The organism is Halosimplex halobium (genome assembly GCF_051414055.1).
Classification (GTDB): Archaea; Halobacteriota; Halobacteria; order Halobacteriales; family Haloarculaceae; genus Halosimplex; species Halosimplex halobium.
The window spans coordinates 1-54,835 of record NZ_JBLKNX010000001.1 but is presented as its reverse complement, the minus strand read 5'-3'; the positions used below and the strand labels follow the sequence as shown (position 1 = coordinate 54,835).

The 54,835-nt window shown below is 71.3% G+C and carries 55 protein-coding genes and 3 pseudogenes (1 of these 58 cut by a window edge); 25 read left to right on the top strand and 33 right to left on the bottom strand.

Annotated features, from left to right (window positions below; genetic code table 11):
• The 3 genes from ACMGFG_RS00290 to ACMGFG_RS00280 form a co-directional block, all read right to left on the bottom strand.
• On the bottom strand, positions 1-545 hold the 5' portion of the coding sequence (locus ACMGFG_RS00290) for a class I SAM-dependent methyltransferase (protein WP_436928351.1). The gene continues 487 nt to the left of window position 1, outside the view; only the first 545 of its 1,032 coding nucleotides appear in the window; its start codon is at positions 543-545; the stop codon falls past the left edge of the window.
• Between the two features lie 61 nt (positions 546-606).
• Complete coding sequence (locus ACMGFG_RS00285; RefSeq protein ID WP_436928350.1) at positions 607-1,161, bottom strand: SHOCT domain-containing protein; 555 nt, start codon at positions 1,159-1,161, stop codon at positions 607-609.
• A gap of 106 nt (positions 1,162-1,267) precedes the next feature.
• Positions 1,268-2,410 carry a 60S ribosomal export protein NMD3 gene (locus tag ACMGFG_RS00280; protein ID WP_436928349.1) on the bottom strand — a complete coding sequence of 381 codons (1,143 nt, stop codon included), beginning with the start codon at positions 2,408-2,410 and terminating at the stop codon, positions 1,268-1,270.
• 191 nt (positions 2,411-2,601) lie between these two features.
• Between ACMGFG_RS00280 and ACMGFG_RS00275 the strand changes: the two genes are divergently transcribed.
• The 3 genes from ACMGFG_RS00275 to ACMGFG_RS00265 all read left to right on the top strand — a co-directional run bounded on the left by ACMGFG_RS00275 (position 2,602) and on the right by ACMGFG_RS00265 (position 7,425).
• Entirely contained in the window at positions 2,602-4,284 is a 1,683-nt protein-coding gene (locus tag ACMGFG_RS00275) for a DUF3604 domain-containing protein (protein ID WP_436928348.1), read from the top strand.
• Between the two features lie 106 nt (positions 4,285-4,390).
• Entirely contained in the window at positions 4,391-6,697 is a 2,307-nt protein-coding gene (locus ACMGFG_RS00270; protein WP_436928347.1) for a methyl-accepting chemotaxis protein, read from the top strand.
• A 2-nt stretch (positions 6,698-6,699) separates the two neighbouring features.
• Positions 6,700-7,425, top strand: coding sequence for a bacteriorhodopsin (locus ACMGFG_RS00265; RefSeq protein ID WP_436928346.1), 726 nt, complete (start codon positions 6,700-6,702; stop codon positions 7,423-7,425).
• A 144-nt stretch (positions 7,426-7,569) separates the two neighbouring features.
• Here ACMGFG_RS00265 and ACMGFG_RS00260 read toward each other — a convergent pair whose 3' ends face one another.
• Positions 7,570-8,541, bottom strand: coding sequence for a transcription initiation factor IIB (locus ACMGFG_RS00260; protein ID WP_436928345.1), 972 nt, complete (start codon positions 8,539-8,541; stop codon positions 7,570-7,572).
• A 278-nt stretch (positions 8,542-8,819) separates the two neighbouring features.
• Positions 8,820-9,281: a MaoC/PaaZ C-terminal domain-containing protein gene (locus ACMGFG_RS00255; RefSeq protein ID WP_436928344.1), complete on the bottom strand. Its 462-nt coding sequence runs from the start codon at positions 9,279-9,281 to the stop codon at positions 8,820-8,822.
• A gap of 128 nt (positions 9,282-9,409) precedes the next feature.
• Between ACMGFG_RS00255 and ACMGFG_RS00250 the strand changes: the two genes are divergently transcribed.
• Both ACMGFG_RS00250 and ACMGFG_RS00245 read left to right on the top strand, forming a co-directional pair.
• Positions 9,410-10,450 (top strand): 3-hydroxyacyl-CoA dehydrogenase family protein, encoded by a 1,041-nt coding sequence (locus tag ACMGFG_RS00250; protein WP_436928343.1) that lies wholly within the window; start codon positions 9,410-9,412, stop codon positions 10,448-10,450.
• Complete coding sequence (locus ACMGFG_RS00245; protein WP_436928342.1) at positions 10,447-11,166, top strand: DUF2391 family protein; 720 nt, start codon at positions 10,447-10,449, stop codon at positions 11,164-11,166. The genes ACMGFG_RS00250 and ACMGFG_RS00245 overlap by 4 nt, the downstream gene beginning before the upstream one ends.
• Positions 11,167-11,168: 2 nt before the next feature.
• Here ACMGFG_RS00245 and mce read toward each other — a convergent pair whose 3' ends face one another.
• Positions 11,169-11,558, bottom strand: a complete 390-nt coding sequence (mce, locus tag ACMGFG_RS00240) for a methylmalonyl-CoA epimerase (RefSeq protein WP_436928341.1) — start codon at positions 11,556-11,558, stop codon at positions 11,169-11,171.
• An 8-nt stretch (positions 11,559-11,566) separates the two neighbouring features.
• On the opposite strand from mce, the gene ACMGFG_RS00235 reads away from it, so the two are divergent.
• On the top strand, positions 11,567-11,920 hold the full coding sequence (locus ACMGFG_RS00235; protein ID WP_436928340.1) for a pentapeptide repeat-containing protein: 354 nt from the start codon (positions 11,567-11,569) through the stop codon (positions 11,918-11,920).
• 264 nt (positions 11,921-12,184) lie between these two features.
• Here ACMGFG_RS00235 and ACMGFG_RS00230 read toward each other — a convergent pair whose 3' ends face one another.
• Together ACMGFG_RS00230 and ACMGFG_RS00225 are read right to left on the bottom strand one after the other, a co-directional pair.
• Complete coding sequence (locus ACMGFG_RS00230) at positions 12,185-13,870, bottom strand: acyl-CoA mutase large subunit family protein (RefSeq protein WP_436928339.1); 1,686 nt, start codon at positions 13,868-13,870, stop codon at positions 12,185-12,187.
• Positions 13,871-14,518: 648 nt separating this feature from the next.
• Entirely contained in the window at positions 14,519-15,733 is a 1,215-nt protein-coding gene (locus tag ACMGFG_RS00225) for an MFS transporter (RefSeq protein ID WP_436928338.1), read from the bottom strand.
• A 186-nt stretch (positions 15,734-15,919) separates the two neighbouring features.
• Here ACMGFG_RS00225 and ACMGFG_RS00220 point away from each other — a divergent pair, with 186 nt between their 5' ends.
• Positions 15,920-16,501, top strand: a complete 582-nt coding sequence (locus tag ACMGFG_RS00220; protein WP_436928337.1) for an NADPH-dependent FMN reductase — start codon at positions 15,920-15,922, stop codon at positions 16,499-16,501.
• A 30-nt stretch (positions 16,502-16,531) separates the two neighbouring features.
• On the opposite strand, the gene ACMGFG_RS00215 is transcribed toward ACMGFG_RS00220, so the two are convergent.
• The 3 genes from ACMGFG_RS00215 to ACMGFG_RS00205 all read right to left on the bottom strand — a co-directional run bounded on the left by ACMGFG_RS00215 (position 16,532) and on the right by ACMGFG_RS00205 (position 20,774).
• On the bottom strand, positions 16,532-17,443 hold the full coding sequence (locus ACMGFG_RS00215; protein WP_436928336.1) for a dihydrodipicolinate synthase family protein: 912 nt from the start codon (positions 17,441-17,443) through the stop codon (positions 16,532-16,534).
• Between the two features lie 83 nt (positions 17,444-17,526).
• Entirely contained in the window at positions 17,527-18,468 is a 942-nt protein-coding gene (locus ACMGFG_RS00210) for a carbohydrate kinase family protein (protein WP_436928335.1), read from the bottom strand.
• Between the two features lie 158 nt (positions 18,469-18,626).
• The gene (locus ACMGFG_RS00205) at positions 18,627-20,774 is read right to left on the bottom strand and encodes a periplasmic substrate-binding domain-containing protein (RefSeq protein ID WP_436928334.1); all 2,148 of its coding nucleotides are present in this window, start codon (positions 20,772-20,774) and stop codon (positions 18,627-18,629) included.
• Positions 20,775-21,300: 526 nt separating this feature from the next.
• Between ACMGFG_RS00205 and ACMGFG_RS00200 the strand changes: the two genes are divergently transcribed.
• Positions 21,301-22,086, top strand: coding sequence for an SDR family NAD(P)-dependent oxidoreductase (locus tag ACMGFG_RS00200; RefSeq protein ID WP_436928333.1), 786 nt, complete (start codon positions 21,301-21,303; stop codon positions 22,084-22,086).
• A 72-nt stretch (positions 22,087-22,158) separates the two neighbouring features.
• Here ACMGFG_RS00200 and ACMGFG_RS00195 read toward each other — a convergent pair whose 3' ends face one another.
• Both ACMGFG_RS00195 and ACMGFG_RS00190 read right to left on the bottom strand, forming a co-directional pair.
• Positions 22,159-23,211, bottom strand: a complete 1,053-nt coding sequence (locus ACMGFG_RS00195; RefSeq protein ID WP_436928332.1) for a beta/alpha barrel domain-containing protein — start codon at positions 23,209-23,211, stop codon at positions 22,159-22,161.
• A gap of 125 nt (positions 23,212-23,336) precedes the next feature.
• Positions 23,337-24,014: an RNA 2'-phosphotransferase gene (locus tag ACMGFG_RS00190; RefSeq protein WP_436928331.1), complete on the bottom strand. Its 678-nt coding sequence runs from the start codon at positions 24,012-24,014 to the stop codon at positions 23,337-23,339.
• 146 nt (positions 24,015-24,160) lie between these two features.
• Here ACMGFG_RS00190 and ACMGFG_RS00185 point away from each other — a divergent pair, with 146 nt between their 5' ends.
• Positions 24,161-24,331 (top strand): DUF5786 family protein, encoded by a 171-nt coding sequence (locus ACMGFG_RS00185; RefSeq protein WP_436928330.1) that lies wholly within the window; start codon positions 24,161-24,163, stop codon positions 24,329-24,331.
• A 70-nt stretch (positions 24,332-24,401) separates the two neighbouring features.
• Here ACMGFG_RS00185 and ACMGFG_RS00180 read toward each other — a convergent pair whose 3' ends face one another.
• A complete protein-coding gene (locus ACMGFG_RS00180; RefSeq protein WP_436928329.1) occupies positions 24,402-24,740 on the bottom strand; it encodes a DMT family transporter in 339 nt (112 codons plus the stop codon).
• A gap of 101 nt (positions 24,741-24,841) precedes the next feature.
• Between ACMGFG_RS00180 and ACMGFG_RS00175 the strand changes: the two genes are divergently transcribed.
• A complete protein-coding gene (locus ACMGFG_RS00175; RefSeq protein WP_436928328.1) occupies positions 24,842-25,669 on the top strand; it encodes a TrmB family transcriptional regulator in 828 nt (275 codons plus the stop codon).
• 64 nt (positions 25,670-25,733) lie between these two features.
• Complete coding sequence (locus tag ACMGFG_RS00170) at positions 25,734-26,474, top strand: GNAT family N-acetyltransferase (protein ID WP_436928327.1); 741 nt, start codon at positions 25,734-25,736, stop codon at positions 26,472-26,474.
• A 25-nt stretch (positions 26,475-26,499) separates the two neighbouring features.
• Here ACMGFG_RS00170 and ACMGFG_RS00165 read toward each other — a convergent pair whose 3' ends face one another.
• The 4 genes from ACMGFG_RS00165 to nadA all read right to left on the bottom strand — a co-directional run bounded on the left by ACMGFG_RS00165 (position 26,500) and on the right by nadA (position 30,599).
• A complete protein-coding gene (locus tag ACMGFG_RS00165) occupies positions 26,500-26,952 on the bottom strand; it encodes a hypothetical protein (RefSeq protein ID WP_436928326.1) in 453 nt (150 codons plus the stop codon).
• A gap of 75 nt (positions 26,953-27,027) precedes the next feature.
• Positions 27,028-27,855, bottom strand: a complete 828-nt coding sequence (nadC, locus tag ACMGFG_RS00160) for a carboxylating nicotinate-nucleotide diphosphorylase (RefSeq protein WP_436928325.1) — start codon at positions 27,853-27,855, stop codon at positions 27,028-27,030.
• A gap of 12 nt (positions 27,856-27,867) precedes the next feature.
• Complete coding sequence (locus ACMGFG_RS00155; protein WP_436928324.1) at positions 27,868-29,463, bottom strand: L-aspartate oxidase; 1,596 nt, start codon at positions 29,461-29,463, stop codon at positions 27,868-27,870.
• A 2-nt stretch (positions 29,464-29,465) separates the two neighbouring features.
• Positions 29,466-30,599 carry a quinolinate synthase NadA gene (gene nadA / locus ACMGFG_RS00150; protein ID WP_436928773.1) on the bottom strand — a complete coding sequence of 378 codons (1,134 nt, stop codon included), beginning with the start codon at positions 30,597-30,599 and terminating at the stop codon, positions 29,466-29,468.
• A 263-nt stretch (positions 30,600-30,862) separates the two neighbouring features.
• On the opposite strand from nadA, the gene ACMGFG_RS00145 reads away from it, so the two are divergent.
• Positions 30,863-31,357 carry a hypothetical protein gene (locus ACMGFG_RS00145; RefSeq protein ID WP_436928323.1) on the top strand — a complete coding sequence of 165 codons (495 nt, stop codon included), beginning with the start codon at positions 30,863-30,865 and terminating at the stop codon, positions 31,355-31,357.
• A gap of 4 nt (positions 31,358-31,361) precedes the next feature.
• Here ACMGFG_RS00145 and ACMGFG_RS00140 read toward each other — a convergent pair whose 3' ends face one another.
• Positions 31,362-31,604 carry a ferredoxin gene (locus tag ACMGFG_RS00140; protein WP_436928322.1) on the bottom strand — a complete coding sequence of 81 codons (243 nt, stop codon included), beginning with the start codon at positions 31,602-31,604 and terminating at the stop codon, positions 31,362-31,364.
• 292 nt (positions 31,605-31,896) lie between these two features.
• Between ACMGFG_RS00140 and ACMGFG_RS00135 the strand changes: the two genes are divergently transcribed.
• From ACMGFG_RS00135 to ACMGFG_RS00125, 3 genes and pseudogenes are all read left to right on the top strand, one after another.
• Complete coding sequence (locus ACMGFG_RS00135; RefSeq protein WP_436928321.1) at positions 31,897-32,325, top strand: HIT family protein; 429 nt, start codon at positions 31,897-31,899, stop codon at positions 32,323-32,325.
• 99 nt (positions 32,326-32,424) lie between these two features.
• A complete protein-coding gene (locus tag ACMGFG_RS00130) occupies positions 32,425-33,177 on the top strand; it encodes a ParA family protein (protein ID WP_436928320.1) in 753 nt (250 codons plus the stop codon).
• A 218-nt stretch (positions 33,178-33,395) separates the two neighbouring features.
• Positions 33,396-33,560 (top strand): annotated as a pseudogene (locus tag ACMGFG_RS00125) (hypothetical protein); the annotation flags it as partial.
• A gap of 134 nt (positions 33,561-33,694) precedes the next feature.
• On the opposite strand, the gene ACMGFG_RS00120 reads toward ACMGFG_RS00125, so the two are convergent.
• Positions 33,695-34,132, bottom strand: coding sequence for a hypothetical protein (locus ACMGFG_RS00120; protein WP_436928319.1), 438 nt, complete (start codon positions 34,130-34,132; stop codon positions 33,695-33,697).
• Positions 34,133-34,233: 101 nt separating this feature from the next.
• Here ACMGFG_RS00120 and ACMGFG_RS00115 point away from each other — a divergent pair, with 101 nt between their 5' ends.
• The 5 genes and pseudogenes from ACMGFG_RS00115 (at position 34,234) to ACMGFG_RS00095 (ending at position 37,516) form a co-directional block, all read left to right on the top strand.
• Positions 34,234-35,040, top strand: a complete 807-nt coding sequence (locus ACMGFG_RS00115) for an alpha/beta fold hydrolase (protein WP_436928318.1) — start codon at positions 34,234-34,236, stop codon at positions 35,038-35,040.
• Positions 35,041-35,133: 93 nt separating this feature from the next.
• Entirely contained in the window at positions 35,134-35,778 is a 645-nt protein-coding gene (locus ACMGFG_RS00110) for a zinc-ribbon domain and TM2 domain-containing protein (protein WP_436928317.1), read from the top strand.
• 151 nt (positions 35,779-35,929) lie between these two features.
• A pseudogene (locus ACMGFG_RS00105) lies at positions 35,930-36,358 on the top strand (DUF2085 domain-containing protein); the annotation flags it as partial.
• Between the two features lie 50 nt (positions 36,359-36,408).
• Positions 36,409-37,140, top strand: coding sequence for a type 1 glutamine amidotransferase (locus tag ACMGFG_RS00100; RefSeq protein ID WP_436928316.1), 732 nt, complete (start codon positions 36,409-36,411; stop codon positions 37,138-37,140).
• Positions 37,141-37,252: 112 nt separating this feature from the next.
• The gene (locus tag ACMGFG_RS00095; RefSeq protein ID WP_436928315.1) at positions 37,253-37,516 is read left to right on the top strand and encodes a hypothetical protein; all 264 of its coding nucleotides are present in this window, start codon (positions 37,253-37,255) and stop codon (positions 37,514-37,516) included.
• Positions 37,517-37,586: 70 nt separating this feature from the next.
• Here ACMGFG_RS00095 and ACMGFG_RS00090 read toward each other — a convergent pair whose 3' ends face one another.
• Together ACMGFG_RS00090 and ACMGFG_RS00085 are read right to left on the bottom strand one after the other, a co-directional pair.
• Positions 37,587-38,858, bottom strand: a complete 1,272-nt coding sequence (locus ACMGFG_RS00090; RefSeq protein ID WP_436928314.1) for a hypothetical protein — start codon at positions 38,856-38,858, stop codon at positions 37,587-37,589.
• Positions 38,859-38,953: 95 nt separating this feature from the next.
• On the bottom strand, positions 38,954-39,568 hold the full coding sequence (locus tag ACMGFG_RS00085; protein ID WP_436928313.1) for a rubrerythrin family protein: 615 nt from the start codon (positions 39,566-39,568) through the stop codon (positions 38,954-38,956).
• 156 nt (positions 39,569-39,724) lie between these two features.
• Between ACMGFG_RS00085 and ACMGFG_RS00080 the strand changes: the two genes are divergently transcribed.
• Together ACMGFG_RS00080 and ACMGFG_RS00075 are read left to right on the top strand one after the other, a co-directional pair.
• A complete protein-coding gene (locus ACMGFG_RS00080) occupies positions 39,725-40,870 on the top strand; it encodes an enolase C-terminal domain-like protein (protein WP_436928312.1) in 1,146 nt (381 codons plus the stop codon).
• Between the two features lie 59 nt (positions 40,871-40,929).
• Complete coding sequence (locus ACMGFG_RS00075) at positions 40,930-41,892, top strand: hypothetical protein (RefSeq protein WP_436928311.1); 963 nt, start codon at positions 40,930-40,932, stop codon at positions 41,890-41,892.
• 77 nt (positions 41,893-41,969) lie between these two features.
• Here ACMGFG_RS00075 and ACMGFG_RS00070 read toward each other — a convergent pair whose 3' ends face one another.
• From ACMGFG_RS00070 to ACMGFG_RS00060, 3 genes are all read right to left on the bottom strand, one after another.
• Positions 41,970-42,611, bottom strand: coding sequence for a ThuA domain-containing protein (locus tag ACMGFG_RS00070; protein ID WP_436928310.1), 642 nt, complete (start codon positions 42,609-42,611; stop codon positions 41,970-41,972).
• 359 nt (positions 42,612-42,970) lie between these two features.
• Positions 42,971-43,237 (bottom strand): WNWW family protein, encoded by a 267-nt coding sequence (locus tag ACMGFG_RS00065; protein ID WP_436928309.1) that lies wholly within the window; start codon positions 43,235-43,237, stop codon positions 42,971-42,973.
• Between the two features lie 282 nt (positions 43,238-43,519).
• Complete coding sequence (locus ACMGFG_RS00060; protein WP_436928308.1) at positions 43,520-44,251, bottom strand: diphthine--ammonia ligase; 732 nt, start codon at positions 44,249-44,251, stop codon at positions 43,520-43,522.
• A 611-nt stretch (positions 44,252-44,862) separates the two neighbouring features.
• Here ACMGFG_RS00060 and ACMGFG_RS00055 point away from each other — a divergent pair.
• On the top strand, positions 44,863-46,032 hold the full coding sequence (locus tag ACMGFG_RS00055) for an MBL fold metallo-hydrolase (RefSeq protein ID WP_436928307.1): 1,170 nt from the start codon (positions 44,863-44,865) through the stop codon (positions 46,030-46,032).
• A gap of 63 nt (positions 46,033-46,095) precedes the next feature.
• On the opposite strand, the gene ACMGFG_RS00050 is transcribed toward ACMGFG_RS00055, so the two are convergent.
• Complete coding sequence (locus ACMGFG_RS00050; protein ID WP_436928306.1) at positions 46,096-46,386, bottom strand: DUF6432 family protein; 291 nt, start codon at positions 46,384-46,386, stop codon at positions 46,096-46,098.
• 140 nt (positions 46,387-46,526) lie between these two features.
• Between ACMGFG_RS00050 and ACMGFG_RS00045 the strand changes: the two genes are divergently transcribed.
• Together ACMGFG_RS00045 and ACMGFG_RS00040 are read left to right on the top strand one after the other, a co-directional pair.
• On the top strand, positions 46,527-47,717 hold the full coding sequence (locus ACMGFG_RS00045) for a DUF7093 family protein (protein ID WP_436928305.1): 1,191 nt from the start codon (positions 46,527-46,529) through the stop codon (positions 47,715-47,717).
• A gap of 103 nt (positions 47,718-47,820) precedes the next feature.
• Positions 47,821-48,213, top strand: a complete 393-nt coding sequence (locus tag ACMGFG_RS00040) for a DUF5611 family protein (RefSeq protein WP_436928304.1) — start codon at positions 47,821-47,823, stop codon at positions 48,211-48,213.
• A gap of 502 nt (positions 48,214-48,715) precedes the next feature.
• Here the strand turns inward: ACMGFG_RS00040 and ACMGFG_RS00035 are convergent.
• From ACMGFG_RS00035 to ACMGFG_RS00005, 7 genes and pseudogenes are all read right to left on the bottom strand, one after another.
• Positions 48,716-49,075 carry a cell division protein SepF gene (locus ACMGFG_RS00035; protein WP_135365373.1) on the bottom strand — a complete coding sequence of 120 codons (360 nt, stop codon included), beginning with the start codon at positions 49,073-49,075 and terminating at the stop codon, positions 48,716-48,718.
• A 122-nt stretch (positions 49,076-49,197) separates the two neighbouring features.
• Positions 49,198-49,734: a DUF7285 family protein gene (locus ACMGFG_RS00030; RefSeq protein ID WP_436928303.1), complete on the bottom strand. Its 537-nt coding sequence runs from the start codon at positions 49,732-49,734 to the stop codon at positions 49,198-49,200.
• Positions 49,712-50,251 (bottom strand): DUF7283 family protein, encoded by a 540-nt coding sequence (locus ACMGFG_RS00025; protein ID WP_436928302.1) that lies wholly within the window; start codon positions 50,249-50,251, stop codon positions 49,712-49,714. The genes ACMGFG_RS00030 and ACMGFG_RS00025 overlap by 23 nt, the downstream gene beginning before the upstream one ends.
• Before the next feature lie 134 nt (positions 50,252-50,385).
• Entirely contained in the window at positions 50,386-52,122 is a 1,737-nt protein-coding gene (locus tag ACMGFG_RS00020; RefSeq protein ID WP_436928301.1) for a secretion system protein, read from the bottom strand.
• A 3-nt stretch (positions 52,123-52,125) separates the two neighbouring features.
• The gene (locus ACMGFG_RS00015; protein ID WP_436928300.1) at positions 52,126-54,063 is read right to left on the bottom strand and encodes an ATPase, T2SS/T4P/T4SS family; all 1,938 of its coding nucleotides are present in this window, start codon (positions 54,061-54,063) and stop codon (positions 52,126-52,128) included.
• A gap of 106 nt (positions 54,064-54,169) precedes the next feature.
• A complete protein-coding gene (locus ACMGFG_RS00010) occupies positions 54,170-54,634 on the bottom strand; it encodes a DUF7311 family protein (protein WP_436928299.1) in 465 nt (154 codons plus the stop codon).
• Positions 54,631-54,835, bottom strand: a pseudogene (locus tag ACMGFG_RS00005) (hypothetical protein); the annotation flags it as partial. The gene ACMGFG_RS00010 and the pseudogene ACMGFG_RS00005, both read right to left, overlap by 4 nt.

Below are 54,835 nucleotides of genomic sequence, written 5' to 3'. Positions count from 1 at the left end.
ATCCGCGCCCGCTCGGCCTTGTTCCCCGGCGAGAACATCACCTCCGCGAGGTCCATCGCGTAGACGGTGCCGTGTTCGCGGTGGACGGTCTCGGTATCGCCTTCGCCCGCGAGCACCGTCACGTCGGGCTCGCGGTGGGCGCCCGTGATCGGCCCGCGCGCCAGGACGGTGTCGGCGGCGCCGTGCAGGTCCAGCAGCGCCTCGCCCAGCTCCCCCGGGCGCGGTGCGTCGCCGGGGTCGACGAGGACGACCGTCCCCAGCACCGCCCACGACGAGGGCGCCCGGTCGACCTCCGCGTCGGTCCAGCCGCGCTCGCGGAGGTAGTCGGCCAGGTCACGGAGGCGCGGCTCGCCGACCTGTCGCACGACTTCGCGGTAGTCGACGGCGTCGGGGACCGCGGTCACGGGGACCGAGACGCTGCCCTCGTCGTACTCGCGGACCGAGCGGTCGGCGTCGTAGACGCCCGCCCGCTCCAGGTCGTCGATGACCGCCTCGGCGCGGGACTTGTCGACGACTACCGCCAGTCGCTCGTCGCGCTCGTCCATCTACTCGCCACCAGACGGTCGACGGCCGAAACGGTTTCGAGTCGCGAGCGGCCGAGGAGGATCAGGTCGATTCGGGCTCGCGGTCCTGGCCGGGCGCCGCCGGTCGGTCGTCCGAGCGCGTCCGCGAATCGTCGGCGGCCGGGTCGCGTGCGGACACGGACCCGGCGGTCCCAGGTGGTTCGTCGCCCGGGCGGTCGTCCGGCCGCTCGCCGGTCGCGTCCTCGGCCGCCAGCAGTGCGTCGAGACGGCGCTCGAACTCGACCTGGTCGATCTCGCCGCTCGCGAACCGCTCGCGGAGCGTCTCGACGGGGTCGTCGCCGGCCGACCGGCCGCCGTCCGACGCTCCGCCGTCGAACATCGACGGCAGGTCGACACGCCGCTCGCCGAGCGATCCCGGCAGGTCCACGGGCGAGAGGTCGAGGACGACCCACGCGAGGATGGCGGTCACCGGCGTCGCGAACAGCCAGCCCGTCACCGCGATCTCCAGGGCGGTCACGACGCCGGCGTTGAACAGCGCCAGCAGGGCGACCGGCAGCGTCGCGACGGCGATCAGCACCGGCAGGAGCGCGACGAACCGGCGGGTCACGGTTCGTACCGAACGGAGGGCCTCGAACATATGTCGGCCAACCGGCCGAATCACGAAAAAAGTTGCCGCTCCCCGGTCAGAACTGCCGCGGGCCGGACGCACCGTCGGACCAGTCTCCGACGCACGACGGCGCCGGTCAGTCCTCGTCCGCGCCGGCGGCGGCGTCCGGGAGAATGTGCAGCCCCTCGCGGTGTTTGATCACGGGCACATCGTCGGCCGCCGGGTCGAAGTAGTCCGGTCGGGGGATCGTCTCGGCCGCGTAGGTCTCCGGATCGAGCACCTGCACGGCGTTGTCGTCCTCGACGGCGACGACGGTCGTCTCCCGGGCGTCCTCGCGGGTGCCGAGCCGGCGGGCCTCGGGGGCGTCGCCGTCCTCGAAGCTCGCCTCGTAGTCCTCGCCGGTGGCGAGGCGGGTCCCCTTGAGGTTGCCCCGGACGCTGCGGACCAGCACCGGGCCGTCCCCGTCCTCGGGGTCGATTATCTCGCCCGCCCTGTAGCGGGGCAGGCGGACGGCGAAGGTCACGCGGTAGACCTCGTTGCCGTCGCCGTCCTCGGTGACCAGCGTCTCGTAGTCCTCGAAGCTCCCGCCCAGGCGGTCGACGATCCGCTTGGCGATCCCCTGGCCCATCTGGTTGGTGGAGATCTTCATGTTCAGCCCCTCGTCGACCTCGTCGACCTCCGTGATGAACGCGTTGCGGTCGCCGGTGGCCTCCCGGTCGGCGATGTACGCTTCGGCCACCTCCCGGGCGATCTCTTCCTCCTCGTCGGTCGGCGTCCGCTCGTCGGCGCGGACCTGCACGATGGCGGCGTAGGAGCCGCCGGCGATCCGGCCGCAGCGGTCGCAGGTCTGGCGGGCGATCTTGACAGGGACGACCACCTCCTCGGAGACGAGCGTCCCGCGGACCACGCCGGAGAACTGGCAGTGCATCCTGATGTTGTTCTCGTCGACCTGCTCGGGGGCGACCTCCCAGCTCACGTCGGTGGCCTCCAGATGGACCCCGAGCGCCTCCGAGACCTCCTCGACGGCGATGTCGGTGTAGTCCTGGGCGCCCACGTCGACCCAGCGGTTGCCCCGGTGGACCGCGCCGCAGCGCGAGCAGACGCGCACGTCGATGCGGTCGGGCGCGTCCACGAGGTCGAACTCCGCGAAGTAACAGTCGTCGCAGAGCACGCTATCGCCGTCCCGCGGCCCCGCCGCCCCCGGCGCCGTCGGCCGGGCGTCGAGGTTCGCCTCGATCTCGTCCCCGCAACGGGGACAGAACTCGCCGGAGCGACTCATTGCCCCGTCGTACTGGCCTCGCGCGGTTAAGCGTCGCGTTCCCGGTCGGGCGGCGCCCGCCGGGCGGCGACGCCGGGCGACGCCGCGGCCGCCGGGAAACTTAACCCCAAGCCGCGCCACCGCGGTGGTATGTCCGTCCAGACAGGCGCTCGCCCGGCCGCCGGCGACGCCGCGCCACCCCGTCCGGGGTGGTGCCCGTGCTGACGAAAGCCATCGAGTCGGTGAAGGTCTTCGCCGAGAACAACCCCTCGCTGCGGGACCTCGCGCGCGGCCGGCGGCGGCGGTTCGACGACGTGGAGTGCGTCCTCCCCTCCCGCGTCGCGGCCACGGAGTCGCTGTCGGCCACCGTCTCGGTCTGGGACGAGTACCTCCGGCTGTTGCCCGACTACGGGGGGACGCTGACCGTCGACAGCACCGACCCCGAGGCGATCCACCCCGAGGAGATCGACTTCGAACTGACCGACGAGGCCGTGACCGAGCTGGCCGGCGTGGCCTTCGAGACGCCGGGCGTCCAGTACCTGACGCTCACCGACGAGTCGGGCCGGCGGTTCACCAGCAACCCCGTCCAGGTGTTCGACTCGGAGCCCGACCGGCGACTCTACTGGGGCGACATCCACCTCCACTCGCAGTTCTCCGACGGCGCGGGCTCGATGAGCAAGGGGTTCCGGTTCGGCCGCGACGTGATGGATCTGGACGTGGCCGCCTACACCGACCACGACACGATGGGATTTTTCATCCCGCCGAAGCTCCAGCGCCGCCGGATGCACGGCGGGCACTTCGAGGACATGAAGACGGTCACGAACCACTTTCACGACCCCGGGGAGTTCGTGACGCTGTTCGGCTACGAGTGGACGAAACAGCCGAACATGGGCGGGCACGTCAACGTCTACTTCGAGGGGGTCGACGAGGCGGAGCTGTTCGACTCGCTGGACACCGAGACGAATCGCTACGAGAAGCTCTTCCGCCGGCTGCAGGCGTGGCGCGAGGAGACCGGCAACGAGGTGCTGGCCATCCCCCACCACCCCGCCGAGGCGATGTACCCCTTCGACTTCTCGAACGTGGACTACGACGACGACATCGCGCCGCTCGTCGAGGTCTATTCGCAGTGGGGCTCCAGCGAGATGCCGGCCGACGAGGGCAACCCCAAGCCCGTCCGGATGGGCCAGGGCGAGATGGGCACGCCGGGCCACTACGTCCAGGACGCCCACGAACTGGGCTACCGCGTCGGGATGATGGGGTCGTCGGACTTCCACGCGCCCAGGCCGGGCCGGTCGCACATCCACCTGCCGCCCCATCTCCCCTCGCTCGGCGACATCTGGGAGGACGGGATCGGCTGGGGGCACATCTGGCGGGTCTGGGACGAGGGGTCGTATCCGGGCGGGCTGACGGGCTTCTACGCCGAGGATCTGACCCGCGAGTCGGTCTTCGAGAGCCTGCGCTCGCGGCGGGTGTACGCGACCAGCCAGCCCCACCGGATCCTCGTCGAGTTCGCCGTCGACGGGACGCAGGTCGGCGAGGCCGACAGCACCGTCGTCGCCGACGGCGAGCGCACCGTCGAGTGGCTGGTCGCCGGGACCGCTCCCCTCGAACGGGTGACGGTCGTGAAGAACAACGACGACTGGCACGTCATCGGCGGGACGGCCGACGAGTCGGCCGACCTCGACGCCTACACCGAGGCCGGCGAGGTCACCGACGACGAGCCCGTGACCGGGATGTCCTGGGACGCCGACGGAGCCGGCGAGTCCGCACCGCCGGTCGGGGACACTCCCGACGAGGAGCGCGGCAGCGACGCCGACGTGTACTACCTCCGCGTCGAGCAGGCCGACGACGGGATGGCCTGGGTCGGGCCGGTCTGGGTCGAATCCGGGGCCTGACGGGGGAACCGCGAAAGCGGTCGGCACCGCCGGCTCGCCGCCCCGGCTATCACCGTTGAGAATCGCGCACGAACGCTTTACACGGAGTACTCCCCCGTATCGCACGATGACATCGGATGCACCTTCTCTCCTGCCGGGGGTGATCAGGCGGTCGTACGCCGCTCGCCTCGGCGCGGCGCTGGCGGTCGCGGTAGTGGTGATGATCGGCTTCGGGGCCGTCATCAGCACCCAGGCGTCGGCAACGCTCCAGGACGACGTGGAGGACGACCTCCGGACCCTCTCGGAGACGCGGACGGACGAACTCGACGCGTGGCTCGGGAGCGTCCAGCGCGAGGCCGTGCTCACCTCCCGACTGGAAGCCGTCCGCTCGGGCGACGGCGCGGCCGTCGACCGGGCACTGACCGACCAGTTCGAGTCCGGCGCCGTCCCGCCGGACGTGGTGGCGATCCACTACCTCGACACGGAGTCGATGGTGTTCACCGAGAGCACGAACGACGAGTTCGAGGGGGTCAGCCCCGCCGAACAGGGCGCGCCGTTCGCGACCGACCCGCCGTCGTTCGACGGGCCCGACGACACCTACGTGACGGAACCGTTCTCCGTGCCGGCGGTCGACCACCCGGTCGTCGCCGTCGTCACGCCCGTCCCCGGGGTCGAGAACCGCGCGCTCGTGTTCATGACCGACATCGCGGCGCGGTCGCAGGCGCTGGCCGGGTCGCGCGGCGACACTTCGACGGTCGTCGTCAACGACGCCGGGCGGTACGTCGCCCACCCCAACGAGAGCCGGATCCTGACCGCCCACGAGGGGATGAACGGGTCGGCGCTCGCGCCGGGCGAGACCTCGTTCATGGACATGGGCGACACGCTCATGGCGAGCACGAAGATGGAGACCAAAGACTGGACGGTCATGATCCACTCGCCGCGCGAGGTCGCTTACGCGCTCGGTTCGCAGATCAACTCCGACCTCGTGGGACTGGTCCTGCTGGCGATCATCAACCTCGGGCTCGTCGGCGTCACCGTGGGCAGCAACACGCTCATCTCGCTGCGGCGGGTCGCCGACCGGGCGGGCTCGATGGCCGACGGCGACCTGGAGGTCGACCTCGCGACGACCCGCGAGGACGAGATCGGACGGCTCTACCGGTCGTTCCAGGAGATGCGTGACTCGATCCGCGAGCAGATCGCCGAGACCGAGGAGGCGCGGGCACAAGCGGAGGAGGCACGCGCCGACGCCGAGGAGGCCCGCGAGCGCGCCGAACGGGAGGCCGCCGAGATGGAGTCGATGACGACCCATCTGGAGACCAAGGCCGCCGAGTACGGCGACGTGCTGTCGGGCGCGGCCGACGGCGACCTCACGCGGCGGGTCGACCCGTCGAGCGACAACGCCTCGATGGCGTCGGTCGGCGAGAGCATCAACGAGACGCTCGACGCCCTCGAGGAGACCATCGCGCGGACGAAGTCGTTCGCCGACGACGTGTCGTCGGCCAGCGAGCGGGTCGGCACCAACGCCGAGCGGGTCGACCAGGCCAGCGAGCAGGTGCGGTCGTCGATCGAGGAGATCTTCGAGGGGACGACCGAACAGTCCGAGCGCCTGGAGGACGCCGCCGGCGAGATGGAGAACCTCTCGGCGACGGCCCAGCAGGTCGCCTCCTCGGCCCAGCAGGTCGCGACGACCTCCCAGCAGGCCGCCGAGGTCGGCGAGGAGGGCCGCGAGGCCGCCCAGCGCGCCATCGAGGAGATGGGCGCCATCGAGGGCGAGACCGAGGAGACCGTCGCGGCGATCAACGACCTGGACGACGAGCTCGACGAGATCGGCCAGATCGTGAGCGTCATCACGGAGATCGTCGAGCAGACGAACATGCTGGCGCTCAACGCCTCCATCGAGGCGGCCCACGCCGACGGCGACGGCGCCGGGTTCGCGGTCGTCGCCGACGAGATCAAGAGCCTGGCCGAGGAGACCAAGGAGGCCGCCGGCGACATCGAGTCGCGGATCGACGGGATCCAGTCCCAGGCCGGCGAGACGGTCGAGCGGATGGAGTCGACGAGCGAGCGGGTCACCGACGGCGTCGGGACGGTCGAGGAGGCCGTCGACGCCCTGGAGACCATCGTCGAGTACACCGAGGAGGTCGACACCGGCATCCAGGAGATCGACGACGCGACGGCCGAACAGGCCCGCACCGCTCAGGACGTGATGGGCACCATCGACGAGTTGACGGCGATCAGCCAGCAGACCGCGACGGAGGCGGACACGGTGGCCGGGGCGGCCGACGACCAGTCCCAGTCCATCGACGAGGTGGCCACCTCCGCACAGGAGCTGCGCCGGCAGGCCACCGAGCTGGCCGACGCGCTGTCGCGCTTCGAGACGCGGACCGGCGTCGAGGGCGCGGGAACGGCAGCGACCGCTGCTACGGACGACTAACCATGCTCGGACTCACAACCTGGTTCACCATCGGCACGCTCGGAATGGTCGTCGGGACCGCCATGCTCGCCTACGGGGTGACACTGGTCCCCGACGAACGGAATCGGACGCTCGCGCTGGCGGCGGTCGTCCCGGCGATCGCCGCCGTCGCCTACGCGCTCATGGCGCTGGGCTTCGGCGGCCTGACGACCGCCGACGGCGGGACGGTCTTCGTCCCGCGGTACGTCGACTGGCTGCTCACGACGCCGATCCACGTGGCCATCATCGCCCTGGTGGCCGGCGCGTCGACCGGCCTGATCGCCCGGCTCGCGACGCTGCAGGCGCTGACGATCGTCTTCGGCTTCGTCGGCGCGACGCTCGCGGCGCCGCTGAACTGGGCGCTGTACCTGGCCGGCGGCGCCTGTTTCGCGGGCGTCGTCTACCTGCTGTACGGCGACTGCGAGGCGCTGGCCGCCGGGGTGTCCGACGACGTGGCCGCTCTCTTCCGCAAGCTGCGCTCGTTCGTCGTCGTCCTCTGGCTGGTCTACCCGGTCATCTGGCTGCTCGCGCCGGCGGGGATCGGGCTCATGGACACCGAGACGGCCGCGCTGGTCGTCACCTACATCGACGTGGTCGCGAAGGTCGGCTTCGGTCTCATCGCGATCAACGACTTCGCCAGCATGGCCGTCGCGACCGACGAGACCGCCGACGCCGACACGACCGTCGGCGACGCGGGCGTCGCGGACTGACGGCGGTACCCGTTTTCCGGACCGATCACCAGTGGCGAGCGACGGCCCCGCCGCTGGCGGGTCGAGCGCGCGGAGAACGGGCGACGGCCGTGGGGCCGTCGACAGTGAACGGGCGGTGCCGTCACCGGGCCGGCCGGGCGCCGGTCAGTGGATGCCCATCGCTTCGATCTGTTCCTGGTAGCGATTGCGGATGGTGACCTCTGTCACCTGGGCCACGTCGGCGACCTCGCGCTGTGTCTTCTTCTCGTTGCACAGCAGCGAGGCGGCGTAGATGGCGGCGGCGGCGTAGCCCGTGGGCGACTTGCCCGACAGCAGGCCCTTCTCGGCGGTCACGTCGATGATCTCGTTGGCCTTGGCCTGGACCTCCTCGGAGAGCTCCAGCTCGGAGACGAACCGGGGGACGTACTGCTTGGGGTCGACCGGCTCCATCTTCAGGCTGAGTTCCTGGGCGACGTAGCGGTAGGTGCGGCCGATCTCCTTCTGCTCGACGCGGGAGACCTCCGAGACCTCCTCGAGCGAGCGGGGGATGTCCTCCTGGCGGCAGGCGGCGTACAGACAGGCGGTGGCGACGCCCTCGATGGAGCGGCCGCGGATGAGGTCCTCGTCGAGCGCCCGCCGGTAGATGACCGACGCGACCTCGCGGACCGACCGGGGCACGCCCAGCGCGGAGGCCATCCGGTCGATCTCCGAGAGCGCGAACTGGAGGTTGCGCTCGCCGGCGTCCTTGGTTCGGATGCGCTCCTGCCACTTGCGCAGGCGGTGCATCTGGCTGCGCTTCTCCGACGACAGGGAGCGACCGTAGGCGTCCTTGTCCTTCCAGTCGATCTGGGTGGTCAGCCCCTTGTCGTGCATCGTCTGGGTCGTCGGCGCGCCGACCCGCGACTTCTCCTGGCGCTCGCTGTGGTTGAACGCCCGCCACTCGGGCCCGCGGTCGATGTTGCCCTCGTCGATGATCAGTCCGCAGTCCTCGCAGACGATCTCCCCGCCGTCCGCGCTCGTCACGAGCGCGCACGACTCGCACTCGGGACACTGCTGCTGTTCGGCCTGCTCGTCCGCTTGTTCGTCCTCTTTTTCCTCGGACTCCACGCGCTCGCGCTGGCGGCTCGGCCGTTCCATTGTTCTTATATAGACAAATTTTGGGGACATATAAACCCTTCGCCCGACTTCCGTCGCATGTCAGCCGACACAACGTCCGGAAACGCACATATTCGGGGATTCGACGGGCGAGTCCGGAATTCTCGGCGAACTGGTCGGCTGGGAGACACGCGTCCGACATACGGCTGACGGCGGCGTTCGTGGAGTCCGTTCACAGGTTCGTGTTGGGATATCGAGACGATCCGCGGCTGGCCCGGGCCCCGCTCGGGACCCCCGTGCGCACTCGCGGTCACTCGTCGTCACTCGCGGCGCTCGACGAGGAACTTCATGTCGCCGGCGAAGACGGGTTCGTCGTCCTGGTTCGTCAGCTCGCTGTCGAGGACCACGAGCCCGGCGTCGTCGCGGCTGTCGAGTTCGCGGGTCTCGGTCACCTCGAACTCGGCGGAGACGGTGTCGCCGGCGTACACCGGCGCCGGGATGTCCATGTAGTTCATCCCGAGGAAGGCGACGACGCGGCGTTCGAGGAAGCCACACCGGTAGACGAACCCCGTCGCCAGGACGAAGGTCATCGGCCCCTGGGCGATCCGCTCGCCGAACCCGCTGTCGGCGGCGTACTCGGCGTTGGTGTGCAGTTCCGTCCAGTCGCCCGAGAACGCCGAGTGGAGGACGAAGTCCGCCTCCGTGACCGTGCGCCCGACGCTCTCGAAGGTCTGTCCCGCCTCGAACTCCTCGAAGTAGTGGGGCTCGTAACTGTACGGCATGTGGTGCCTGTTAGCACTCCGAACGCTTAATTTCCGAGGGCGGGGGCAGCGCGGAACGTGGCGGTGCAGGGCGGAGCGGGGCGGGACGGGGAACAACGCTTAATCGGGTCGGCGCTCGCATGTGGGGTATGGACGTAGCCGTACTGGGCGCGGGCGCGACGGGGCGCGGGATCGCGCAGTGTTGCGCGGCGGCGGGCCACGGCGTGACCCTCCACGACGACGACGCCAACGTCGTCATGGACGCGGTCGACGCCGTCGAGGCGGGGCTGGACGACGCCGTGGCCGCGGGCGACCTCGCCGTCGACGCGCGCGAGGCGGCCGTCGACCGCATCGAGGCGACCACCGGGCTGGAGGGGGCGGTCGCCGGCGCCGACGTCGTCGTCGAGGCGACCGACGCCGACCGCGACGGGCGACGGGCGCTGTTCGCCGACGTGGAGGAGGCGGTCGACGACGGGACGCTCATCGCCACCAGCGGCGCCGCGGTGTCGGTGACGGCGGTCGCCGCCGGGCTCAGGAACCCCGGCCGCGCCGTCGGCCTGCAGTTCGTCGACCCGCCCGCGGCGCCGCTGGTCGAGGTCGTCGTCGCCGAGCAGACCACGGAGCCGACCCGGGAAGCGGCCGTCTCGTTCGTCGACGGGCTCGGCGGGGAGGCCATCGTCGTCCGGGACACGCCCGGCTTCGCGGCGACGCGGCTGGGGCTGGCGCTGGCCGTCGAAGCCATGACGATGGTCGACGAGCGCGTCGCCGGCGTCGAGGCTATCGACCGCGCGACGACCGCCGGCCACGACCACCCCGTCGGGCCGCTCGCCGCGGCGGACGAACGGGGCCTCGACGCCACGCTCGACGCGCTCGAACACCTCGAAGACGCGCTGGGCGACCGGTTCGCCCCGCCGCCGGTGCTCCGCGCGAAGGTCGCGGCGGGCGAGCTCGGCCGCAAGACCGGTGAGGGGTTCTACGTCTGGGAGGGCGGCGAACCGGTCGAGCCGAGCGAGCCCGACCCGACGCCGGAGTTGCGCGCCGAGAGTCCGGTCGACCCCGGCGACCAGCCCGCGCCGGAGGAGGAACTCGACGGCGACCCGGACGACGGTCCGGTCGGCGGTTCGGACATCGACGGCCCGGACGGCGACCCCGACGAGTTCGGCGGCCCCGCCGGGTCCGGTGAGGGATGAGCGACCGGGGCGGCCGAGGCGGCGACGACGGGAGCGACGGCGGGACTGACGCCGCCGGCGGCGACGAGTGGGACGACGAGCAGTGGGCCGGCGAGGGCGAGGTCCCCGACGACGAGGGATGGTGGGGCGACCGCGAGGTCGACCTGAACGACACCGACGGGCGGGGCGACGACGAGGCGGACCCGGACATGAGCGACCTCTTCGACGAACTCGCCGAGCTGGAGGACAGCGTCGATTCCCACGAGGAACGCGAGCGGGTCCGCGAGACGATGCGGATGGCGCTGGAGGTCCAGGACACGCCCGTGTTCGGCCGCGTCGTCTTCGGGTTCGACCGCAGCGACGCCGCCGAGGCCTTGCTCGGGTCGCTCCTCTTCGGCATCCCGATGTTCGTCGAGGGTGGGACCACCGAGGTCGGCGAATACATCGCGGCGCGTCCGCTCTACTTCCTCGCGACCAACGCGCTGACGGTCGCGCTCGTCGCCGGCATCCTCTACGTCGCGGACTTCCAGGACGTGCGCGTCTACCGCCCGATATTCGGGTTCGTTCCCCGGAAGTTCCTCGGGGTGCTCGCGATCCCCCTGGTGACGGCTGTCGTCGTCATGACCGTCTGGGGCCGGGTCGACTGGACCGACCCCTGGCTCGCGGTCTGCCAGCTCGCCGTCGCGCTCGTCCCGATGGCCATCGGCGCCGCGCTCGGCGACCTCCTGCCGGGATAGGGTCAGTGCTCGACGAACTCGATCAGGACGCCACCCGTGTCCTCGGGGTGGAGGAAGGCGACCTCGTGGCCCCAGGCGCCGGGTCGCGGTTCCTCGTCGATGAGGGCGACCCCCGCGGCGCGGGCGCGGTCGAGCGCGTCGCCGATGTCGTCCGTTCGCAGCGCGAGGTGGTGGATCCCCGCGCCGCGGCTGTCGAGGAAGTTCGGGATCGGCCCCTGGGCGTCGGTCGTCGGTTCGAGCAGTTCGAAGTAGCCGTTCCCCAGGTCGAGGAAGGCCACCCGTAGCTCGCCGAAGGTCTCTTCGTGAGCGACCGAGGCGTTCAGGATCGCTTCGTACTGATCGATGAGCGCGTCGCGGTCGTCGGTCGCGATACCCGCGTGGTCGAACTCCATACCCGGTCTTGGCTCGTTCGCGGCTTAATCCCGGCGTCGGATCGTCGGGGCGGTGTTCGGACGGACGCTGGAGCGGTCGTTTCTGGTCGAGTTGGGTTAGGAAACACGGAGTCGGCAGCGAACGCACTCGACTCGAACGCACTCGACTCGAACGCACTCGACTCGAACGCACTCGACTCGAACGCACTCGACTCGAACGCACTCGACTCGAACGCACTCGACTCGAACGCACGAGACAGCGAGCGGTGAAAGCCCTCGGCGCGCTCGCGGTCGCTGAGCGGGATATCCGCGCTCTCCGCACCGCCCGCTCACGGCAAAACCGTTCGCTTCGAGGCGCACAGCCCCTCGCACCGCGCGGATAGTGCCCGCTCAGGCGACTATCGGCGCGAGCGCGCCTCGCCCTTTCAGTCCACCAGGAACAGCACGGCACCGCAACCGCACCGCGACCGCCCCGCACGGCACTGCAGCGGGCCACGAGCCTCCCCAGCCGATTCGCGACACACGAGTCGCGAATCCCTCGCGCGATTTCGTCGCGGCACGGAGGCCGCGACAGCGCGCGCCGACCGCGCCGCCCACTGCCCGCCTGTAGAGTGCGATCCGTGCGACCGAGCCGACGAACCGCCCGGCTACATCGCGGCGCCGGGCTGGTACTCGCCGAACTCGTCGCGCAGCGTGTCACAGATCTCGCCAGTCGTCGCGTAGGCCTTCACGGCGTCGACGATGTACGGCATGAGGTTCTCCTCGCCGGCCGCGGCGTCGGCGAGCGCCGCCAGCGCCGCGTCGACGGCCTCGTCGTCGCGCTCCTCGCGCACGGATTCGAGCCGCTCGATCTGGGCCCGTTCCTGCTCCTCGGAGACCTCCTCGATGTCGGGGTCCTGGGCGTCCTCCTCGACGGTGTACTCGTTGACGCCGACGATGATCCGCTCCCCGTTCTCGATCTCCTCCTGGCGCTCGTAGGCCACGTCCTGGATCTGGCGCTGGACCCAGCCGTCCTCGATGGACTTGCGCATCCCGCCCCGGGCGTCGACCTCGTCGATGATCTCCCGGGCCTCGGCCTCGACCTCGTCGGTGAGACTCTCGACGTAGTAGCTGCCGCCCAGCGGGTCGATGGTGTCGGCGACGCCCGACTCGTGGGCGAGGATCTGCTGGGTCCGCAGGGCGGTCCGGACGGACTGCTCGGTCGGCAGCGACAGCGCCTCGTCCTTGCCGTTGGTGTGGAGGCTCTGGGTCCCCCCCAGCACCGCCGCCAGCGCCTGGTAGGCCACCCGGACGACGTTGTTCTCGATCTGCTGGGCGGTCAGCGTCGACCCCGCGGTCTGGGTGTGGAACTTCAGCTGCTTGGACTCGGGCTTCTCCGCACCGAACCGCTCCTCCATGATCTCCTTCCACATCCGCCGGGCCGCCCGGAACTTCGCGACCTCCTCGAGGATGTTGTTGTAGGAGGCGAAGAAGAAGGATAGCTGCGGGGCGAACTCGTCGACCGCCAGGCCGGCGTCCTGTGCGGCCTCGACGTACTCGATGCCGTCGGCGAGCGTGAAGGCGATCTCCTGGGCGGCCGTCGAGCCGGCCTCGCGGATGTGATACCCCGAGATGGAGATGGTGTTGAAGCTGGGGACCTCCGCGGCGCAGTACTCGAAGATGTCCGTGATGATGCGCATCGACGGCTCCGGCGGGAAGATGTAGGTGTTGCGGGCGATGTACTCCTTGAGCACGTCGTTCTGGATGGTGCCCCGGAGCTCCTCGCGGTCGACGCCCTGCTGGTCGCCGATGGCGATGTACATGGCCAGCAGCACGCTCGCGGGGGCGTTGATCGTCATCGACGTGGACACCTCGTCTAAGGGGATGCCGTCGAAGACCGTCTCCATGTCCCGCAGCGAGTCGATCGCGACGCCGGCCTTCCCGACCTCGCCGGCGGCCATGCCGGCGTCGGAGTCGTAGCCCATCTGGGTGGGCAGGTCGAACGCCATCGAGAGGCCGGTCTGGCCCTCGTCCATGAGATACTTGAAGCGCTCGTTGGTCTCGCTGGCGGTGCCCATGCCGGCGTACTGGCGCATCGTCCAGAGCCGCCCGCGGTACATCGTCGAGTAGACCCCGCGAGTGTACGGCTCCTCGCCGGGGAACCCCAGGTCCTCCTCGTAGTCCAGATCGGCCACGTCCGCGGGGGTGTAGAGGGGGTCGACCGCCTGGCCGCCGGTGTCGGTCTCGAAGGTGTCCTTCCGCTCGCCGAAGCGGTCGACCGTCGGCCCCCGGGTCTCGGCCTCCCACTCCTCCTTGCCCTCGCGGATGGCCGCGAGGTCGTCGGAGTCGAACATACCCCCGTGTTCGCACGGCGGCCCCTTAGCCGTTGGCTGGTACCGGGCTTCGTGTTCAGTTCGAGTTGCTCGTTGAGTAGTGGTTTCTGTTGGCTGGGTCGTGGAAAGAAGTCGTATCGGAGTGGCCACATTCGACGGTGAGCGTTGAAAGTCCTCGAGGTGCTCGCGGTCGCTGAGGCGGGATATCCGCGCTCTCCGCACCGCCCACTCACGGCAGAGCCGTTCGCTTCGAGGCGCACAGCACCTCGCACCGCGCGGATAGAGACCGCTCAGGCGACTGTCGGCGCGCGCGCCTCGGCCGTTCAGTCCACCGGGAGAGCACGCTCTCCCGAGCCCGCGCTCACACAGTCGCGCGGACACCAGGACCAGCACGGCACCGTGACCGCCCCGCACAGCACCGCAGACGGCCACGACCCTCCCCAGCCGATTCGCTCCTGTCGTCGCTCATCCACCGTCGGAGCAAGCTCCGACGAGCCTTCACACAGTTCACGAAGACCTTGCGCGACCGGTCGCGCGCATGAACGCGCGCCAACGTCAGAGCAAGCTCTGACGGCCCTCGGAATCGCACGCGATTCCGAGACGACAGCGCGCGCCGACCGCACCGCGACACCTCTCACCTGTGCCGAACGCAGTCGGAGGCCGCTCGGGTCACTGGCCGGTCGGGAGCTGGCCGGCGCGGGCGAGGGCGAACATCCCGACGGCGATGACGGCGACGAGGGCGGCGTACGCGCGGAAGACGCCCGAATAGGAGAGGCCGAACTGGTAGAACGTCCCGACGGCGACGCCGCCGGGGGCCTGCATGAGCATCATGACGGCGCTGTAGCCCGAGTAGGCGCTGGCGCGGTTTTCGTCGGGCAGCGAGTCCAGCAGGTAGGCGTCGGCGACGGGGAACAGGCCGTGGATGACCAGGCTCATGACGACGGAGACGGCGGCGACCGCCGCCCAGGAGTCGACGAGCGTGAACGCGAACAGGGTAGCGACGAACCCCGCGAGGATCGCCAGCAGGACCGGGAGGTAGTCGAAGCGGTCGGCCAGCCGGCCGGCGACGACGAACGACGGGACGCCGGCGGCGAAGGTGATCGTCAGCAGGGTGTTGGCGGGACCGGCCGCGATGCCCTTCGCGCCGAGGTAGGTGACGTAGAAGTTGAACACGCCCTGCCAGACGAAGCCCGTGAAGCCGACGAAGACGACGCCCGCGGCGACGAGGCGCCACTGGGCGCGGATCGCCCCCAGCAGGTCGCGGTCGTCGACGCCCGCCTCCGGCAGGTCCGCCCGCCGGACCGCGAGGAGGAAGACGACGGTGACGACCACGGCGAGGACGGCCAGCGCGCGGAAGGAGAGCTGCCACGACCCGCGGGCGATGGCGACCGAGACGAGGAAGGGGGCGGTGACGGCGGCGACCTGCGAGGACATCCCGCGGAGGCCGACCGCCAGGCCCACCCGCTCGGGGTAGAGCTCGCTGACCAGCGGGTTGGCGGCGATGAAGAACACGCCGGAGGCGAGGCCGACGAACAGCGCGCCGGCGACGGTGACGCGGATCGACGGCGAGAACGCGGTAAAGGCCGCCGCGGCGGCGAGGAAGGCGCCCATCCCGGTGATGACGCGGTGGCGCGAGACGAGGGTGAGCAGATACCCTGTCGGCAGGCGCGGGAGCGCGCTCCCGACCCAGACGGCGGTGGCGGCCAGCCCCGCGGTGGCGGGGCTGACCCCCGTGCGGATGAAGTAGTCGACCAGCGGGGCGAACGCGATCCGGCCGAAGTTCACGAGGAAGGAGAACGCGCAGATGGAGACGAACACGCCGGCGCGGCCGCGGGGCTTCGCTGCGGCCGCGGCGGTCGAACCGGACGCGTCGCTCGTGGTCACGGATCACCGTCGCGCCCGCGGTCGGTTTAACCCCGCGCTCGCGGCCGATACTTCCCGTTTGCGGTGCGGTCACAGTGACCGGCGGGGAGCCGGTCCTCGGGGGCCGGCCGACGAGGGACCTGTCCCGCTCGCTACCAAAACGGCGTTCAGCGAACCTTTATTCGCGTAGTGCGTCGATCCGAGTACATGACCCGCCCCGACGTGGTCGCCGTCTGCGGCAGTCGCCGCGACGCCAGTTACACCCGCCGGGCCCTCCGGATCGCGCTCGACGCGGCCGCGGAGGCCGGCGCCGCCACCGAGTTGCTCGACCTGCGGACGGTCGACCTGCCGCCGTTCGACCCCGACGCCGCGGAGGGCGAGGCGGTGATCGAGTTCAAGCGACGCGTCCGCGAGGCCGACGCCGTGATCCTCGGCTCGCCCGTCTACCACGGCTCGTACTCGGCGACGCTGAAGGACGCGCTGGACTACTGCGGCAAGGACGAGTTCACCGATACGACCGTGGGGCTGCTCGCGACCGCCGGCGGGGGGAGCTACGCGAGCACGTTCGACCACCTGCGGACCGTCGTGCGGTCGGTCCACGGCTGGACCGTGCCCACCCAGGTCGGCATCCGCGGCGCCTCCGGCAAGTTCGACGGCGACGCGGTCACCGAACCGGGCCTCGAAGACCGGATCCGACAACTCGGGCGCGAGGTCGCCGCCAACGCGGACGTGGAACCGGCCGCCCGCCGCGAGCGCGGAGTCGCGGTTCCCGCCGATTGCGACGACTGAGAGCACCGGGTGACAACGGCGTCGGCCGTTTTAAATCAGGTCGAGCGTCCGCAGCGTCCGCTCCAGCTGGACTTCCTCCTCCTCGCTCATCCGCTGGAGCGGCCGCCGCATCGGCCCGGGGTCGAAGTCGACCTCGGGGTGCAGGTCCAGCGCGGACTTGACGCCGCCCAGATAGGGGCCCTGGTCGATGGCCTTCCACACGTCGAACACGCGGCTCTGCAGTTCGCGGGCGCGGCTCTCGTCGCCGTCGACGTACGACTCGTACAGCTCGACGGTCATCTCCGGGAAGACGTTCGAGACAGCGCTGACGAGGCCCGTACAGCCGATCTCCAGTTCGGCAAAGAGCAGCGAGTCGAGGCCGGCGAGGTAGGTGAGCTCGGGGTGGCGGTCGATGGCCTGGCCGAGCCACGCCACGTCGCCGCTGGAGTCCTTGACGCCGACGATCCCCTCGATGGTCGCCAGCCGGTCCAGCGTGTCCAGGTCGAGCTTGTTGCCCATCCGGGCGGGGAAGTGGTAGATGTACACCGGGATGTCGACGGCGTCGGTGACCTCCTCGTAGTGTTCCACGATGGCATCGCTGTCGATGGGGTAGTAGTAGGGGATGCCGACGACGACGGCGTCGGCACCCGCGTTCTCGGCGTCGCGGGAGTAGGAGACGGTGTTGCGGGTGCTGGGGGCGCTGACGCCGGCGATCACGGGGACCTCGTCGCCGACCTCGTCGACGACGGCCTCGATGACCGCCTCGCGCTCGTCGGGCTTGAGCATCGGGAACTCCCCGTTGGTCCCCAGCGGGAAGACGCCGTGGACCCCCCGGTCCACCACGAACCGCGCGTGTGCGGCCGTCGCGTCCAGCGCCAGCTCCTCCTCGTCGGTGAAGGCGGTGATCGTCGGCGGGATCACCCCGTGTATCGATACGTCGTGCGTCGGGCCAGTGTTCGCCATCTGTCGATCACTGCACGACCCGCGAATATGAACCTGTCGCCACAGGTCAGTATTCGCACCGTTCGATCGGGGCGAACGGCCGTTCAGACGACGGAGTCGGGGTCGGGGAGGTCGGCCATCCCGCCGGCGCGGGTGGTCGCGGCGGCGGCGACGGCGTTGGCGCGGTCGAGGACAGCGGCCAGGTCGCGCTCGCCGCCGGCCAGCGCGTCGACGACGCCGGCGGTGAAGGCGTCGCCGGCGCCGGTGGTGTCGACGGCGTCGACGGCGAACCCCTCGTGAGACGCGTCGGCGGGGCCCCACGGCGCGTCGGCCGTCGCACGCGCGGCCGCGCCGCCCTCGCCGAGCGTCAGGAAGACCGTGTGGGGTCCCCGCTCGTGGAGTTGCGACGCCACCGCGTCGATGTCGTCGGTGTCGCCCTCGACGCCCGCGGGGCCGAGGTCCTCGGGGGAGGCCTTGACCGCGTCGACCGCGGGGAGGACCCGGTCGACCTGTGCGGCGAAGTCGGCGTCGGTCCACAGCTCGGGCCGGGCGTTCAGGTCGAAGACGACGGTGCAGTCGCGGTCGTTCGCGCGGTCGACGAGGTCGACGATCGCCGCCCGAGAGGGGTCGCTGGCGAGGGGGACGCTGCCGACGACGACCCACTCGACGGCGTCGAGGGCGTCGTCGGGGACGCGGCCGGATTCGAGGCGGGTGTCGGCGGTGCCGTCGCGGTAGAAGGTAAAGCGGGGGCCGCTCGTCGGGTCGCCGCTGACGAACGCGAGCGTGGTCTTGGCGGAGGGGTCCCGTTCGACGAAGCGGTCGGGGACGCCGCGGTCGGCGAGCGTCTCGGCGAGGAAGTCGCCGAACGGGTCGGTCCCGACGCGGGTCCAGAACCAGGTGGGGCGGTCCAGTTGAGCGAGGCGGACGGCGACGTTGGCGGGGGCGCCGCCGGGCCGGCGGGCGAACTCCTCGGTGGCCGCAAGCGGGGTCGCCGAATCCGGCAGGAAGTCGACGAGCGTCTCGCCGGCGACGAGTACGTCGGGCATGGCCGGGGCTACCGGGGCGGCGACGAAAAAGCGCGGGGGTCGCGAGCGGCGGCGGCGCAGTCTGACGGGTCGGGGCGTCGCGGGGACCGCGGCGGGCGGTCAGCCGGCCGGTGTAGAACTGCGGTCGCCGGTCGGCCGGACGGCGCCGCGGTGGACCGTCACTCCGGCGGTTCGTAGTCGGTGTCGGTGCTGGCCTGGGTGAGCCCGGTCATGATGGTACCGGTCGCGACGCTGGTGTTGCGGGCGTAGTCCAGCGCTTGCTGGTCGGGGTCGGGCCAGTCGAAGTCGCGGACGTTGCCCCAGGCGCCGGACAGCGACTGGGCGAACACGAAGTCCGGCAGATAGAAGTTGTAGTACTGCGCGCAGGTGCGGTACAGCTCCAGCACCCGCTCCTCGGAGTTGCCCGGCTGGCGGATCGCCTGGACGACCTCGAACATGTCGACCTCGCGGCCGTTCTCCAGGTCGGGGTTGATGCCGGCCTCGTCGGGCGCCTCGATGGAGCCGACCTCCTCGGGTAGCTCGACGTGGACGGGCTTGTTCTGGGTGTCGCGGTCGTCCTCCTCGGTGAGCCGGAAGACGCTGCTGGCGGTGGGGCTGCCGCCCAGCAGGGCCTCGCCCCACCAGGCGCCCCGGTCGTTGTACTTGCCGAAGATCGTGTCGGTGTCCGACCAGAACAGCGACGTGTCGAAGTTCAGGCCGTCGCCCTCGGGGTTGAGGTTGTTCGACCACGTCGAGAACCCCTGCGTCGAGAGGTTCACGCCGAAGCCCCAGTTAGAGAGGTTCGCCCGGATGGTCTGGGAGCCCTGGACGTAGCTGTTGTTGCCCGACTGGGCCATCAGGTCGATCTGCGCGGTGTTCCCGTTGGGGTCGACCCACTGGCCGCCCTGCTTGCTGTAGCCCGCCCGCCGCATGTACTGGTTGGCGTTGTCGAGGTTCTGCTCGCGCGAGTAGGTGTGCAGGCTGTCGAGGAACTCCTCGGAGAACGTCGACTCGTTCTCCGAGTCCATCAGGAACGTGTCGTAGGAGGTCGTGATGCCCGTCTCCTTCCCCCAGCCGTTGGCGACGACGGCGTTCCAGTCGACCGCCTCGACCAGCGCGCGGCGGACCCACAGCCGCTGGAGGTGCTGGTTGTGCCAGTTCATCAGCCACTGGGTGCCGAGCGTGGCGTTGAGCCACCGCGACAGCTCCTGTGCGTGGTCGGGGAGCATCTCGCGGCTGAAATCGGAGTTGGGCGTGACGGCGCCGCCGTTCATGTCGAGCGAGCCGTTCGACGCGAGCGTCTGCCGCCGGCTGGAGTCAGCCCAGAAGATCTCCAGCTTCTCGACGTTCGTGTGGCCGGCGTTGGGGTGGTCGTCGTCCTTGCGGAGGACCATCGACTCCGACCCCACGTCGTCCATGGACTCGAGGACGTACATCCCCGAACCCCAGCCGTTCTCCTGGATCCGCTGGAGGGTGATGCGGTCGCTCCCCACCTCGTCGCTGATCTGCGAGACCTGGTCCGCGGAGCTGGCGTCCTCGTAGCGCTCGTGGTACGGCTCCGTGAAGTCGGGGTGCATCGGGTAGTTGAACAGGAGGCCGGTCGCCGTGTCCTCGAGGATGGGCCTGGCGACGGGGTTGGGTTCCTGTTCCGGGACCGACCCCTTGTCGTACCAGCCGTGGCGGACCCACTGTTCCTCGGCCTCCTCGTTGAACGTCTGGCCCTCGGTGAACGCGTTCCCGTTGAAATACCACGCCACGTGGTTGTGCGTGACCAGCGTCGGCGCGTCGTAGGGGTCGCCGTTCCACCACGACGCCCGGTCGTCGTACGTCTGGCGCCAGTCGTAGGGCTCCTCGACCGACCAGTCCTCGATCCACGTCATCAGCTCGACCTCCTCGTGGTCGGGCTTGTGCGGCGTCGGCACCGTCGTCCCGCTGTAGGCGTTGTCGGGGATGTGGACGTTGTTGAGCCCGTTGAGCTCGAAGAGGAACCTGTCCCCGGTGGTGTTGTCCTGCGGGGTCCACGGGTTCGCGTCGAACACGTCCGGCGAGTTGTTGGCCGCCACCCGGATCGTGTCGGTGACCGCCTGGCGGTCGGTCGCGGTCTCGCTGCCCTCGGAGTCGGTCGGCGTACTCCCGCCGTCCCCCCCGTCCCCGCCGTCCCCGGACTCGGTGTCGGCCGGGTCGGAACCGCCCCCGCCGTCGGTCGGCGTGCCCTCGCCGCCCCCGCTCGGGCACCCGGCCACGCCGGCCGCACTCAGGCCGGCGAGTATCTGCGCGTACTGTCTCCGTGACAGGTCCGAACCACTGCCAGTGTGATCGCGTGGCATACACCACTCGACCAGCGTCGCATATATAATGGTTTCCCACGTTATCGTAACAGATTCTACCGTTCTAAATCCGAACGCGCTAATATACGGAAGATACGAGCTACAGATGGAGAATCCGTTCGTACTTATATCACAGTTTCATCGCCGATACTGTTTGCCAATAGAGAACAAACGACGTTCGGCGCCCGAGAGGGTCGCGGAAACGGGGCCGTGTCCCTGGTTTCCCGCGAGGCTGACGCTACGGCCCCACCGCGTCGCGGCGGCGGCGGTGGCCCCCGCTACGATCCCCCGTCGGCCTGCCGTCGCCGACCGGACGGGGGTTCAACGCATCGGAACAGGTGGGAAGTTTTCCACTATAGCTGGATGAGGGATTCCCGATACCGGGGCCGGATCGGGGCCCGTAGCGTCGTATCAGCGTCGATTCGTCCGTTCGCCTCGTTTCCAGCATGAGTGGATCGGGTCTGCGAGGTATCGAGCCGGCACGCGGACGGACACGCCCATGTCGATGCGGGTGGAACCGGCGGCCATGGGAACGACCGAGTTCGACTTCGCGGGCGAGACGGCGCTGGTCACCGGCGGGAGTTCCGGCATCGGTCGGGCGCTGGCGCTTTCGTTCGCCGACGCCGGCGCGACGGTCGTCGTCGCCGACAGGCGGGAGGCCCCGCGGGGCGACGACGCGGCGGCCCCGACCCACGAGGCGGTCGAGCGCGACGGCGGCCGCGCCGCGTTCGTCGAGACGGACGTGTCCGACCCGGCGCAGGTCCGGACGGCCGTCGAGGCGACCCGCGAGTTCGGCGGCGTCGACGTGATGGTCAACAACGCCGGCGTCCACCTGACCGAGTCGGTGCTCGACATCGACCCCGAGCAGTTCGACCGACTGCACGCCGTCAACGTCGGCGGCTGTCTGTTCGGCTGTCGGGCCGCCGCCCGTGACATGCGCGAGCGGGGCGTCGACGGCTGCATCCTGAACATGTCCTCCATCTCGGCGACGATGGCCAAGCCCGAGCAGATCGGCTACGAGTCGACCAAGGGCGCGATCCGGATGATCACCCGCAGCGCGGCGCTGGAGCTGGCACCCGACATCAGGGTCAACGCGGTCGCGCCCGGGCGGACGGCCACCGCGTTCGGGGACAGTTCGGCCGCCGAGAAGCGCCGCTCGGTCGAGGCCGGCGACCTGCTGAAACCGATCCCGATGGGCCGGGCCGGGACTGTCGACGACGTGACCGGCGCCGCCCTGTTCCTCGCCAGCGACGCCGCCGGCTACGTCACCGGCGAGACCGTCCACGTCGACGGCGGCTACCAGGTGGTCTGAGCGACCGCCGGGAGGCCGACGGTCGCTGGACGCGGTAGCGGCTACGCGACCGCGGGTCGTCGGCCGACGCGGCTACGAGCCGTCTCCGGCGGGCGCGTCCTCGGGGCCGGTGACGCCGTCGAGGTACGCGAAGAAGGCCTTCTTTCGGGGCGTGTTGGCGTCCCAGCGGACCGGCGGCGACTGGTAGCCGTGCCAGTAGTCGTTCTCGCCGGGGTCGAAGTACCCCCACGAGGCGCCGGCCTCGACCGCCGCGTCGAGGTTCGACTCCGAGCCGAACGCGAAGTGGTCGTCCTCGCTGAAGACGACGGGCATCGGCTCGTAGGAGGGGCGTTCCCGGACCTCGGCGACCATCTCGCGGACCCGCTCGGGGTCGTCGACGCCGTTGCCGTGCAACAGGGCGAAGTCGGAGGCCGCGACCACGTCGTCCGGTGGAACGACGCCCCCGCTGCAACTCACGCCGACGGGGTAGCGGAAGCCGTCGCGCTCGGTCCCTTTCACGCGCTCGATCAGCTCCGTCACCCGCTCGACGTCGATGATATCGTGGTCGTAGTTGATGTCGCACTCGTTGGCCACCTCGACCAGGACGTTCGTGTACTCCCGGTCGAGCAGCCACCCGACGGCCTCGTCGACGGCCCGTTTCACCGCCGCCTCGTCCTCGAGGACGCCGTCCTGGGCGAAGTAGAACAGGCCGAGGACGACGACCAGGCCCAGGTCGTCGGCGCGGTCGAGGACGCGCTCGACGCGGGCCATCCACTCGGGCTTCAGCGAGCCGTCCGGGCGAAAGGCCGAGACCGTCCAGGGCTGGGTCTCCGAGTAGCCTTCCGGGCTGCCGCACTGGAGGTTCGCGGCGACGGCCCGCAGGCCGTGGTCACGGTAGTCGGGCAGCGCCGCGCAGAACTCGGCGACGTTGCGCTCGGGATCCCACCGGCCGGTGTCAGGGTAGGCCCACCCGTCGCGGGTCTCCGGGTTCTCGTCGTCGAACCACGCGTGGACGAGACGGGCGTTGAACAGCCGCCCCTCGATAGAGGTGCCCTCGTGGCTGCGCCCCTCGTAGGTGGGACAGCCGTCGATGGTGAACCGCTCGCCGTCGATGCCGACGCGGGTCGACCGGTCTGTGCCGAACACGGCCCCACTGGCGCGACCCGCCGACAAACCGTTTCGGGTGAGGGCCGATTCCGCCCCGACCGGACTAATTGCTCGTCCCGACCGAACTAATTGCTCGCCCCGACCGGACGAGTGCTCACCCCGACTCACTCGCCGTCGAGAGCCGAGAGGTACTCGGGCGGGACCCGCTCGGTGGTGTAGGTCGCTCGGCCGCGACGGGTGATATCGCGACCCTCGGCGGTCATCGCGACCGCGTCGACTTCGAAGACGACCGGGTCGGCGGCGTGGCGGGCACCGACGCGGCGGGCCGCCTCGACGCTGCCCGACAGGTGGACCAGCTGGCGCGACATCGGTCTGAGTCCGTCCGCCCGGATCGCGTCGACGGTCTCGGGTGCAGTGCCGTGGTACAGGATGTCCGGGACCGGACCGTCGCCCGATTCGAGGTCCACGTCGACGGAGTGGCCGTAGGCCGCGCGGACCCGGTCGTCCGGTTCCTCGACCGTCGAAGCCCCGCCCGTCCGGGAGCCACCGGTGCGCTCGAAGCGGCCGTTCGGGTCGGTCGCGACGACGGCGGCGACCCGATCGCGGTCCGCCCAGTCGTACTGCCGTTCGGCCGCCGCGACCAGTTCCCCGAAGGCGGTCCAGCCCGCGCCGTCCAGTTTCAGGCCGGCGTCGTCGGGGAAGTGCCTGAGCGCCCCCGAGCAGAACTTCGAGAGCCGGCGGCGGCGCTCGCTCCCGAGGACCGCGCGGCCGGGGTCGTCGCAGACGGGGCAGTTCTCGCCCTCGAAGTATCCGTGGTCGTCGCAGGCCCGCAACGCCGTCATCGGCGGCGTGTTCGTTCGTGGGGCGGAAAACTCGTTCGACAGCGGGACCGGGTCCACCGCACCGCGGCCGTGACGGGCGGTGACACCCCCCGGAGGGGCTCGCGACCGCACGGTTTTTCCCTCCGATCCCGCTAGGTGGGGTTACGATGGGCTTCGGGAGCTACGACGAATCCGAACAGGAGAACCAGAGCGACGACGCCGACTACGACGACGAGGACGCCGTCAACGTCCACGAACACGACCACGAGGGCGAGGTCTCCGTCGAGGGCGCCGACGAGGCCGACGAGCTCGTCGACCGCCTGCAGGACATGAAGTAGCGCTCGGCGAGCGACTCGGTCCCCGCGACGGGGCCGCGTCCGGCCGCACACGCGACCCCGCCGCGCCCGCTCAGTGGGCGGGCGCGTAGGCGTCCGAGAGGGCGTTCAACACGACGACGCCGGCGACGACGAGGGCCATCCCGACGACTCCGGCCGCGTCGATACTTTCTTCGAAGACCGCGACGCCGACCAGCGCCGTCGCCACGATGCCGACGCCGGCCCACGTCGCGTAGACCAGCCCGACCGGCAGTTCTTCGAGCGTCAGCCCCAGGAGGTAGAACGAGCCCACGTAGCCGACGACCACGACGGCGGTCGGTACCGGTTGTGAGAACCCATCGCTGGCCTTCAATGCGGTCGTCCCGGTCACCTCCGCGGCGATAGCGAGCGCGAGCGTCAGGTACGGGTGCATACGCGAGGCGACCCTCGCGACCGGAAAGTCGCTTGTCGAACCCGTCGCCACTTCCCGTCAGTTCCCGAGTACTTTTGACCGGGGCGCGCCCACCGGCGGGTATGTCGGAGCTGGGGGAGCTGGGCCTGTCGAGCTACGAGGAGAAGGTCTACCGGGCGCTGCTGTCGCTCGGCTCGGCGACGGCGGGGGAGGTCTCCGAGGCCAGCGGCGTCCCGATGGGCCGGATCTACGACGTGCTGAACGGGCTGGACGCCCGCGACATCGTCCGGAGCCAGTCGACCGAGCCGACCCGGTACGCGGCGGTCGACCCGGAGACCGCGGTCGACCGCCTGCTCGCGGAGCGCCGGCGGGAACTCGACGCGAAGGCCGAGCGCTACGAGTCGATCGCCGAGGGGATCGGGCCGGAGCTGGCGGCGACGAAACCCGCCGAGAGTCGCTTCTGGACGGCGCCGCTGGGCAGCGACGCGGCCGTCTCGCTGGAGCGGGACCTGTTCGCGACCGCCGGCGACACCGTCAGGTCGGCGATGAGCGACCCCTACGCCGCGGCGCCGTGGGAGCGCTACGAGCCGGAGGTCGACCCCTTCTACGAGGCGGTCGACGCAGGGGTCGACGTGCGGATGCTCGTCCACGCGGCGATGCTCGATTCGGCGCCGCCGGAGGCCGTCGAGCGGGCGACTGCGGCGCCCGCGAACGTCGCCGTGCGCGTGACGACGGACCTGGAGACGACCTTCGACGCGGTCGACGGCAACGAGGTGACCTTCCACGTCCCGCACCCGCTGGCGGCCGGCGAGCGCCTCGGGGTGATCCACGTCCGCGACGGGTCGATGGCCGGGCGGCTGGTCGAGGCCTTCGACCGCGCCTGGGCGGCGGCGACGCCGCTGTCGGCCGTCGTCGAGGGCGACGACCGTGTGGTCCCGCCCGAGGAGTGAGGCGGCCCCGGCCCGTCGGACGCCGCCCCCACCTACTTACCGCTGGATCGACTAGTCCGGGGTGATGTCGGTCCCGGACGAGGTCGACCTCTCGGGCGACCGCAAGCGCGTCTACCGGTTCGTCGAACGCCACGGCCCCGTCGAGCCGAGCGCGGTCGCCGAGCGGGTCGGCGTCGACCCCGAGTCCTTCCAGCACCACCTCTCGATACTGAAGCGCGACGACCTGCTCGCGGAGGACCCCGACGGCCGCCTGCGCCCGCGCGTCCGGTCGGGCGAGACCGAGGAGTTCTCCGAGGCGGGCGTCGACTACGCAGTGCGCCCGGCCCGCCCGGCGGACTTCTCGGGCGTCGTCGGCGCCATCCGCGAGGTCGCGGAGACGCGGTCGTACATCACCGCCGAGACAGTCGCCGAGCAACTCGAATACGAGGAGACCCTGTTCCGGCGCACCCCGACGGAGTGTCGCGTCGTCTTCGTCGCGACGGTCGCCGAGGAGGTCGTCGGCTGGTCGCACGTCCGCGGGCAGGAACAGGCCAAACTCCGCGGCACCGCCGAACTCACCGTCGGCGTCCTGGAGGGGTACCGCCGCCACGGCATCGGCAGCCACCTCCTCCAGCGCGGCGTCGCGTGGGCCGGCTCGCGGGGCTGTCGGAAGGTGTACAACAGCCTCCCCGCGACGAACGACGCCGCCGTCGACTTCCTCGAACGCAACGGCTGGACCGTCGAGGCCGTCCGCGAGGACCACTACGAGATCGACGGCGAACTCGTCGACGAAGTGATGCTCGCCCGCCGGCTCGACGAGCGGTGAGCGAGGACCCGACCGCCGGCGAGGCTCACCCGTCCCACTCGTCGCTGGACCACTCGGCCCCGCCGTCGGCGTCCGCACCCTCTCCCGCCCGCGGGAGGACCCGGGAGAGGATCACGTACTCGACGAGCGCGAGCCCCAGGGCGACCCCGACCGGGAGGAGCGGCGTCTCGAAGACGAACAGCAGCGCGAGCGCGACGACGCCGGCTCCCGACAGCGCGTACCCCGCGGCGCCGGGGTGGAAGCTCCGCGCGAGGTTCGGGTGGGCGTCGCGGACGTACTCGGGGTCGCCCCGCCGGATCGTGTAGGGAACCGTGTAGAAGATGCCGGCGCCGGAGAGCGCGCCGACGACGACCCCGAGCGCGGTCCGGTCGAACAGCAGGACGGTCACGTAGGCGAGCATCGCGAAGGTCACGACCGCGGCGACCCCGCCGACCGCGGCGGGGCCGACGGGGCCGTCGTCCGTTGTGGCGTCCGACATGGCCGGGGCGTCACACCCCTTCGGAATAAACGGCGGGGCCGGCGGCGGTCGCTGGTGGGCGAGCAACCGCCTGCCTCACCCGGTCCGGAAGGACAGATCGAGCGTCGGCGCGGAGTGGGTCAGACTCCCCATCGAGACCACGTCGACGCCGGTCGCGGCGTAGTCGGGCACGGTCTCGACGGTGATGCCGCCCGAGGCCTCGGCCAGCACCTCGCGACCGAGGTCGGCGGCGGTCTCACGGAGCAGTCCGACCGCCCGCTCGGTCGTCGCGGGGTCCATGTTGTCGAGCAGGACGATGTCCGCCCCGGCCTCGGCGGCGCGAGGGGCGTCCGCGGGGTCCTCGACCTCGACCTCGACCTTCGTCGCGAACGACGCCCGCTCGCGGAAGTGCTCGACGGCCGATTCGAGGCCCATCTCGGCGACGTGGTTGTCCTTGATCATGACCATGTGCGACAGGTCGAGGCGGTGGGTGTCGCCGCCGCCGGCGACGACCGCCCGCTTCTCGACGCCGCGGAGTCCGGGCGTGGTCTTGCGAGTGGCGGCGACCCGCACGTCGTCGCTTTCGGTCCTGGCCGCCTCGACCGCCCGCCGCGTCTTCGTCGCCACGCCGGAGGCGTGGCCGGCGACGTTGACGGCGACGCGCTCGCCCCGGAGCACGTCGCGAGCCGGCCCCGCGACTTCGAGGACGGCCTCCCCGGTGTCGACCCGGTCGCCCGCGGACGCGCTGTCGACGACTTCGACGCCGAGGTACTCGAAGACGGCGCGAGCCGCATCGAGGCCGGCGACGACGCCGTCCTCCTTGGCGACCAGTCGGCCGGTCGTCTCCCCGGGGACCTGGTTGGTCACGTCGTGGTGGCCCACGTCCTCGCGGAGCCACGCCTCGATCTGCGAGTCGGGGATCATGGGATCGAGCCCTCAGTCGGCCCCCGGTGTCGCGGGCTCCTCGACGAGGTTGTGCGTCCCCACGGATTCGTCGTTCTCGGCGGCGGCGCGGGTCACGAGCAGTGCCGTCACCGAGGCGTGGCGGAGTTCGTACAGCGACCGCGCCGTGCGCGTGCGAACGTACGCGTCGACCTCGCCCTTGAGCCGCCGGAGCACCGCCTGGGCGCGGCCGAGTTCGTCGGGGTCCCGTCGCAGGCCGACGTACTCGTCCATCACGCGGCGCAGCCGGTGGAACTTCTCGCGGGCGAAGTTCTCGGGCAGCGCCGGGTCGCGGTCGAGCAACTCGGGGGCCTCGACGACCGCCGGCTCGAAGTCGGCGGCGTCCTCGCCCGCACGCAGCCCCCAGACGAGCCCCTCCAGCAGGGAGGTCGAGGCCAGGCGGTTGGCGCCGTGGACGCCGGTGCGGGAGCACTCCCCGACGGCGTAGAGCCGGTCCAGCGAGGCCCGGCCGCGGGTGTCCACGTCGACGCCGCCACAGAGGAAGTGCTCGGCGGGGCCGACCGGGATGCCCGCCTCCCAGTCGACGCCGCGTTCCTCGCACTTCTCCGCGAGGTCGGGGAACTCGCCCGCGAAGTCGAGGGGGCTCACGTCGAGGCGGACCTCCCCGGTGGCCTCGCGCTCCGTCTGGACGGCGCGGGCGACCACGTCGCGGGGTCCGAGTTCGGCGTCCTCGTGGTAGTCGGGCATGAACCGCTCGCCCTCGCCGTTGACGAGGCGGGCGCCCTCGCCGCGGACGGCCTCGCTGACGAGGAACGGCTCGTCGGTATCCCCGTCTTCGCCGACGAACGCGGTCGGGTGGAACTGCACGTACTCCATGTCTTCCACGTCGGCGCCCGCGAGCGCGGCCATCGCGATGCCGTCGCCCGTGGAGCCGTCCGGGTTGGTCGACCGGGGGTACAGGTCGCCGATGCCGCCGGTCGCCAGCACCGTCGCGCCGGCGAAGGTGGGCGTGACCTCCCCCTCCTGTTCCAGCAGCGCGCCGTGGACGCGGCCCTCGTGGCTGACGAGTTCGAGCACCGCGGTGTCGTCCAGGATCGTCACGTCCTCGCGGTCGTCGAGGTAGTTCAGGAAGGGGATGTGGATCGCCTTGCCCGTCGAGGCGTCGACGTGGAGGATCCGTGGTTCGTCGTGGGCGGCCTCGCGGCCGAAGTCCCACTCGTCGTCGGCGTCCGGGGCGTCCCCCTCCGTGCCGCTCGTGTCGAACTCGACGCCGAGCGTGTCGACGAGCACGTCCTGGACGGCGTCGTTGGCCTCCTCGACGAGCACGTCGACCGCGTCCGGGTCCGCAGTGTCGGCGCTGGCGGTCAGGATGTCCGTCTTGAACTGGGCGGGGTCGTCCCGCGAGACGGCGATGCCGCCCTGGGCCCACCACGAGGAGGCTCCCTCGGGCCGGGTGGCCTTCGTCGCGACGGTCACGTCGGCGCCCTCGCGGGCCGCACCGAGGGCCGCCGCGAGCCCCGCGATGCCCGAGCCGACCACGAGCACGTCCGTCGTCCGGTAGTCGTCGTAATCCTCCAGTTCGGTCTCGGCCGGGTTGTCTCCGTCGGCGTCGGTGTCTGTCCCGCTCATGGTCAGATCTCCAGCATCCGGTCGAGCGCGACCTGCGCGAGTTCCTTCTCCTCCGGTGCGACCTCGATGACGTTGCGCTCGCGGCCCTCGACCAGTTCCTCCAGGACCCACGTCAGGTAGTTGGGGTCGATCTGGCGCATCGCGTTGCAGTCCATGCAGGCGTCGCCACAGAGCGGCAGCACCTCCACCTCGGGGTGCCACCGATCCAGGTGTTTGGCGAGGTGGATCTCCGTGCCGATGGCCCACGACTCACCGGGGTCGGCATTCTCGACCGTCTCGCAGATGGTCGAGGTGGAGCCGACCACGTCGGCCGCCTCGACGACCTCGCGGCGGCACTCGGGGTGGACGACGACGTTCGCGTCGGGGCGGCGCTCCCGGAGGTCCTCGATGTGAGACTCGCGGAAGCGCTCGTGGACCTGGCAGTAGCCGTCCCAGAGGACGATGTCGTTTGCGACGACGTCCTCGGCGTCCTTGCCCTCCGGGTCCCAGGGGTCCCACTCGGCGATTTCGTCCTCCATCCCGAGTCGGTAGGCCGTATTCTCGCCGAGGTGCTTGTCGGGGAGGAAGAGGACCTTGTCGCCCCTCTCGAAGGCGTACTCGAACGCTTTGTGGGCGTTCGAGGAGGTACAGACCAGCCCGCCCTGCTCGGCGCAGAAGGCCTTGAGGTCGGCGTAGCTGTTCATGTAGGTGATCGGGATGATCTCCTCGTCGGGTGCCGCGCCCGTGATCTCCGCCCACGCGGCGTCGACCTGCAGCGCCTCGGCCATCCCTGCCATCGGACAGGAGGCCTCCATGCTCGGGAGGATGACGCTCTGGGAGTCGTCGGTGATGATGTCGGCCGACTCGGCCATGAACGTCACGCCGCCGAAGACCACGTACTCGGCGTCGGCGTTCGCCGCTTCCTTGCTGAGCTGGTAGGAGTCGCCGACGAAGTCGGCGTGCTCGACGATCTCCCGGCGCTGGTAGTTGTGGCCGAGGATCACCACGTCGTCGCCGAGTTCCGCCAGCGCGGCCTCGATCCGTTCGGTCCGCTCGGCCTCCTCCAGGTCGCGGTAGGCCGGCGGCAACTGTTCCAGGTTGTCGTACTTGAAGAGGCTCAGGTCGGTCTCGAACTGAGCAGTTTCCATCTCGGGCATGGTGGTCAGTGGGTTGGCGGTGCTATGGACCACCGTATTGAAAAGGTTTTGTCTTCAACACCCCCGACCGGTGACTCGTTCGGTTGGGACGAGTCGTCTGACAGGCGTATCGGGAACGATATACGGGATTGTCGATTCGTGGTGTATGGTATTGTGGGACACGCCGCGAGATGCAAGCGAACCGCTCGACGCGCAGGTCGCCACACTGGAGACCGGCGAGTGAGACGGTGGAATTATGGACTGGCGGCCCGGGGTTGGGACCAGTGAAACGTCGTCAGGCGCTGAAGGGCCTCGGCGCGGCCGGTAGTCTCGGGTTCGTCGGGTGTTCGTCCCCGCTCGGTTCCAGTGGGGTCGTCCTCGGGCGGATCACCGTGGTCAACCCGTCGACCACGCCGGCGACCATCCGGCTCGCGGTCGAGGCCGACGACACGCTTCTCGACCGCCGGATCTCGCTCGGTCCCATCGACGGCGACGACGGGCGGGCCCGGACGACCATCGCACCGACGTGGTCGGAGAGCCGAACCGAGTACACCGTCTGGGCGCTGTACCTCGACGAGGACGGCGAACGGGCGTCCGCCTCCTGGGAGTACACCTTCACACGGGAGGACTACGAGCGGTACTACGGCGACGAGACCGCGGACCCGGGGTGTATCGGCGCCGTCGTGACGGTCGGGGGCCCCTCGGGCTCGGAGTACCCGCCGATCGGAATCAGCCCGACCCGCGTAGCCGACCCCTGTGCGGCCTCGGCGTCCGAGTGAGCGCCTACACGACCTGTTCGCCGTCGTCGTCGTAGACCTCGATGGCGTCGACGGGGCAGGACCGGGCGGCGAACTTCGCGTCGAGTTCGGCGCCGTCGGGCACCTCGCGGACGAAGATATCGTCCTCGCGCTCCTCGCCGTCGACGAGGACCGCCTTCCCGGCGTCGCTGTCGCGTTCGAACCCCTCCCACTCGGCGACACACTGGAACATCCCGATACAGGTCTCGCGGTCGTACTCGATGCGCATACCGGCGATTGGGGGCTCGCCGACTAAGAGGTGTGCCATTCCCGGGCCGTCGATCGGTCCCCGGTCGTGTGTTCGTTTTTCCACGAACCCATTTTTCACTTCGAGGGATTTTCTCGGTCGCTACGCTCCCTCACGTCCGGAGAACCGCCTCGTTCACTGCGTTCACTCGGCGGATGCTCGCGCGATATGGTCATCCTCTGTACTGAGCACCCGTCCGGCTGACAGAGAGGTGACCACCGGAGGAGGACGGAACGCCTAAACCTTGATTTGGCTTCGCTTCGTGACCTCGCGCATGAGCGACGACTGCATCTTCTGTTCGATCGTGGCCGGGGAGATCCCGAGTCGCACCGTCTACGAGACCGACGACGTGCTGGCGTTCCTGGACGCGAACCCGCTCGCGCCGGGGCACACGCTCGTCATCCCGAAATCCCACCACGAGCACGTCCAGGACATGCCGAACGACCTGGCGGGGGACGTGTTCGCGGTCATGCAGCGGCTGGTCCACCCGATCGAGTCGGCGGTCGACGCCGACGGCTCGACGGTCGCGTTCAACAACGGCGAGGTCGCCGGCCAGGAGGTGCCTCACACCCACGGCCACGTCGTACCGCGGTTCGAGGACGACGGCGGCCGCCCGATCCACTCGATCTTCGGCGAGCGGCCCGAACTGGGCGACGACGAACTCGACGATATCGCGGCGAGCATCGCCGACGGCGCCGAGTGACGCGGGGCCGGGCGGTCCGCCGTCCGTGACCGTCACCGACGGCATCGGACCGGTCCCCCGCGCGTAGGTTTTTCAACCAGGGGGCGGCCAAGCGGGGACATGACCGCAACGCAGGGGAGCGGCGACTGTTACGCGATGGTGGCCGGCGTCGGCGGCGCGGGCGCGACGCGGCTGTCCGTCGAGTTCGCGGCGACGCTGGCGCGGGCCGGCCGGGACGCGGCGGTGGTCGACGCGGCGTTTTCGACCCAGGGGCTGTCGGCGTTCGTCCCCGAGCGGATCGACCCGGACGTGACGCGCGCGCTGACCGACGACCGGCCGCTGACCGGGGCGGAGACGCGACTCGACCTCGACGTTTCGGGGTCGGTGACCGTCGCGCCGGCGCGGGCGCCGTTCGAGCGGCTGGCCCGCGCGAAGACCAGCGAGTGCGCCCGCCGGCTCGCCGAGCGGCTGTCGACGGCGACCGAGCGCTACGACGCCGTCTTCGTCGACGTGCCGCCCGTGGGGGCCAACCAGGCGGTCGCGGCCGTGACCGCCGCCGACGCCGCCGCGCTCGTGGTCCCCGACACCGAGCGCGGGAGCGACGCGGTCCCCCGGACCTGCGACCGCCTGGCCGACGTGGACGCCGGGGTCGACACCGTCGTCGCGAACTTCGCCGACGGCGACCGGACCGTCGAGGCGGCCGACGCGGTCGTCCCGACCGGCGAGGCGACCGCGCTCTCGGCCGCGCCGGCCGCCGTCGAACCGACCGAGTTCGCGGTCGCCGTCGCCGACGCCGTCGAGACGCTCACCGGCGCGGACCTGGACCTCGCCGAACCGGAGTCGTCGTCGATGGCGGACTACCTGCCGGGCTGACCCCGTCGGGCTGACTCCCGCGGGCCCGCCCCCGCCGACCCGAGGCCGGATCCGGGCACCCGTGCGGAAATCCTCGATATGTGTTTTAATTCTCCAAGGGTTAGGGTTTTGTATGGTGCGTATGGGCTAGTAGACTACAGAATGGTTTGCGTCCGTCTACAATATTGTGGAAGATCGGGACAAACAGGTAGTCGGTCGCTGTCGGTGGTGACCGCGCCATGAGCGACTGGGTGCCGACGACGTGTATGCGGTGTGCGGTCGGCTGCGGGCACCTCCAGCGGGGGGCCGACATCGGGAACGGGATCGACGTGGTCCGCGGGGACGCCGCCCACCCGGTCAACCAGGGGCTGGCCTGCCAGCGCGGCGTGCGCGAGACGGCCGACGCGGCCTTCGACGTGGCCCCGGAACTGTTCGGCGCCGACGACGCCCGTGCGGCCGGACGCCCCGACGATACCGCCCTGTAACGCGCCGAACCCGTTCGTTTTCGAACCCCGTCGGGCGACCGCCGGGAGGCCGCTCACGTGACCGCTCGCACGTCGACCGCTTCGAGCAACAGCAGCAGGTTGTAGGTCGTCGTGGCGAGCGCGCCGACGGCGAAGAACGTTGCGAGCGGCCACTTCTGGGGAATCACGTCCAGAAAGAGGCTGACGGCCGTCAGCGCCCCACCCGTCGAGAGGACGTGGATCGCCGAGACGACCAGCGACGAGGGCGACTCCTCGACGCTCAACTGCGTCGAGAACCCCTCGAACGCGACCGCCGCGAGCAGGCCGAACCCGACGAGCGCGCCCGCGACGAACGACAGGATGCGCCAGACGTCCGGCACGCTGTAGGCGTGGATCAGCAGCGCGCCGCTCCCCCAGATGGTCAGCGTGTAGCCGTAGGCCTCCGACTCCGACGCGAGGTTCGCGGCCAGCCGCCGCCGGTACTCCATCGCCAGGCGGTACGGCCGGCCCACCTATAAGTCCCGGAGCGACCGTCGGTGCCGCGGTTAGCGGCGTCGCCGGAGGCGCCCGCGAACCGAGTCGCCCTTACGGCGACCGTGCCAACAGTCGACCCATGACAGTCGTCACGAACCGCGGCGTCGACCTCTACTACGAGGCGCGCGGCGACCCGCGGCCGCCCGAAGACGCCGACCGCGCCGCCGACACTGTGGTGTTCGTCGAGCCGGCCGGCTACGGCGCGTGGGTGTGGGGCTGGCAGCACGCCGCCCTCGCGGAGGGCTTCGAGACGGTTACCTGGGACCTGCGCGGGACCGGCCGCTCGGACGCGCCGGAGGGTCCCTACGAGGTCCGGACGCTCGCGGGCGACCTGGAGGCGGTACTCGCCGACCACGGGGTCGCCGACGCCCATATCGTCGGCGCCGGCCTCGGCGGGATGGTCGCCGTGGAGTACGCCCGTCGCTACGACCGCGCGGCGTCGCTGGCGCTGTTCGGGACGGCGGCCAGCGGCGACCGCGTCGACGCCGACGCGCTGGAGTCGCTGTTCGCGCCACGGGACGACCCCGAGGCGCTCCGGGCCTCGCTGCGCAACGCGTTCGCGGCCGACCTCGACGCCCACGGGGACGTGGTCGACGAGATCGTCGGCTGGCGCCGCGAGGAAGACGCCGACCGCGCCGGGTTCGAGGCCCAGGCCGCCGCGATGCGAGCCTTCGACCGCTCGGACTCGCTGTACGAGATCACGACGCCCGCCCGGGTGTACCACGGGGTCGACGACGCGGTCGTCCCGACGGGGGCGGGCCGGGACCTGGCCGACGGACTCCCTCGCGGGGAGTTCACCGCCGTCGAGGGCGGCCACCTCTGCTTTATCGAGGAGAGCGCCGCGGTCAACGACGCACTGCTCGGCGACTTCGAGGGGAGCGAGTGAGTCGGGTTCGGCGCTCCCAGGTGACGGGGGCTCGCCGGCGGGAATTCGCGAGCCGTCGGTAGTTTTACGGCGGCGACAGTCGTCGTCGGGGGTATGTCGAACGACGAGCCCGACGACCGAGAGGACCACGACCCGGGCGACACGGAGTCCGGCCAGGGCGGCGGACAGCCGCCGGCGGACGACGGCGCCGGCGACACCGAATCGGGACAGGGTGACGGACAACCGACGGACGACGGCGACGACGGGAACGAAGATAGCTGGGTGAGCGACAGCGTCGACGAGGGCGAGCCGACCGGCGCCGAGGGCGGCTCGGGCGATGCGGGCACCGTCGACGACGCGGGGGGCCAGTCCACGGGCGCGGGCGGCGGCCAGCCCGCGGGGTCGGACGGCGGACAGCCGGCGGGTTCGGACGGCGACCGACAGAAGGGCCCGGACGAGAAGTTCTGCTCCGAGTGCGGCGCGGTCATCAACGAGAAGGCCGAGATCTGCCCGGAGTGTGGCGTCCGGCAGCCGGGCACGGGGTCCGGCAGCGACGACGAGCGGCTCATCGCCGCGGTCCTGGCGATCGTCCTCGGCGGTCTCGGCGCCCACAAGTTCTACATGGGCAAGACCGGCCAGGGGATCGTCTACCTGTGTTTCTCGTGGACGCTCATCCCGGCGCTCATCGGCCTCGTCGAGGGGATCATCTACCTCACCAAGAGCGACGAGGAGTTTCACGAGCAGTACATGGCCGACTGAACCGGCGGAGCCCGGGGGGTCGACCACCCGGCGCGCCGACCGCGCCCGTCGAGCGACCGCCGAACTCCGCACCGGCCTCGCACGCACCGGCCGGTACCTCCTCTCTCATCACGAACCCGACGAGTACTACCGCTGTCACCGGCTCGCCCTCGGCGGCCGGACGGTCTACCTCTGTGCCCGCTGCAGCGGCCTCTACCCCGGAATCGTGGCGGGCGTCGCGCTCGTGCTGACCGACACCGCGCCGGCGGCGTGGCCGTGGCTTGTCGCCTGTGGGCCGGCGCCGGCGCTGGTCGACTGGGCGGTCACGACGTTCACGCGGCGACGGGGGGCCAACGCCGTCCGGACCGCCTCGGGCGCGCTCCTGGGACTGGGGTACGGGGTCGCGGTCCCGTGGTTCCTGACGGACCAGCCGCTCTGGTTGCTCGCGGTCGCCGCGGGCTACGGCGGCGTCGCCGCGGCGCTGCTGGCCCGGTCGCGGGCCGGCGGCGGTGGCGACGGTGGCGAGACCGAGCGCGCCGGGACGGACGGAACCGACGACCCCGGCGGGAACGCGGACGAGAATCGATCGCACGGCGCGTAGTGCTGCCAGTGTGGACAGGCTTTTGGTCGCCGAGCCGCTGGGATACGACGATGACACGGCCGCGCATCGCCCTGTTGAACGCAGCCCACGAGGCGGAGGGCAACCGGCGCAACTTCCGCCGGGAACTGGACGCCGACCTGACGGAGTTTCACCTCCCGACGGGACAGTTCCCGGAGACGTTCGAGTTCGACGGCGCCGTCGTCACCGGCTCCCGCGCCTCGGTCTACTGGGACGAGGAGTGGATCCCGCCGGCCAAGGAGTGGGTCGGCGAGGCGATCGACCGCGGACTGCCGCTCCTGGGCGTGTGTTACGGCCACCAGCTGCTCGCGGACGTGCTCGGCGGGACCGTCGAGGACATGGGGGAGTACGAGATCGGCTACCGCACCGTCGAGCACTCGGGCGACTCCGTGCTGTTCGACGGCGTCGACACGGAGTTCACCGTCTTCACCACCCACTCGGACCGGGTCGTCGAACTCCCGCCCGGCGCCGAGCGGCTGGCCGCCAACGACTACGGCGTCCACGGCTTCCGCAAGGGCCCGGTGTTCGGCGTCCAGTTCCACCCCGAGTACGACATGGACGCCGCCGCCGAGGTGACGAAGGGCAAGGACGGGCAGCTCCCCGAGTCGCGCATCCAGTCGGTCCTCGACGGGATCACCCCGGAGAACTACGACGCCGCCTGCGAGGCCAAGCAGGTCTTCGACAACTTCCTCGCGTTCGTCGCCGACCGCGACGCGAGCGGCGCAGCCGGGACGGCGGACGACGCCGTCGCCGCCGACGACTGACGCGCTCGCAGCGCGGCGGTCTCCGCCGCGGAGGGTCGTTTCCTTCACGCAGGCGCCGCACCTGCCGGAGTTGACGGCAGGTTCAACCGGTTCGCGGCCCAACCGGGACCCCATGCAAGTGTACTGTACCGACGGGACCGTCGTCGACTGCGCCAGGTACGAGGTCAACGAATACGGGCTCGTCCTCTACGGCACCGAGGACCAGCAGGACCGCGAACGCTACGACACGAGCGACCCACAGCAGGTCGGGTTCGTGCCCCACGAGCGGCTGTGGTACGTCCTCCCGGAGGGCGTGACGCCGCAGGCGGGGCTGTCCGCGCCCGGACAGGGCCAGCCCGGCGCGGGGACCCGACCGCAGTCCCAGCCGCGGCAGTGACCGCGGCGGGACCGGCCGGTGACCGGTCGCTCCGCCGGGGTGACAGAACCGTCGTCGCGCCGCGGGTGTCCTACGGCTGGAACCCCTGGCGTTCGATCTCGGCGGCGAGGGGGATAGGGAGGTACTCGTCCTCGCCGGGGGTGATCTGCGGGGTGAGCCAGCCGCCCTCGCAGTAGTGGTGGGGGTCGCGGTCGCAGGCGCCCGGCGCCTCGATGCGGCCGACGACGTTGTGGAGCAGTTCGTGGACGACGACGTGGCGCTGTGTCCGGTCGGCCGCGCCGGCGTCGACGAGCGCGAACTGGCCGCCGACCGAGCCGTAGCCGACCTCGTCGGAGAGGAAGCGGGTCACGACGACGTGGTGGTAGACCCCGGCCCGCGGGCCGAGCCGGTCGCGGTAGAGTTCGTTCCTGAGCGCGTCGAAGTTCCCGCCGGTGAAGACGGCGGTCTCGTTGACGTAGCCGCCCCTGCGGACGTGGACGTCGATGCCCGTCCCGTTGGCCCGCCGGACGGGCATCTCCGCGAACTCGGCCTCGACGTGGTCGAAGAAGGCGGCGGAATCGGGCTCGACGCCGCGGGCGTAGTCGACCTGGACGTAGAGGTCCATCGCCAGCGGGTCGCTGCCGGGGAGCCGGGCGCCCGTCGGCGTCTCTCCGCGGACCTCCCACCCGTCGAGGAGCCTGTCGCCGTCGGTGTCGGGGTCGGTCGGGTCGGTACCCAGTTCCACCTCGCGCCAGTCGCCGAGCCCGTCGTCGTCGGTGTCCGGGTCGAAGGGGTCGGTGCCCAGTTCGAGTTCGCGCTGGTCGGTGAGGCCGTCCGCGTCGGCGTCGACCGAGCGCGGGCTGGTCCCCCGCTCGACCTCCCGTCCGTCCGAGACGCCGTCGCCGTCCGTGTCGGGGTTCAGCGGGTCCGTGTTGAGTTCGATCTCCCGCCCGTCGGAGAGCCCGTCGCCGTCGGTGTCGGGGTCGAACACCTCGGTCCCGAGCTCCCGTTCGCGCGCGTCCGAGAGGCCGTCGCCGTCCGAATCCAGCGCGTCGCCGGTGTCGTTGCCCCCGGCGAACGGGCCGGCTGCCGGGTCGGCGTCGCTGCCGTCCGTCGACGACCCGTTCGCGGCCGCGGTCCCGCTGGTGGCGTCGGCGGCCGACCGGTGCCCGGCCAGCAGCTTGTCGAGCTTTTCGAGAAGCGCGTCGCTCGCGCCGCCGTTCCCCAGCGGGGACGGCTCGCTCGCCTCGCCGGTCGGCGTCGCCGCGGGCTCGTCGCGGGCGTCAGCCGTCTTCGCACCGAGCGCCCCGACGCCCGCGACGAGGACGATGCCCAGCAACGCCAGCGCCAGGACCCGTCGCACACGCCCCCTGTGAACCCCCTCCGTAAAAATAGTTGTTCACGCGAGATGAACACATCCCCGACACGTTCACCTGTCAGGACCGTCCGACACAGTCCCTAACAGACGGGTTTCGGGTTGACCCCCAGCGCTTCGAGGGTCTCGAAGTAGTCCTCATAGTCGGCCTCGACGGCGGCGGTCGCCGCGGCGACCGCCTCGTCGGCGTCGTCGGTCTCGTCGGCGAGCAGGCCGCTCGCCCGCTCGACGTACTCGTCGTAGTCGTCGCCGAACGAGCGGAACGTGCTCGCCGTCCGCGGGCTGGCCTGGCCGACGAAGTAGCCGACGACCTGGTCGGCGTTGTTGCCCGCCGCGAGCGCCCAGCCGACGAACGCGGCCAGCCGTTCGACCGTCCCGTCGACGGCGTCGAGATGGGCGACGACCGCCGGCTGCTCGCCCGGTTCGTACTCGCCGCGCTCGTCGGCGGCCGCCTCGGCGTGGTCGCGCTCGGTCGCCGCGGCGTCGGCGAACAGCTCGCTCGCCTCGCCCGATTCCTCGTCGGCCCACGCGTCGAAGCGCTCGGCGGCGAAGTGCGCGCGGTCGGCCGCCGCCTGCAACACGGCGTCGTCGTCCATCTCGCCCTCGGTGTCGGCGTACAGCGCCTTCGACGACCCGAGCCGCGACAGCGGCGTCGCCGCCTCCTCGCGGACGGTCTCGGCGAACTCCTGTGAATCCATGTGGTGAGCGTCGGCCGGCGACGGCTTGTAACCATCGTCTCCCGGCGTGGGCGCCGAGTGCGGTGGCCGTCCTCGCGGTTGCCGGGCCGCCTCAGCTCTCCCGGAACGGCTCGCCGGGAGACGCCCCTTCATGGCGGGATCGGCCGATACGGGGGTATGGAGATCAGACACCTCGACGCCGTGGTGACGCGACCCGGCCGCAACTACGTCCTCGTGCGAGCGGAGACGGCCGACGGGCTCGTCGGCTGGGGCGACGCCACCCTCAACGGCCGCGAGAAGGCCGTCGAAGCCGCGCTCGACTACCACATCGCGCCCGAGCTGGAGGGACGCGACGCCGCCCGCGTCGAAGACGTCTGGCAGTACCTCTTCCGCGGCACCTACTGGCGCGGCGGGCCGGTCCTCAACAGCGCGCTCTCCGGCGTCGATACGGCCCTGTGGGACCTGAAGGGCAAAGCGGCCGGAGCGCCGGTCTACGACCTGCTCGGCGGTCGCACGCGCGAGTACGCGACCGCCTACACGCACTGCGGCGACGAGGCGGTCGACGCCATCGTCGCCAACTGCGAGGCGGCGGCCGAGCGCGGGTTCGACCACTTCCGGGTCAACGTCGGCGACCCGGCGGGCGAGTACCTGAACCTGGACCGCGTCATCGACGGCGTCGGGGAAATCCGCGAGCGGCTGGGCCCCGACCCGGAGCTGATCGTCGACATCCACGGCCGGGCGACGCCGCGGGAGGCGAGACGCGTCGCCGCGGGCCTCGAATCGGCCGACCTGTACTTCCTCGAAGACCCCCTGCGACCGGAGAACCGCGACGCGTTCGAGGGGCTGCGGGCGGCGACGACCGCGCCGCTGGCGATGGGGGAGCTGTTCACGAACCCGTGGGAGATGCGCCCGCTGATCGAGGACGAGCTGGTCGATTTCCTCCGGGTCGACCTCTCGCACGTCGGCGGGGTCACGGCCGCGCGGAAACTCGCGACCGTCGCCGAACACCACTACGTGGAGACGGCCTTCCACGGACCGCCGGACCTCTCGCCGGTGGGCCAGGCCGCCACTGTCCACGTCGACCTCGCGGTGCCGAACTTCGGCGTCCAGGAGTTCACCGACCACGGAGCCGTCTACGGCGACCCCGTCGACGACGTGTTCTCCGGCGGCGCGACGCTGGACGAGTCCGTCGGCGGGCTCGACGTGCCGGACGAACCGGGGCTGGGTGTCGACGTGGACCGCGAGACCGCGCTGTCCTACGAGTACGAGCGCAGTCACCTCCCGACCGTCCGGCGCGAGGACGGCAGCGTCGCCGACTGGTGAGCCGCGACGGCGGCTCGCGGACCCGAAAGCACTTGGGTCGGACTCGCTGATCACGACTGATGCCCTCCCCTTCGCGTCGCGAGTTCCTGGCAGCCGCCGGCGTCGCTGCCGGGACCGCCCTCGCCGGCTGCGGCGCCGTCGAGGGGCTCTCAGGCGAACGACAGCTGACCTACACCCTCGACGCCGACCGGATCGGTACGTCGCTGGCGCCGCTGGCGCTGTGGGAGCCGCCCGAGGACCCCCGTCCCTGGACTGCCGACTACGCGGCGAACGTCGACGCCGCCGTCGCCGGCGAGCGCCCGACCACCTACGGCTACCCCCCGATCCCCGACGGCGAGTACGTCGAGCGCGACGGTACCTATTATCGGCTGTCCGTCGTGACGACCGGCCTCGAACGGATCGAGCGGCCGGTCCTCAGGCTACAGTGGGTCGGCACGCTCGACGAGCTGGAGGAGCCGCCCGGCCGAGTCCGGTACCCGGCGCTGACCCGGCTGGACCAGCGCGCCGTCAAGATCGCCTACCACGCCGCCCGTCACCGGCAGATGGGTGGCTCCCCGCCCGGCAACGTCGCCGAGGTCGGCGGCTACGTCTACCGGCGGGGGTACGAGGGACCGTCGAGCGGACTCGCGCCCGACCCGCTGCACGACCACGTCGAGTACAACGGAACCGTCCTCGAAGTCGCCGTCGAGCGTCGCGAGTTCGCGGAGCCGGCCAGGACTGGCGTCGCGATCCCGGTCGCGGACTCCGAGGCGGAGTTCGAGCGCGCGCTCGACGGCGACATGGTCGACGCCCGTCTCGACCCCGACTCGCTCTCGGAGGCCCAGCGGCTGATGCTGTACCGGGACGGCTACGAGGAGACGACGCCGCTCTCGGCGGGGTACCGCGAGCTGCTCGCGGATCTGAGGCTGGCCGACAAACTCGACGCCGCCGGCGAGGAACCGCCCCCCGCCGAGAACGGGCTGTTCCTGGCGCTGGGCGAGGAGTACTACCGCTACGGGCTGTACGTGAACCCCGCCGACTGACGGCGACGGCCACCGTGAGCGAAGGGGGTGCCGCGACGGCTACCGCGATGGGAGACGGTGCCGTCGTCCTCCTGCGGTCAGTTCGCGTCGGCCCACTCGACGGCGTTGCGCAGCAGGGCGACGAACGAGTCGTGCGCGAGCGCCTCGTCGGTGTGGCCCAGCGAGACGTAGGCGACCCGGCCCGCCGACTCGTTGGTCCAGACGACCGGGTACGCCTCCAGGTCCGGGTGGTCCATACGCGCGAGCACGGTCACGCCGTCGTCCACGTCGACCTGGTAGGGCTCGTCGTAGACGGTGAAGTCGTCGACGCCCTCGGTGACGGCGTGTGAGTCCACGATATCGACGCCGAACTCGGACTGCTCGGGGTGGGTGAGGAAGTGCCCGCCGATCAGCTCGCGCAGCTCCGGGAACGGTTCGTCGCGCGGGTCGAGCAGTTCGTCGGGGTCGTCCGCGGCGGTCGAGGTCAGGTCGGAGGCGCAGTGGACGCCGACGTAGCCGCCGCCGGCCTCGACGTGGTCGAGCAGGGCGTCGAGCTGCTCGTCGGACAGCGTCGAGTCGGTGAGGTAGTCGACGAGCACGTCGTACTCCCCGGTGAGGGCGTCGCGGTCGGTCGTGATCGTCACGTCGTAGTCCGCCAGCGCGGCCGCGAAGGCGTCGCGCTTCTCGTCGATGGCGTGGAACGGGAATGTGTTCTCCCCGAGCACGAGCACGCGTGTCATGTCCGGGTCGTCGGCCCTCCCCCGGTTAGCTCCACCGGTCCCGGAAGCCGCGTGGCGAACCCGCTGCCGGGACGCCGGCCGGCCGCTCGGGTTCCGCCGGTCTCGCGCTCTGCGGTACTTGTTCTCACTGATCGCATGTCACGTCAACACGTATCGGATAAACAATTATTAACGTCCGGTGCGAATGGGTAGATATGGCGACACGCCAGTCCACGTCGGACGCGACTCCGACATACCACACGTGCAGCTGTGGGAAACAGTTCGAGACCACAGAGGAACTGCTCGAGCACGCACGGGAGTCGCACGGGCTGAGCGTATTCTGACGAGCGCGCGCCGGTCTCGGGCTGGCCCGGCCTCGCTCAGTACACTCGCACCTGGAACTGCTCGTAGCCGCCGTGAGAGAGTTCCAGCGACCCGATCCACCAGTTCCACCGCTCGACCAGCGAGTGGTCCGCGGGCGCGTCGGCGAGTTCGTCGACGATCGTGTCGACGGTGAGTTCGTACCCCAGGTCCTCGGCGACCAGCCCCGAGTCCGCCAGGTCCCGCGCCTGCCGGGCGACCACCCGCCGCGCGTCCGCGTCACCCTCGAAGCGTTCGAGCTCCGACTCCAGTCGCTCCCGGTTCACGACACCACGATTGCACCCCGACTCCCTTGAAGCACCCCCATCGCGGAAGATATCACCCGACAGCGCCGAACGTTCACGCCAGCCAGGCGTCCTCGATCCGCAGCGTCCCGCGAGTCCCGTCCCACTCCGTCTCAGAACCACCTTTTTCCCACCCGGGTTTCCTCGCGCGCCGCCGGCGCGCTGCGGAGAACCCGGGTGGCAAAAACGTGGGCGAAAAATCCGGACGACTCGCTCACTCCGTTCGCTCGCGTCCGGCGAATCGGCGCCTGCGGCGCCGAACGTTCACGCCAGCCAGGCGTCCTCGATCCGCAGCGTCCCGCGAGTCCCGTCCCACTCGGTTTCGTACTCCAGTTCGATCGCCCGCTCCATGTGCGGCCCGTCGGTAACTAATGTCTCGAACTCGCCGCCCTCCCCCAGGATGTGGACGCCGTAGCGCTCGTTGAGGGTTTCCAGTTCGTCGAGCGCGTCGGCGTCGAGCGTCCGGCCGAGCCAGGACTCGTCGAGGCCGCCGGCGGCGACGCGGATGATCCGGATCTCGAACCCCGCGTCGAGCATCGCGTCGGCGAGTTCCCGCGGGTCCCGCTGCCACAGCGGCGCGAACACCTCGGCGTCGAGGCGCTCGGCCATCGCCTCGATGCGGGAGGTCTGGTACTCGCTCTCGACCGCGCCGGCGGTCACGCCCGCGAGCCCACCGGGCAGTTCCGGGTCGAGGTCCCACAGGGCCGCCTCCAGCGGCTCGAGTTCGGCGTCGCCCTGCGCGCCGGTGTCGGTCGTCTCCTCGGCCCCGAAGTCGTCGGGCTCGACCTCGACCAGCGGGATCCCGACGCTCTCGGCGGCGAGCCCGGCCAGCCGCGTCGCCGGGACGTGGTACATGTAGGAGTCGCCCTCCGGGTGGACGGTCACCAGCCGCTCGACGGGCAGGCCGCGTTCGAGCGCCCGGTACAGCGCCCACGAGGAGTCCTTCCCGCCGGAGAACAGCGAGACCCAGCTCCCCCCGTCCGCATCGTCTGTCATACCGATCGGTAGGCATCGTAGTGCACATAAACCATCTTTTTCGACGGTGGTCCGCGCTGGACTGTCGGCGGATGCTCGGTACAGGGGAGAGCTGTTGCGGTGAGCGGTCGCGGTGCGGTCGGCGTGCGCTGTCGTCTCGGAATCGCTTGTGATTCCGAGGGCCGTCAGAGCTTGCTCTGACGTTGGCGCGCGTTCATGCGCGCGACGACACCGCGCGAGGTCTTCGTGAACGTGTGAACGGAGGCTTGTCAGCGCTTGCTCTGACAGTGGATGAGCGACGACAGGAGCGAATCGGCTGGGGAGGGTCGTGGCCGTCTGCAGTGCTGTGCGGTCCCTGATGTCCGCGCGAACGTGTGAGCGCGGGCTCGGGAGAGCGTGCTCTCCCGGTGGACTGAACGGGCGCGACGCGCCGAGGGCTTTCAGCACTTGCTGTCGAATGCGGCCGATCCAACTCAGAGCGAGCGTACCGAGAACTCTCAACGCCCTCCGTCGAGTGTGGTCGTGTTCGCTCGCTCGCCCTCCGGACCGACTCGACGGGAAACGAGACACGCACACACCACCACACCGATCCCGGCCGCGGGCTTATCTCGCCGGGGCCGCTACACCGGGACATGACCGACGACACGCCGGGGATCACGCCCGAGGCGCTCCAGCGGCGAATCGACGCGGGGGAACCGGTCCGGGTGCTCGACCTGCGGGACCGCGACGAGGTCGAGGAGTGGTCGCTCTCCGGGCCGGGGGTGACCCTGACGCAGAAACCGTACAACCGCTTCGTCCAGGCCACCGTAACGGGCGATCTGGAGGGGTTCGCCGCGGACATCGAGGGCGAGGAGCCGATCACGGTCGTCTGCGCGCGCGGCGAGGCCAGCGGCGAGGTCGCGCGGGAACTGGCCGGCGCCGGGATCGACGCGCGCAACCTCACCGGCGGGATGGAGGCGTGGGCGCGACTGCTGCTCGCGACCGAGATCGACGGGGCGCTGCCCGAGACACCGGAGTCGACGCTCGTCCAGTACCGCCGCCCGTCCAGCGGCTGTCTGGGATACATGCTCGTCGCGGGCGGCGAGGCGGCGGTCGTCGACCCGCTGCGGGCGTTCGCCGACCGGTACGTCGCGGACGCGACCGAGCGCGGTGTCGAGATCACGACCGTCGTGGACACGCACGTCCACGCCGACCACGTCAGCGGGTTGCGCGCGCTGGCCGAGCGGACGGGGGCGACGCCGGTGATGCCCGCACCGGCCGTCGAGCGGGGCGTGACCTACGACGTGGAGACGGTCGCGGACGGCGACACCGTCGGGGTCGGCGACCTGACGCTCGAGGCCGTCCACGCGCCGGGCCACACAACGGGGATGACCGCCTTCGCCGTCGGCGACGCGCTGCTGACCGGCGACAGCCTGTTCGTCGACGGGGTGGCCCGGCCGGACCTGGAGGAGGGGTCCGACGAGGCGCCCGCGTTCGCGCGGGAGCTCTACCGGACGCTCACCGAGCGGTTCGCTCGGTTCCCCGACGGGTCGCTCGTCGCGCCGGGCCACCACGGCGAGGGCGCCCCGCCCGGCGAGGACGGGGCCGTCACGGCGCGGCTGGGCGACTGTCGCGACCTGCCCGTCTTCGAGCTGAGCGAGGCCGCGTTCGTCGACCGGGTGACCGGGCGGACGCCGCCGCGGCCGGCCAACCACGAGGCGATCGTCGCGATCAACCTCGGCCGCGAGACGGCGGCCGACGAGGGGGCGTTCGAACTCGAACTGGGGCCGAACAACTGCGCGGCCGCGACGGCCGACGACTGAGTCGGGCGCGGGAGGGAGGACGGGGCGGGCCGCGCGACTGTGGGTGTAAGTGTCAGAGGTCCGTCAGAACGGGAGCCGTTCGCGGATCTGGTCGACGAACGACTCGTCGTCGGGGTCGACGGGGCCGACGACGCCGTCCTCGGGGACGATGACGGTGCGGTGGTCCTCCTGGTGGGCCTCGATGAGGCCGTCCTCCTTCAGGTCGGCCAGCGCGTCCTCCAGCGTGTCGATGTCGACCTCGACACGCGACCGGAGTTCGAAGACGGTCATCCCCTCCTCGCGCCGGTCGGCCAGCGCGTCCAGGACCGCGACCTCGACCTCGTCGCGGTCGCGATACTCCGGTTTCGCCTGCATACCCCACTGTTCGGCTGGCCGGGTCTTACGTGTATCCCCCGCGAGGGGCGACCGGGCCCCGCGAGCGTGTCGGACCGCACGACTGCTCGACGTTCGGACAAACAGCACGCTTATGGTTCGGACGGGTCGAACACGTGGTAATGAGTATCAAGTGTTCGCTCCTGGGACACAGCTTCGGCGAGACGACCGTCGAGCGGGAGCGCGAGGAGGAGGGGACGGAAGTCGTCATCACGATCACCGAGATGGAGACGTGTTCCCGCTGCGGCGAGACCCGTGTGGTCTCCGAGAACAAGGAGGTGACCACCCTCGAGACCCCCGAGGGCGGCCCCGACGAGTTCGAGGCCACGCCGGGCGCTGAGCCCGACGACGCGGCCGAGGGGGACACGCCGGCCGACGACGTGGCCGCGGGCGAGGGCGCCGGCGCGAGCGAAACGGCCGACGACGCGAGCGACGCGGACGTGGCGACCGACGCGGGGGGGTCGGTCGCGGACGAGGGGGGCGAGGGCACGGACGCGGTCATCCTCGACGACGACGGCGGCGACGAGTCCTCGGCACAGGCCGAGGCCCGCGGCGGCGAGACGACCATCCCGGACGCCGAGGGGGACGGCGAGCACGCCGTCGAGACCGACGAAGGCGACGCGGTCATCATCGGCGACGACGACCGCGACCCCGGCGACTGGCCGAACGAGGACGACGAGGTCGAAGCCGCCGACGCGGGAAGCGCCGGCGACGAGGGCGGCGACGGCGACGTGGTCGACGACACCGCGGTCGACGAGGCTCCCGAACCGGACACCGACGGCGACGACCGCGACCCCGGTGAGTGGCCCGAGGAACCGTCCGATCCGGCCGAACGCGCCGGCGAGACCGCCGAGGTCGAGATCCTCGGCGACGACGACGGCGACGCGGGCGCGGCCGGCGGGGGCGGGACCGACGGTGCCCGGGCCGACCCGGACCCCGGTCCGGACGCCGCCGACGCGACCGCGACGGTCGAAGCGGACGCGGCGACCGGTGCGGATACGAGCGACGACGCGGTCGACGACGACGCCGTCGGCGCCTGGCCGGAGGAGGAGTCCCCCTCGACCGGCGCCGAGTCGATGGGCGACTGGCCCGAGGAGACCAAACGCGACGGGCCGACGGACCCGGGGGCGGCCGGGCCGTCGCTCGACGGCGACGAGACGCCGTCGATCACCGTCCCCGAGGGGACGTTCAAGTGCTCCGAGTGCGACTTCTCGACCGAGGCCGACGCCACCTCGCTGCGCGCCGGCGACTTCTGCCCGGAGTGTCGCCGCGGGACCCTGCTCGAACACGCCGACACCGTCGCCGAGGAGTGAGGCTCCCGACGGGCGGGGGTTCCGTTCGGCGCCGGACCGCGCCGCGGTCCCGCGGCCCGGCGCGCTCGAAAAAGGTATGAACGGTGCTTGCAAAGGGTCGCCCATGCGGGAGTACAAGATGCGCCGGGGAGAGCACCTCGACGAGCGTATCGAAGACATGGAGGCGACGATCGAGGACTACTTCGGGACCATCTCGACCACCGAGGAGTACAAGGGGAGCGACCTCTACGTGGTCGAGGACCCGGACAACCCGGTGTTCCAGCGCATCATCGCCGGCGCGGTCGAGTACAGCGGCAAGAAAGACAAACTCGCGGTCGACTTCGTCGAGCGCGACGCCGAGGACGTCATCGCCGAGGGCAACGCCGACGCCGCCGCGGACGCGGTCGACGCGAAGAACGACTTCCTGCTCGAGGCAACCGGCCGCGACGCCAAGAGCCGTCGCGACTCGATGAAACGCGCCGTCGAGGACAGCCCCGACGAGGCCGACGAGGTCTGAACTCCTTCTCCCTGCCGCCTGCGCGGGGGACGCCGCGGCAGACCTAAATACGGCTGTGACGTACTGTCACACATCGCCCGCCCGGAGGCGACGACGAAGTATCCCGGCCTGAACCGCCGGAGCTGTGGCCATGGGTAGGGCCACGCCACAGTTCCTGTCCGAACCACCTCGACGGAGGCGGTCACACTCGGCATCCGGCGGTTCCGGTAAATGCTTTCTGTCACCTGACAGCGATGCGAGAGAAATTCGCCGCGACCGGCGGGTCGCCCCCATCGACCCTCCGGTCACCGACGCGGCGGGCGCAGGGGCTCGATCGGGAGGGGCACACAGGCGAACCGACGGGAGTGGACGCGACGAGCGGTGACGCTGCGAATCCGGACGTGACGAGTCAGGGTGCGCGTGGCCCGTCCCCTGCGCCGGGCCGGACCGGGATCCGAGCCGGGCCGGACCGGGATCCGAGCCGGGCGGTCCGGCGCCCGTCCCCCGGGCGACCCGCGGTGGCTTACTGCCCGAGCGGGTCGCGGTTGATGGCGACGCCGTGGGGCGTGATGATGAGCTGGTCGTCGCCCTTCTGGGCGATGTCGCCGCCGACCTCGTTGGCGACCTGCTTGAGCTCGTCGGTGATGTGCTCCATCGTCCGGTCCTGGGTGGTGTGACGGGTGATGTCGGCGATCACCACGTCGCCGTCGTAGACGGCGTCCTTGATGTCGATGACGTCCTGTTTGTCCCCGATCTTGGCGATGCGGACCTCCCGCGAGGCCGCCGCCGCCCCCGCGTCGACCCCGTCGCTCTCGATCTCGACGTAGTCCTCTTTCTGCCGGCTGCCCCCGGATTCCCCGAGGATCTTGCTCATAAGTCCCATACACTCTCTCCCGGTCGCTGTCCGTTTGTATTTTACGTCAGACATCCCTCGCCGCCCGGACACTCGTGGGGCGCGAGTTCGTCGACGACCGTGCTGTTCGTCCGGACGCCGCCCGGACCCGGTCACTGCTCCCACGCGGCCACGTTCAGCCGGCCGGCGACCACGGCCCCCGCGCCGCGCTGGATCGGGATCGGGCGACTCGCGGTGCTCGCGCTGTCCGGCACGCCCAGGTCGGGGTCCTCGACCTCGTCGCGGACGCCGGTGTGGCCGGGCGCGCCCTGGGGCCCGTAGACGACGTGGCGGGTCTCCCCGCTCGCCGTCTCGAAGCGCGCCTGTTTCTTCGAGTCGCCGACCTCCGTCCGGGTGACGTTGATGTAGACGTAGTACCCCTCCGGGAGCCCGGACGGGCCCGGTCCGGACGCCGACGACGCGCTGTACAGCGTGTCCAGGTCCCTCGTCGCGGGATAGACGCCCGACTCCTGCATCTCGGCCCACACGTCGTCGATGACCGACTCGGCCACGTCGCGGTCGCTGGTGCCCGGGAGGGTGTCGGTGACGTAGCCGGCGTAGAGACTGAGCGCGATCGCCATCGCGGCGACGGCGATCAGCGCCCCCAGCGGCTCGGTCTGGCCCGCGTCACGCCGTGACCAGCGTCGCACGGTACTCCCCCCATCTGACGTGTCTGACCACCAGTCGCCCGTCCGCGACCCGCCACTTCGGGACCGTCGGGTCGTCGACGCTCTCCTCGGCGAACTCCGAGGCGTTGGCCACGTCCTCGCGGAACTCCTGTTTCGGCGTCAGCGGCGGGAACTCCGACGGCTCGCCCTGGTACTGACCGGCGACGGACTCCCCCTGCAGGACCGCCCTGAGCTCGTCGCTCCCCCGGTCGGCCCACACCGGGACGACCCGGGCGTACGAGAGGCTCGCCCGCGTGGTGCCGCCGTCGTTTCTCATGACGATCGTCTTGTTGGCGACGTACCACCGGTCGGCGTTGTGCTCGTACTCGGCGGTCGCGTTGTAGCCGCTGGCGGTCACGCGGTCGATGGCGTCGGCCGCCTCCGCGGTGTCGGGCGGCGGCTCCGCCGGGAACGACGCCACGACCCCCACGAACGCCAGGCTCACCAGCGCGACGCCGAACCACACGTACCACGCGTCCGCCGGCGACTCCAGCTCCATACCCGGTTTGGTCCCGTCATCGTACTTAAACGACAACGCGAGGCCGGGCGCTCGCGGGGAGCAACTGCCGCGAGCAGTTCCGCCGTGGTCGTCGACGACCCCGACGAACGTCCGCCGGCCGTCGCCCGGCGCGGTCACAGCCCGATCACGGAGACGGTCCCGACGACCGCCAGCACGTAGATGGGGGTCGCGGAGACGAGCGACCGGCCGACGTGGTAGCCGACCAGCGAGCGGTCGAGGCCGTTGCGCAGGCCGATCGACAGCGTCGTCAGGATGACCGACATCAGGAGGACGTAGACGCCGACGACCAGCGCGAGCTGGTCGGCCGACAGCGCCTTCCCGACCTGGTCGCTGGCCGCCCGGGTGCCGCTGCTGTCGGAGATCCGCTTGGCGAGCGCGACCGTCGCGCCGGCGACCAGCGGCCCGAAGTACGCCGCCGTCGAGTCGAGCGTCCCGGTGACCGAGGACAGCTGGCGTCTGGCCTCGGCCTCGACCTCCTGGAGCTCCTCGAGGTGGTCGGCCATCGCGACGACGGCGCTGCCGGCGGGCCGGCCCTCCCGGGCGGCGATCGACAGCAGCGACGCCATGCCGTGGGCGCGCGGGCTCGGCACGTCCGCAAGCGAGCCGTACTCGCCGAAGAAGGCGTCGTCGACGGTGACGTGCAGCCGCTCCTGGAGGCCGGCCGCCTGCTCGAAGACCGCGCCCGTCTCGCCGGGGACGCGCTCGCCGGCGTGGGCGATGGCCGACTCGACGGCCTGGCCCTCCGCGACCTGCCGACCGACGAGGTACAGCGCGTCCGTGAGGTGCTCCTCGATGTCGCGGACGTGGTCGCGCATCGCCTTGACCGGCCCGAACACCACCAGCAGGGCGGTCCCGAGCCCGAGCCCCACCCCGGCGACCGGCGCGAGGAAGCCGAAGCCGGCCGGGACCAGCACGCCCGCGGCCGCGACCCCGACCGCGAGGCCGCCGCCGACCCCGACCAGCCGGCGGTCCTCGACGTCGGGGTGGGCGGTCGTCACCCGGGGCGGCGGGAAGGCGACGGGGCGGCGCTGGAGCAGCCAGACGCTCGCGGCGACCAGCCCCGCCGGCAGCGCCACGTCGTAGACCAGGACGAAGAACTCGATGGGGAGGTAGAACCCCCCGTCGCCCCCCCCGGCGAGGCCGATGGCCGGCACCAGCGCCACCAGCGCGAGCGGGAGCATCACGCCGAAGGCGTACAGCCCCGTCGTCGGCCCGCGGATCTCGCTGGTGAACTCGGCCATCTCCTCGCGGGTGCCGTCGAGGACCGCCCGCAGCGCCCGTTCGAGCGTCCGCTCGCGCTCGTCCGGCGGCGCGTTCTCCGCCGTCGCCAGCAGGTGGGCCGCCCGCCGCAGCGCCGGGAAGTCCTCGGCCCAGTCCTCCGCGAAGGAGACCAGGCCGGTCCGGGGCGAGCCGATCGAGCGGTCGATGTGACTCGCCAGGCTCGCGGCCAGCGGGCCCCGGCCCGTCCGGGCGGCGAACTCGACGGCCGTCTCGGTCGCCGGCTGGATCTGCATCCGCAGGACAGCCCGGCCGATCAGGTTCGGCGTGTCCCCCAGCGCCTCCGTCCGGCGGAACCCCGCCAGCACGGTCGGCGCCGTGTGGACGCCGTGGATCACCGCCACGCCGACCGGGAGCGCGAGGACGATGTACGGGAGCTTCCCCGCCGCGAGGAGGACGAGCGCGACCGCCAGTGCCGCGACGACGCCCGCGCCGAAGCCCGCGCGGACGACCGTCTCGGGGGTGACCGGCGACTCGACGAAGGCGATCGCCTCGACGAGGTCGTCGCTGGTCTCGACCTCGTAGGGGTACAGCCGCGCGAGTCCGCGGACGGCGCCGGCGGTCCAGCCCATGGCTCACTCGACGCCGCGGCCGGCGTAGGCCGCGGCCACCTCCGTCGGCTCGGTCCGTCCGTCCTCGGCGATCGTCTCCAGCCGTTCGCCCCGCTCGACGACCGCCTCCCGCAGGTCGGCGTAGGACTCGGCGGGGCCGGTCAGCCGGTCGAGAAAGCGGCTCTCCCCGCGGTCGATCCGGTCGGTCGACCGGGCGATGTCGCCCTCGATCTCGTACAGCGGCGCGAACCGTATCTCGTCGTCGCCGACGATCACCTCCTCGATGGCCGAGAGGCGCCGTTTCCGGCCCGTCGGCGTGCGGTAGGCCTGGACCGTCACGACCAGGTCCGTCGCGCCGAACGACGACGGCGGGACGCCCAGGTCGGAGACGACCCGCTCGAACACCTCGTCGGCGCCGTCGCCGTGGATCGTCCCCAGGACCGCGTTGGCGTTGGCGCCGACGCGCATCGCCTCGTAGAGCACCTGGGCCTCCTCGCCGCGGATCTCCCCGACGACCAGCGCCCCGTCGCCCAGCCGCAGGGCCGTCCGCAGGGCGTCGGCCGCCTCGATCTCCGGGCCGCCGCCGGTGCCCGTCCTGAGTGGCTGCACGTCGCGGTCACAGCGCTGGAGCTGGTCGACGGGGAGTTCGGGCGTGTCCTCGATGACGACCGTCCGGGTGTCCGGCGTGACCTCGTACAGCAGCGTCCCCAGCAGCGTGGTCTTCCCGGCGCCGCGGGTGCCGGCGATGAGCGCGGCGGCGTTGCGCTCGACGGCGACCGAGAGGAAGCCCGCGGCCTCGGGGGGCATCGTCCCGTTGCGGACGAGCTCCGGCAGCGTGAACGTGTCCTCGGCCTGCTCGCGGAAGGCGAAGGCCACGCCCTCCGCGACGGGGTCGGTGACGCCGGCCACCCGCAGGCCGGTGCCGTTCTCCAGGTCGGCCGTCGCGTCGACGGTCGGCGTCGCCCGCGAGAACGCCCGCCCGCTGGTCCGCCGGATGCGCGAGGCCAGCGCGCCCCCGCCGTCGGCGGTGAGGTGGACGTTCGTCGACATCGCCTGGCCGTCGACCTCCACGCGGATCGGGTTTGCCTCGACCGGCGAGGTGGCGTACACGTCCGTCACGCGCGGGTCCGCGAAGAGGTCCTCCAGCACGCCGTAGCCCTGGGTGTGCTTGCCGAGGATCGCCGTCAGGATCGGGTCGACCTCGCCGTCGCTGACGTACTCGATCGCCCGCGAGGCGCGGCGATCCCCCTCGACCAGCCCCTTCGCGATGGCCTCGTAGCCGTCCAGCAGGAGCTCGCGTTGCTCGACCGACAGCGACACGTCGACCACGTCCAGCGAGTACAGCGGGATCGAGTCCTCGCGGCCGTAGACCCGCGCGGTCGAGCCCGTCGGGAGCTCCGTCACGTCCCGCAGGCGGGCGCCGTCGTCGACGGCGCGGTCGACGTAGTAGTGGCCGACCGTGAGCCCGACCGTCGGCGAGAACGCCTCGTCGTAGCCGTCGACGCCCGCCGCGGCGTCGACCAGGCCGGACTGGGTCGCGATGTCGGCGACCGGGCCGACGCGGGACTCGACCTCGTCGGCGACCGAGAGCGGGTCCGTCGCCGCCGCGCGGGCGAGCCGGTCGTCGCGGTCGCCCAGCAGGTCGACGAACCGCCCGGCGGTCCCGAGCAGGTCCAGCGCCCGGTCGCCGTAGCGGTACTCCAGCCCGCTGGCCCGGACGACCAGCCCGTCGACCGTGCGCTCGGCGAGCTCCCGGACGACCGTCGCCCGGCAGTGGGGCGAGGCCCGCAGGTCGCCGCTGTTGTCACACCCCGACGCGTCGACCAGCAACACCCTCTCGTCGACGGTCAGCTCGCACGTGCAGGGGGGATCCTCGCCGCCCTCGTCGTCCCCGACGAGTCCGTCCAGCCCCACCGCGTCGAGGACCGTCGCCAGCGACAGCTCCGACCGTCCCGTTGCCATGCCGGAAGTGGCCGCGCGTTCGGTCTTAAAGTTCTACACGGACCCCACGGACGGGCCGGGACCGACCCGCCGGGGCCCCGACCGACCCCCGGTCGCGGCCCGGCCGTCAGCCGCCGACCCGGTGGACCCGGACGACGGGGTCCCCGTCGTCGTCGCGCGACAGCCGGAAGATGTAGGAGTGTTCGCCGGATATCCGCCCGAGCCGCAGCGTCCCGCCGTCGGCGTTGACGACCGCGGCGTCGATCTGTCTGGTCCGCTCCGGCCGCCCGCCGACGCGGTAGGTGAGGACGCTGTGGGCGCGCGACCCCCGGCGCTCGACCCGGAACGTCAGGACGGCCGTCGCCGTCAGCGACGGCGTCGGGAAGGTGACGTCGACGACCCGCTGGGGGCCGCGCACGCCCGGCGGCGGCAGGTCTTCGGTCTCGACGAGCTCGACCGCGGTCTGTTCGAACTGTTCGGCGACGCTCCCGACCCGCCGGTCGCTGTTGACGCCGGCCGCGTGGTCGATGACCGGCATCGAGACCCCGACGAGCACGACCGTCAGGATCGCGGCCAGGACGACGCGGATCACGGGAGCTTCGAGCGGAGCGTCGTCAGCAGGCCGTCGTCATCGTCGTCGCCCCGGTCGAACTTATCGGCGAGCGTCCCGTCGTCGGCGTCCTCGTCCGACTCCAGGTCGAGGTCCGCACCGTCGTCGCTCGCAGGTCCGTCGGCGGCCGACGCGCCGGCGGCCGCCGCTCCCCCGCGCCCGCCGCGGGAGCCGCCACCGCCG

Coding starts and splice junctions, on each gene's coding strand:
- ACMGFG_RS00285 (WP_436928350.1), bottom strand. CDS start 1,161: ATGTTCGAGGCCCTCCGTTCGGTACGAACCGTGACCCGCCGGTTCGTC.
- ACMGFG_RS00280 (WP_436928349.1), bottom strand. CDS start 2,410: ATGAGTCGCTCCGGCGAGTTCTGTCCCCGTTGCGGGGACGAGATCGAG.
- ACMGFG_RS00270 (WP_436928347.1), top strand. CDS start 4,391: ATGACATCGGATGCACCTTCTCTCCTGCCGGGGGTGATCAGGCGGTCG.
- ACMGFG_RS00265 (WP_436928346.1), top strand. CDS start 6,700: ATGCTCGGACTCACAACCTGGTTCACCATCGGCACGCTCGGAATGGTC.
- ACMGFG_RS00260 (WP_436928345.1), bottom strand. CDS start 8,541: ATGGAACGGCCGAGCCGCCAGCGCGAGCGCGTGGAGTCCGAGGAAAAA.
- ACMGFG_RS00255 (WP_436928344.1), bottom strand. CDS start 9,281: ATGCCGTACAGTTACGAGCCCCACTACTTCGAGGAGTTCGAGGCGGGA.
- ACMGFG_RS00250 (WP_436928343.1), top strand. CDS start 9,410: ATGGACGTAGCCGTACTGGGCGCGGGCGCGACGGGGCGCGGGATCGCG.
- ACMGFG_RS00245 (WP_436928342.1), top strand. CDS start 10,447: ATGAGCGACCGGGGCGGCCGAGGCGGCGACGACGGGAGCGACGGCGGG.
- mce (WP_436928341.1), bottom strand. CDS start 11,558: ATGGAGTTCGACCACGCGGGTATCGCGACCGACGACCGCGACGCGCTC.
- ACMGFG_RS00230 (WP_436928339.1), bottom strand. CDS start 13,870: ATGTTCGACTCCGACGACCTCGCGGCCATCCGCGAGGGCAAGGAGGAG.
- ACMGFG_RS00220 (WP_436928337.1), top strand. CDS start 15,920: ATGACCCGCCCCGACGTGGTCGCCGTCTGCGGCAGTCGCCGCGACGCC.
- ACMGFG_RS00215 (WP_436928336.1), bottom strand. CDS start 17,443: ATGGCGAACACTGGCCCGACGCACGACGTATCGATACACGGGGTGATC.
- ACMGFG_RS00210 (WP_436928335.1), bottom strand. CDS start 18,468: ATGCCCGACGTACTCGTCGCCGGCGAGACGCTCGTCGACTTCCTGCCG.
- ACMGFG_RS00205 (WP_436928334.1), bottom strand. CDS start 20,774: ATGCCACGCGATCACACTGGCAGTGGTTCGGACCTGTCACGGAGACAG.
- ACMGFG_RS00200 (WP_436928333.1), top strand. CDS start 21,301: ATGGGAACGACCGAGTTCGACTTCGCGGGCGAGACGGCGCTGGTCACC.
- ACMGFG_RS00190 (WP_436928331.1), bottom strand. CDS start 24,014: ATGACGGCGTTGCGGGCCTGCGACGACCACGGATACTTCGAGGGCGAG.
- ACMGFG_RS00185 (WP_436928330.1), top strand. CDS start 24,161: ATGGGCTTCGGGAGCTACGACGAATCCGAACAGGAGAACCAGAGCGAC.
- ACMGFG_RS00180 (WP_436928329.1), bottom strand. CDS start 24,740: ATGCACCCGTACCTGACGCTCGCGCTCGCTATCGCCGCGGAGGTGACC.
- ACMGFG_RS00175 (WP_436928328.1), top strand. CDS start 24,842: ATGTCGGAGCTGGGGGAGCTGGGCCTGTCGAGCTACGAGGAGAAGGTC.
- ACMGFG_RS00170 (WP_436928327.1), top strand. CDS start 25,734: ATGTCGGTCCCGGACGAGGTCGACCTCTCGGGCGACCGCAAGCGCGTC.
- ACMGFG_RS00165 (WP_436928326.1), bottom strand. CDS start 26,952: ATGTCGGACGCCACAACGGACGACGGCCCCGTCGGCCCCGCCGCGGTC.
- nadC (WP_436928325.1), bottom strand. CDS start 27,855: ATGATCCCCGACTCGCAGATCGAGGCGTGGCTCCGCGAGGACGTGGGC.
- ACMGFG_RS00155 (WP_436928324.1), bottom strand. CDS start 29,463: ATGAGCGGGACAGACACCGACGCCGACGGAGACAACCCGGCCGAGACC.
- nadA (WP_436928773.1), bottom strand. CDS start 30,599: ATGCCCGAGATGGAAACTGCTCAGTTCGAGACCGACCTGAGCCTCTTC.
- ACMGFG_RS00140 (WP_436928322.1), bottom strand. CDS start 31,604: ATGCGCATCGAGTACGACCGCGAGACCTGTATCGGGATGTTCCAGTGT.
- ACMGFG_RS00135 (WP_436928321.1), top strand. CDS start 31,897: ATGAGCGACGACTGCATCTTCTGTTCGATCGTGGCCGGGGAGATCCCG.
- ACMGFG_RS00130 (WP_436928320.1), top strand. CDS start 32,425: ATGACCGCAACGCAGGGGAGCGGCGACTGTTACGCGATGGTGGCCGGC.
- ACMGFG_RS00115 (WP_436928318.1), top strand. CDS start 34,234: ATGACAGTCGTCACGAACCGCGGCGTCGACCTCTACTACGAGGCGCGC.
- ACMGFG_RS00110 (WP_436928317.1), top strand. CDS start 35,134: ATGTCGAACGACGAGCCCGACGACCGAGAGGACCACGACCCGGGCGAC.
- ACMGFG_RS00100 (WP_436928316.1), top strand. CDS start 36,409: ATGACACGGCCGCGCATCGCCCTGTTGAACGCAGCCCACGAGGCGGAG.
- ACMGFG_RS00095 (WP_436928315.1), top strand. CDS start 37,253: ATGCAAGTGTACTGTACCGACGGGACCGTCGTCGACTGCGCCAGGTAC.
- ACMGFG_RS00085 (WP_436928313.1), bottom strand. CDS start 39,568: ATGGATTCACAGGAGTTCGCCGAGACCGTCCGCGAGGAGGCGGCGACG.
- ACMGFG_RS00080 (WP_436928312.1), top strand. CDS start 39,725: ATGGAGATCAGACACCTCGACGCCGTGGTGACGCGACCCGGCCGCAAC.
- ACMGFG_RS00075 (WP_436928311.1), top strand. CDS start 40,930: ATGCCCTCCCCTTCGCGTCGCGAGTTCCTGGCAGCCGCCGGCGTCGCT.
- ACMGFG_RS00070 (WP_436928310.1), bottom strand. CDS start 42,611: ATGACACGCGTGCTCGTGCTCGGGGAGAACACATTCCCGTTCCACGCC.
- ACMGFG_RS00060 (WP_436928308.1), bottom strand. CDS start 44,251: ATGACAGACGATGCGGACGGGGGGAGCTGGGTCTCGCTGTTCTCCGGC.
- ACMGFG_RS00055 (WP_436928307.1), top strand. CDS start 44,863: ATGACCGACGACACGCCGGGGATCACGCCCGAGGCGCTCCAGCGGCGA.
- ACMGFG_RS00050 (WP_436928306.1), bottom strand. CDS start 46,386: ATGCAGGCGAAACCGGAGTATCGCGACCGCGACGAGGTCGAGGTCGCG.
- ACMGFG_RS00045 (WP_436928305.1), top strand. CDS start 46,527: ATGAGTATCAAGTGTTCGCTCCTGGGACACAGCTTCGGCGAGACGACC.
- ACMGFG_RS00040 (WP_436928304.1), top strand. CDS start 47,821: ATGCGGGAGTACAAGATGCGCCGGGGAGAGCACCTCGACGAGCGTATC.
- ACMGFG_RS00035 (WP_135365373.1), bottom strand. CDS start 49,075: ATGGGACTTATGAGCAAGATCCTCGGGGAATCCGGGGGCAGCCGGCAG.
- ACMGFG_RS00025 (WP_436928302.1), bottom strand. CDS start 50,251: ATGGAGCTGGAGTCGCCGGCGGACGCGTGGTACGTGTGGTTCGGCGTC.
- ACMGFG_RS00020 (WP_436928301.1), bottom strand. CDS start 52,122: ATGGGCTGGACCGCCGGCGCCGTCCGCGGACTCGCGCGGCTGTACCCC.
- ACMGFG_RS00015 (WP_436928300.1), bottom strand. CDS start 54,063: ATGGCAACGGGACGGTCGGAGCTGTCGCTGGCGACGGTCCTCGACGCG.